Consider the following 57,671-nt stretch of genomic DNA (forward strand, 5'->3'; position numbering starts at 1 on the left):
AAATTCGGGATTCATATACCGCTGCTGGGCAGTCACCTGAGCCTGTTTACCGTTACGGCCACCATTACCAGTTTGCTGATCTCGATCTACAGCATGAGCATGTCGCCGGATCAAAGCAATCCGATGATGAAGTACATGCCGTACATTTTCCCGGTGTTCCTGTTGTTCATCTTTAACCGGCTGCCATCGGCACTTACCTGGTATTATACCGTGTCCAACCTCGTTACACTGGCTCTGCAGTTTGTGATACAGACGTATATTATTGATCATGACAAGATCCTGACAAGGATCCAGGAGAACCGAAAAAAGCCCAAGTCCAAATCCAAATGGCAGGAGCGGCTGGAGCAGATACAGGAACAGCAAAAGCAAGTGCAGGATCAGCGGAAGAAGAAATAGTGGTTAAATAGTTAATGGTGAATAGTCAATGGTCAGTGGGCCGTTGACTATTTACGTTTAAGGAGACCGGTTTGAGGGTTCGGTTCAGCGTTTCAGGTTTCTGGTCCGGGTTCCAGGTCGGATCCGTCTCTTGCTTGATGTAAGTATCAACGAACAGTAACGGCCTCCTTATTTCCAGATCTGACCGATCTATTACCATCGGAGGGCAGATCACGGAGCAGGAACGGTATCTTTATTTCCACATTCCCAAATTTTCAAATTAAACGCAGCCTCACCGGTCCAGCTCCATCTTCAGCTTTTCTTTCAGCTCCTTTACCAGGGGATATTTTTCGATCATCTTCTGGTATTGCTGCACAGCGGTCAGCGGCCTGGGCTCGCTGCTCTCCGCTACCTCCCTGTTTTCCCGTTTAATGATATAGAACTGAAGCTGTGAATTTGACAGTTTTTTTTGAAGGAATTCTGAAGCCTGTGTTTTGCTGGTTTCTATAAACCGGTATTCGATCGCATTGGCCGTATACACATAAAAGGAATTTCCATCCAGCACTTTTAGTTGGGCAAGGTCAAAACTTTGAGCAGCAGAATTCTTGCTTTCTTTTAGCAGAACAATAAAGGCGCTCCAGGCTTCTTCCAGCGCTTCCTGCGTGAGCGGGTGGTCTTCCAGCTCCACATGCGTTTCTTTAAATTGCTGTCTTAGTTTTTCCAGGCTGCCGATCTTCCTGGCTGCTGTGGCTGCCTTAGGTGGTGGCGGTGCTGCCGGTCTGGGGGCCGGCTCTTCAATGATCAGCCTGCTGCCCCGGGCTTCCGGCTCATGCCGGGCAACGACGTCATCCGGGGCAGTACCGGACGGTTGTTTTAGCAAAACCGGCTGTATGCGTTTAAAAGGAACAGATACGGCTTTTTCAGCTATTTTTTTTTTAAGCAGCCCGGTATCGCCGGCCGTCAGTTCCATCGCTTGCTGCAGGTAACACAGTTTGATCAGTGTTAGTTCTACATGTAGCCGTTTGTTCCGGGCAGCGCGGTAATTGACCTCCGATTCGTTCAGGATATTCAGCGCACTGATCAGGAAAGATACCGGCGTTTTTTGAGCCGCCTCCAGGTATTTCTGCTTAAAGCTCTCTACCGTATCCAGCAGGGCCACCACTTTTTCATCTTTGCTTACGAGCAGGTTCCGGATAAAGGCCGCAAACCCGTTCAATACAAGATCCCCTTCAAAGCCTTTCCGGTTGATATCATCATACAGGAGCATGGCACCCGAAAGATCCTGTTGCAGCATATCCTCCAGCAGCTTAAAATAGTAGTCTTCATCCAGAATGTTCAGGTGCTCCAGGGTATTGGTATAATTCAGCTCACCATTGGTAAAGCTTACGATCTTATCCATAATGCTGAGAGCGTCCCGCATACAGCCCTCGCTTTTTTGCGCAATGGTCTGTAAGGCGGCCTGTTCTGCCTTTACACCTTCTTTTTCGCAGATCGCCTCCAGGTGCGCTACCGTATCGCCGGTAGTGATGCGTTTGAAATCGAAGATCTGACAACGGCTGAGGATCGTTGGAAGTATTTTATGTTTCTCCGTTGTAGCCAGGATAAAGATGGCATAAGGCGGCGGTTCCTCCAGTGTTTTCAGGAACGCGTTAAAAGCCGAAGAGCTCAGCATATGGACCTCATCGATGATATACACCTTGTAACGCCCGGCCTGTGGCGCAAAGCGTACCTGGTCTACCAGGGTGCGGATATCATCCACCGAGTTGTTGCTGGCCGCATCCAGCTCATGAATATTGAGCGAAGTGCCCTGGTTAAATGAAATGCAGGAAGGACATTCGTTGCAGGCTTCCCCATCTGCGGTCGAATGTTCGCAATTGATGGTTTTGGCAAGGATCCGCGCACAGGTGGTCTTTCCAACACCTCGGGGACCGCAAAACAGGAAGGCATGTGCCAGCTGGTTCTGCCGGATGGCGTTTTTTAATGTAGTGGTGATATGCGCCTGGCCCACAACCGTATCAAAGGTCTGGGGCCTGTATTTCCGTGCTGAAACAATGAATTTATCCATGAAAACTCCTCCTGATTATCTGACAAATGTAACATAATTGAGGAAGGTTTTGTTGTCATGGAACGGGATGTGGAAAACTGTGGATGGAACATTTATCCGGTGGTCCTGAAAAGCCGGCCGCTTCATTTTTTCGGGACGAATGGGAGGCGCGAGCCGGTCCGCTGCTTCCTGAATGGTGTTTGACAGGAGGGTAGTACCGAAGGGACCGGGCAGCCCTGTCATTAACCTGTTACTCCCGCTTCAGATAGCAAGCGGATATTCAAGACAAATATTGATAAATAGCTTTTTTACCGGGTATAAAACTCTACTAAAATAGTCAGGGCCGGTTGCTTCATCCGCCCGCCCGCCTCAGAAAAACCGGCGTCAATAAACAATCCTTACACGTTCTTTAGTCGTGTAAAGTCCCTGATGCCAAAATTGCTTAGTAGATGGTTAATTTAATGCGTTGTGCAGTTGTCTTTGCGGCTTATCATTGCGCTATCTAACGTACGGATTCGATTGCTGCAGCTAAGCGATTGTTTGATGAGCATAAAATTACGGGCTTGCTATTTCTGCTAATGGTCAATGATCGTTTCGACAAAGATTGGAATCATTTTACTGGATCAAATTTATAAGCTGCCTGAAGCAGCCGAAACAACCTTTTATTAATAAAAAGCAATACTCAATGGTGAAAATGACTTTTGCACACCCGGGATTTCTAAAAAAACTCAGATTGCTTATAGCAACAATGGGATTTCTATTTTTATCCCTTGCCGGCTTCTCGCAGGCTAAAATAACCGTCGTTGGTATGGTAGTGGATACGTCGGCTATACCACTGCAGAATATCAGCGTAACCGTTCAAAACGAAAAGACGGGTACGGCCACGGATGTAAATGGTAAGTTCGTTTTAGATGTGGCTCCGGGTAGCACGTTGATCTTTAGTGCGGTGACCTACAACAACGCTGCCTATAAAGTACCAGCGGTGGCGGAAAAGGATCTCAGGATCACTTTAACGCCTAAGGAAGTGTCTGCTAATGAAGAAGTAATTGTGACCGCCTATGGCAAAAAAGTACGCCGGGAGTCTGTAACCGGTTCGGTAGCCACCATCAAGCCTGATCAGCTGAGAAGCCCGGCCTCCAACCTTACGGCCGCGCTGGCCGGCCAGGTAGCGGGTATTATCGGTTTTCAAAGCAGCGGCCAGCCAGGCTTTGATAATGCAGATTTCTTTGTTCGGGGCGTTACCACATTCGGATACCGGCAAAGCCCGCTGATCTTAATTGACAATATCGAATTGACCACGGATGATCTCGCCCGTTTGCAGGTAGATGATATTTCGGAGTTTTCGATCCTGAAGGATGCCAGTGCCACGGCTTTGTACGGTTCTCGCGGGGCGAACGGTGTGATACTGGTAACAACCAAAAGAGGGCGGGTAGGCAAACCCAACTATAATGTCCGCTACGATAATTCCGTGTCTACACCTACCCAGACGCTGAAATTTGCGGACCCCATCACCTATATGCATCTGTACAATGAAGCACAGCTGACCCGGAATCCTTACCAGATCCCGATGTTTGATGCAGACAAAATTTATTTTACCCAGAGAACGCTTGATGGCGCCCCGGATGGCAATCCCTATGTGTATCCGGCGGTGGATTGGGTAGACCTGATGTTTAAAAAGTACTCGCACACCCAAAAACTAAATGCAAGCGTTTCCGGCGGTAGTGAATCTACACAGTATATGGTGTCCGGCTCATACAGCGATGACCGGGGGCTTCTGAGGCAAGGTGATCAGAGCATATTCGACGGGGGCATTAATTTCCGAAATTACCAGTTAAGGTCAAATGTGGATGTAAAGCTTACGCGGACCACAAAGCTGAGCGTGGACCTGTGGGGTATTTTTAACGATTACAACGGGCCTATCACCAATGATGCAAGCGGTTTTGCTACGGACCTGTACTACTGGGCCACCCATAGCAGCCCTGTACTGTTTCCCGCCTATTTTGAACCCGACGAGGCCAATGCATATACGCAGCACATATTGTTTGGAAATTTTAACGGGAACTCGCCGGACCGTAGTGGCGGCAATTTCCTGCCCTCGCTAGGTGTAGGGTATTCCAATCCTTATGCCCAAATGATGCGCGGCTACCGGACGCGGAATAATTCCCGCATCAGCGCTACCGCCCGTTTGAACCAGGATCTGGATATGATCACCAAGGGCCTGAGCTTTAGCGGTTTCTTTACGACCAACCGTTTTGCCCAGGTACAGTATACCATGACCTATAACCCTTTTTATTACACCGTAGATGCCTATGACAGGGCTACTGACCGTTACACCTTGTTTTGGCTGAATAGTAAATCCGGATTGCCTTTCAACGGGAATGGAGCTTCAGGCAACAATGCCGTGGCTACGGAATATTTGGCCATCTCCGCAGGCGACCGCGCGTCCAGCTCCTTTATCCAGATGCAGGGGATCTTAAATTATGACCGGAGCTTTGGAGATCATAGCCTGAATGGATCACTGGTAGTGAACCGGCAGCAGACGCTGGATCCGTCCGCAGTTAACGACTATACGAAAGTATTGCCAACCCGCAATCTTACCTATGCCGGAAGCGCCCGCTACGGTTACCAGAACCGGTATAACCTTCAATTCGATTTCGGCTATAACGGGTCCGAACGCTTTGATCCTTTGCATCGTTTTGGTTTCTTTCCCAGCATATCCGGAGCCTGGAATCTAAGTAATGAAAATTTCTGGAAGAACGGCAAGCTGGGGGGGATTGTTACCCGGTTTAAACTACGGGCCAGCTACGGAAGATCGGGCAACGATGACATCGGCACGCAGCGTTTCTTTTATGTTTCGAACGTAAACCTAGATAACTCCGGCGCCGGTGCGGCTTTTGGAACCAACAACGAGTATAACAGACCCGGCGTTACCATATCAAGCTACCCGAACCCCGAGATCTCCTGGGAGATCAGCCGGATCAGCAACTATGCAATTGAATTTACCTTATTCAATTCGCTGGATTTTATCGGGGAATACTGGACCCGGAAGACCACCGATATTTTGCAAAAAAGGCTCATACCCAATAGCATGGGACTGGAAGCCAACCTGAGCGGCAACCTGGGAAGGGCCACTTCCGAGGGGCTGGACCTTACATTAAACTATAAAAAAGCGTTTTCCAACGGGCTGAGCCTGGTGGTGATGTCGAACAGTACTTTCTCCAGGGCGCGGTATGACTACTATGAAGAGTCCGATTACGGTACAGAATATTGGCGGCGGCAAACGGGCACCTATGTAGGCCAGCGGATGGGCTTTATAGCAGAGCGCCTGTTTGTTGATGATCAGGAGGCAGCAGCATCTCCCACACAGATATTCGGTACTTCAGGAAAGGGCGCACAGGGCGGAGATATCAAGTACCGGGATATCAATGGTGATGGTGTGATCAACAATGCCGATAAGGTGCCCATTGGACTACCAAACAGTCCGCAAATCACCTATGGTTTCGGCGCCAGCCTCAATTACAGCAGTTTTGACCTGAATTTCCGGTTTACCGGGCAGGCAAGAGCCACGCTTTATATGTACCCAAATACGATCAGTCCGTTTATTGGAGTTTCCGGTGGTTCTCCAACGCAGATATTACAGCAATTTGCAGATGACCATTGGTCAGAAAGCAACCAAAACCTGTATGCGCTTTATCCCAGGCTGGGTACAACAGAAGATGATATTGCTAACAATAAAGAGGTTAGCACCTGGTGGCTGAGGGACGGCAGCCTCCTGCGGTTAAAGTCTGCAGAGCTGGGGTACACCCTCCCGCAAAAATTGCTGAACCGGGTGTCTGTAAAAAATGCCCGGATCTATCTCAGTGGCATTAACCTGCTGCGCTTCAGCGACTTCGATCTGTGGGAGCCGGAACTGTCTTTTAATACCAATAACAATAATCCCAACAGCGCCTTTAACTATCCCTTATTGAAGCAATACAATTTAGGCATCAACATACAATTATAAAACCAGGAGGAGTATCATGAAAAAAAATAATATAATTATCGCCCTGATGGCTGTTGCGTTTGCATTTAGCACGGCCGGTTGTAAAAAGTACCTGGATATTGTACCGCAGAATGTGGGCACACTGGAGTATGCGTTCCGGAACCGGAACGAGGCTGAAAAATATCTTTTTACCTGTTATAATACATTGCAGCAACGGTCGAATATGGTAAACGACCCCTGGTTTGCGACGGGCGGCGAGCTGATATTACCGCAGGAATTTCTGGGGCAAACAAATCTTACTGCTCCGGGTCTCCAGCTAGTGAAAGGAGGGGTACAGAACAAAGACAATCCGGTGCTGGATTACTGGGACGGCAGCGGTTCCGCACCCAGCTATTTTGATGCGATCCGCCGCTGCAACACTTTCCTTGAAAATGTAGACAGGCCGATCGATCTGGATAACTTTGAAAAGGAAAGATGGACTGCCGAGGTAAAATTCCTGAAAGCCTATTATCATTTCTTCCTGGCCAAAATGTACGGACCCATTCCGCTCATGCGTGAGAATATACCGGTTACTGCAAATACGGAGGAAACCCGGCGACCCCGGGATCCGGTGGATTCTGTGTTCAATTATGTAGTACAGCTCCTGGATGAGGCGGCGCCGGGCCTGCCCGTACAGATTGACAACCCGGAGCAGGAGCTGGGCCGTATTACACGGGTCATTGCCCTGTCGTTAAAGGCCGAGGTGCTGGTAGCACAGGCCAGCCCGCTATTCAACGGGAACCCCGATTATGCAGGAGTTAAAAACAAAGATGGTGCATCTCTTTTTTCAGCGGTAGCCGATCATACCTTGTGGGAAAAAGCAGCACAGGCCTGTAAGGACGCTATAGATCTTGCGGAGTCTGCCGGTCTGGGTTTGTACACCTATATAATCCCACCCAATGTTCCGGCCAGTCTTTCAGAACCTCTGGTAAAGGAAATGAATTTCCGGGCTGCAATTACAGAAGCCTGGGATAAAAATAAAGAACTGGTCTGGGCGCTGAATGGCTCCTTCGGGTGGCAACAGCAAATGTTTCCCAAATTAGTATCCGGCGCGGTGGTTACCCGCGGTCAGAACACGATTGCCTGTCCTTTCGGAGTTACGGATCTTTTTTACTCTAAGAACGGAGTTCCGATCGAAGAGGACAAGACCTGGGATTATACGAACCGATTTACGGCCGCAACCGGGGATGCGGACCATGAGTTCTATATCAAAAAAGGATATGAAACGATTAAGAATAATTTTGACCGGGAGGTGCGCTATTATGCCAGCTTTGGTTTTGATGGCGGCATTTGGTTTGGTAACGCGGTGTATAGCCCTGCCAGCAGTTTGCTGAGCATCCAGGGAAAAGGCGCCAGCAGCATTTCGGGCGTTTCCAACGCAGAATCGGGAAACGTTTTTGGAATATGGCCCAAAAAACTATGTAATTATTTAACGGTAAATGATACAAAATCGTATTCGGCCTCCGGATACCGGCTGCCGTTGATCCGTATGGCAGATCTGTATTTATTATATGCAGAGTGCCTGAATGAGGCCGGCGGGCCTACAGATGACGTGTACCATTATTTAGATATCGTACGTGCCCGTACCGGCTTGAAAGGCGTGGTGGAATCCTGGGCAGATTATTCCAATAACCCCGGCAAGCCCTTAACCAAAGACGGATTGCGGCAGATCATTCACCGGGAACGCCGTATTGAGCTCTGCATGGAAGGTAAAGCGGGCTGGGATCTGAGGCGCTGGAAAGAATATCTTGAAGTAGCTACCCGGCCCATACAGGGGTGGACGGTAAGCCAGACAACGACCGGGGCCTATTATCAGCTGACTACCTTTTATGTACCGTCACTTTCGGTAAAAGATTACTTGTGGCCTATTTCCTCGAATGAGCTGTTGGTAAATCAGAACTTAGTGCAAAATCCATATTGGTAGGTATAGCCATACTTGATAGTTAATTTGAGCTGATGACTAAAAAAATAAAAATGATACAGATGAAACGAAAGATATATCCATCGGGCGCTTTGACTGCTGTTGCTGCGGTCTTACTGTCTGTAATAGCTGTTTCGTGCAGCCATAAGAACGAGTTTGTGGAAATGATCTCCACCGATAAAACAAAGCCGGCCCCGATACAGGAATATACTGTTGCTGATTTTAACGGCGGCTCACATATTGTTTACGATCTGCCCAAAGTTGATAACATCCTTTATGTGAAAGCAAACTATGATCTGAACGGAAATGCTACAAGGCCGCAGGAAACGCGGTCGAGCTATTTCTCCGACACCATCACAGTAGAAGGGTTTGCCTCTGCGAAAGAGTATGAGGTGAAGCTTACGGTGGTGAGCAGGGCAAATATTGAATCAGATCCTGTCGTTGTTAAAGTGCATCCTAAAACGCCGGTGTACCAGCTGGTGGCACAATCCCTTACAATGACGCCCGATTTCCAGGGGGTGCGGGTTCAGGCGCAAAATGCAGATAGTAAAACGGTAGGCATCGTTTTTTTGGATGATGCGATCGGAAAGCTGAGCATCCGCCAGCAGAATTTTACATCATTTCCGAATATCTCTTATGCGGTGCGGGGCTATGATACCATTCCGAAGCAGTATGCATCGTATGTTACCGATAAGTGGGGCAACAGGTCCGACACGATTTTTACTACCGTAAAGCCGCTGTACGAAAAAACATTGGATAAGACGAAGTTTTCAAGCTACGCGTTGCCGAGTGAAACCCCAATTTATAGCAGTTCCTATCCGCTTAATAAACTGTTTGACGGAAATTATTCCAATTTCTGGCATACGACACAGGCCACCAGCCAGCAGCTGCCCGTGTATGGAACCTTTAAGCTTGGAACCTATGTGAAGCTGAGCAGGTTTAAGCTTAAACCCCGGAATCCCAATTACGAATTCCGGCATGGCTGCCCGCGGGTCTTCAGCCTTTGGGGGTCGGATGTTGATAACCCGGCAGACTTTGAAGTACCGCTCTTTGCAGAGGTGGGAACGAAGATCGGTGACTGGGAAAATCTTGGCAATTATACCTGGCCCAATCCTCCTTCGGGATCGGCGCCTACTGCGCCCACGGCGGAAGATAAAGTATTTTTTAATGCCGGTGTAGAGTTTGAAATTCCCTTTGAGGCGCCTAAGGTTAAAGTACTGCGATTGGTGGTAAGCGAAACATGGGTGCCCGGAAATTTCACGCACGCAGCAGAGATTGATCTCTTTGGGGACGACCGGTAGATGGTCCTGTTATTAAAAGAGATTCCCGCTATTTTAATTTTCATAAGTGCCTGGAAGGTCAATGGACCCGGGAGCAAAAAATAAACTATTTAAAATGAAATTCTTTATCAGTATTTTTATTCTCAGCCTCGTCCTCTTTGCCGGTTGCGAAAAAGATCAGTATGCGTATAAGAAATTTATCGGCGGCAGTGAGATCGCTTATGCCGGACTGGCGGAAGAGATCGCTACGAGAAGCGGTAACCTTCGTGTTCAGGTGGAATGGAAAAAAAGCATTGATCCTGCCGTGGTTTCCTATACACTTTACTGGAACAATAATCTGGATTCCGCCATCACACCAGCCACAGCCATTGACCCGGATGGAATATACCGGTACATTATTTCCGGGCTTCCTGAATATGTTCAGAGTTTCAGGATCGTGGCTGCAAACGACCGTGGAGGCAGGTCCATTGGACAATCCATTAACAGCGTTAGGGTGTTTGGTCCCTATTACCGCTCTTCGCTGATCAATCAAAGGCTCCGCAGCCGGAAATTTTTTGGTACGGATTCGGTGCGGTTGTATTTTTTGCAAACAGATACAACGAAGCTCTTTTCTACCATCCGGTACACCCGCCTGGATGGCAACCCTGACAGCATCCGCTTTCAGCATGACTCTGTAACCGTATCTTCTTATCTGCCCGGCTCGAAGCCTGCCGTTCAATCCTATTATTTACCAACGGCAACGGCTATTGATACGTTCAAAACAATAGCAGCGGACAGCCTGGAGGCTTTTTAAAAATAAGTAATACCGATTTGGGGCTGACCAAAAAGGTTTAGACCTATTTGTTTTGGGTCAGCCCCATCCCGATAGGAGCTACCGGGAGCATTATACGGGGAAGTATCGGCCTAAATTATAATTCACTTTTGTATAAGCAGCATCCATACAGGAAAACGACCTACACGGTCAGGGAGAGAAAACGATTCACGTTGAGCTGTAGTACGTACAGGGTTGCCTGTTTTCATTTCCGGCAAACGATATGTGAAGACTCAGGGAGCGTTTCCGGTCGGGGAGCGCAAACTCCCATTCTCACGAATCCTTTCAGGCTTGTAGGCCAGCTGTTTCGGCAGAATTGATATTGCGCTGCTTCCTTCTTCGGGGTTTAAAATCCGGTATCTGCGGATCCCTTCCTGCATTATTGTATGGTCAGCCCGGTTACATTCCGGTAACCCAATTGCTCCTTAAGAGCGGAGGGCGTCTGGATATGGATCAGCCGGGCATTTTGAACATCGTCCAGGTACAGCGCATAGCGGCCATCGGCCTTTTCAGTGGCGAATCCCGAATTTTTCACCGTCAGGTTTTTGGCATGCCTTACCCAGAGCCCCCAGGAAGGCTGCAATTTCAGGTTGGAGGCATTGTATTGACCCACACCCAGTTCCGGCGGAACGGCAGCGGTGTCTGAAGCAGGATGCCCCCCTTTTACAAGCACATGAATGTCGTTAAAAACAATATGATTAATATAGCCGGTATGCAGGTCATTGGGCAAGCGGAAGGACAGGCCGCCCTCCACCTGCTTTGTATCGGGCAATTGGTAGCCGGCTACAATGGGGGTAGCGGTTCGTTGGGTACCGTTATAGGGGATCCAGCGGGTGCTGTTCCTGCCAAATGAGCTGCCTCCGTAGACCTCAGCAATATCCACACCGTTCAGGATGATGTTTTCGACCCGGCCAATATTGACGTTGGTCACCAGCAGCTCGTCGTGCTGCACATCATGTTCCCGGAACCGGAAACGCTTTGCCTCCGCACCCAGCACACGGCCCCTGTTGGAAATGGAGATAAAGAAAGGCGTGTAAGTGCGGTACATTCTGGAACGGTGGTGCAGCGGCCCGGTATGCCCGCAGTTGAGGTGGATGTTCTGAACATGGCCCCCGTCATTGGTGGAAATGGAGAACCCGGCCTTGTTGGCGCCCAGTACGTAAATATTGTCCACACAGATATCGGTGATGTCGTCCGCCGTTTCGGAGCCGATCTGGAAAAGGTTGCAATTGGTGTCGCCTATGATATTGCGCACCCGATAGTTCTTTGCCGGTCTTGTAAATCCCAGTGAACAGTCAGACCCCGGTTTTACAATATCATCCGAACTGACTTTTGAATAGATATTGGTTACGGTAACATTGTTACATCCCATAAAATCATAAATATCGCGGGCATTGGCCGTATTGTTTTTGGCAAAATACGTATCGTGCACCCGGATCTGGTCCGTACCGGTTGCCAGCAATACAAAATGACCCGCGCGGTCAATATGAAGCATATTCCCGGTATCGAAATCTTTTCCTTTGCCCGGCAGGATATAATAGGGGGCATCCTTTGCGGAGTCGTACCAGAGATCCTCACTGCGATGAATACCACCGATCTCCACGTTGGTGCAGAGCTTTAATGAGAACATCTTGTCGCTGCGGTTGTCTGGGGTATTGTTCATGACCTTGTCGCTGGTTACCAGGTTGCCATTACCGGTAATATACCCGTTGCCGATGATTTTGATGTTATCCGCCCGCTCACCAAAGAACATCGCATTTTTAAAAAAAGTATGTCCTACATCCTGCTTGGTAAGCCAGTTCTCAGGGTTTTCATAAGGACCCATATCGGTGGGCGACAAACCCGAACGGTATTTTTTATCGCTGAACCAGGTAGTTTCGGGGGCATCGCCACCTTTCAGCGCTTTTATCGTGGCGTCTTTGTCGAGGTAGAGCCATACGTTGCTCAATAAATGCACGGTTCTTACCTGGTAAACCCCTTTGCTGAAGCGCAGGGTACCGCCCCCCGAAAGATGAAGTTGCCGGATGGCTTCATTGATCCGTCCGGTATCATCTTCTTCGCCATTACCGCTGACCCCGAAATCTTTGATATCCGTTTTTCCCGAATAAAAGGCCACACTGTTGGAAACGCCGCTGGCGCCGCCGCCGGTTGCCTGTATCCGGAATGCGTAATGGTTACCAGGCCGGATACCGGATATGGAAGCGGTCCCTCCGGCTACATCGACGGTTGCTTTTACAGGGTGCCAGGTCTTCCCCGAATCGGATGATTGTTGCACCCTTACTCCGGACGCGGCCACAGGAGCCCACTTCAGCAAGACCCGGGTGTACAGACCGTTCTTTTCGGTATAAATACCGGCGGTATCGGGAACCCGGTGCAGGTCGGAAATGGTGCGGGTAGCATATACGATAACGCTGGCCCCGGTGCTGGACAAAATCTCCGGGGCCCGGGTGGTATAGCTGGCCCTGAAGCGATAGGCGCCGGGGGCCGCACATGAAATGCGGTGCAGGACCAGCACAAGGTCCGGGCCGTTGGCCGGGCGCAGGTCTAAATGCTCAAAGGTGATCCTGCGGCCATTGGCGGAGATGCGGACACGGCCGGTTCTGGAATATGGGTAGCCGGCTCCTGTTCTGCCAATGGATTGTTGCTCAAGATCCTTCAGCAACACCAGGCCCCGTCCGATGATGTTCACAGAAGTGTTTTCCAGGGTGGCCCGGATGCCCTCGGGTAGATCGAAGTTTACGGTGGCATCCGGACTGCGTTGCCCGGCAGTATAATGCAATACCAGGTCGTTAAGCGTATGGACGGTGACGCTTTTTTGCAAGGCAACCAGTTGGCCTCCCGTTGCTTTCGGGATCAGCCGGATAAAAAAAGATCTTGATTGTCCACCAGGGCCCTGTTCTGTAAGTCGGTCCCCGGTAATGAGTGTTCCTGTTGTTTTTGGGATGCCGTTTTCAGACTGTATGGAATACCGGAAATTTTCCTGCTGCAGGTCTGCATATAACAGGGCTACCGAAGGCGTTGTAGCCACCAGGCCGCTGTCTTCCGGTGTATCCACACTAAAGGAATAGGTGCTGCCGGATGTCAGGTACAGGGTGTCCTTTTTTACCCCGGCCACATACCGGGTATTTTCGAACGGGCGCTGCTGCGCGTTGAGCCCGCTGCCCGCGCCGAACAGGAGCAATAAGAGGATGGGGATTGGTGAAGACCTCATAAAAAATAATTTCATTTATTGGAATATTTATCCGGTTTTGTACTCTTTTTGATAAACGAGGGGGCTCATGCCTGTTATCTGTTTGAAGCATTTATGAAAGGAGGTGAAATTGTTAAAGCCGCTTTCGTAGCATAACCGCTTTATCGGCGTATCTGTTTCGACCAGCTGTTTGCAAACGTGCCCGATCCTTAATTCCGTAATGAACTGGGAGTATGTTTTTCTGGTCCTTAATTTAAAATACCTGCAAAAAGAGCTGGGGCTGATGCTGGCGACAGCGGCAATTTCACGGAGCTGTATTTTGCGCCTGAAATTCCTGATGGTGTATTCGTAAACATCATTGATCCGTTCTTCTTCTGCTTTCCCCGCGTCCATTTGGATACGGACGGAAGACAGGTAGGTGATCTCCGCCCAGCCGGCAATTTTTGACAGCAGGGCAAGCAGGGAAATAATGCGGTATGGGCCATTGATGTTGAGCAGGTAATCGAATGAATGGATGAGGGCCCTGGTTTTTCCCTGGATCAGCATTCCTCTTTTGACCCGCTCCAGCAGCAGCCGGATATTCTTGTTTTCCGGGAGGTCCAAAAACTTTTGTCCCCAGAAGGCTTCCTGGAAATGAATGGCAATGACATCAATGGGCGCATCGGTGCGCTCATAATAGCGGTCGTCAAACCTCCAGTAGTGGGGGAGGCCGGATCCGATGAGGCACATGGTGCCGGGTGCAAAATTGCGAACATGGTCCCCCACGAGCAGCGTGCCTGCGCCCTCGGCAATGTAGATCAGCTCCACTTCCTTATGACAGTGCCATCGGTTATTAACAGGTGTCCGGTCCCTCCTTACATCGAAGGAAACTCCGGGCATTGTTGCCATTTTTAATACATATGGTTTCATTCAAAAGCTCGTTATAGGCAAATAGTAAACGAAATATACACCAGAATCCGGTTGACAAATAGCCTGAAGCCAAAATAGCTTAGTAGTTGGTTAATATTGAAAAATCAGATGCTCCAAAAACGTCTTTATTTGCACATGTGCAAACGATTGAACAATTTTTAAAAAATTAAACTATGACGTATTGCTTTGTGAAAAAAAGGAGGAGCGCCTTGAAACTGCTTGTCCTGTTTTCTGTTCTGTTTTCCTTTCCTGTTTTTTTGCGGGCGCAAAAAAATATCCAGGTACAGGGAACTGTTCAGGACGAAAAGGGAGATCCCGTTTCGCAGGCCTCGGTCCTGTTAAAAGATTCTGATCGCGGAACCAGTTCAGACTCTTCAGGACATTTCTCTATTATGGTTCCTGATGGAAAGGGCACGCTGGTTTTCTCGGCCGTTGGTTTTGCAGAAAGTGAGCATGTGCTCAACGGGGAGCAGACCGTGAGCATTATTTTAAAACAGGCGTTGAATGACCTGGATGAAATTGTGGTGGTGGGGTATGGAACGCAGCGAAAACGGGATGTTACAGGCGCTATTTCCTCGATCAGCTCCAAGACCATCGAGGAGCGGCAGCCCGTGAACTTGTTTGATGCGTTACAGGGCCAGGCCGCGGGGGTTTTGGTGGTGAACGATGGCGGCGGCGCTCCGGGGGCGGAAGGTACTATCCAGATCCGCGGCGCCTCTACGCTCAACAGCGGAAATGGTCCTTTGTACCTGGTGGATGGTGTCATCAATCCGGACGGCGCCAGCATCAACCCGATGGATATTGAGCGGATCGAAATTCTGAAAGATGCGGCTTCAGCGGCTATTTACGGTGCACGCGCGGCTAACGGGGTCATCATCATTACCACCAAAAAAGGTAAGGAAGGCCGGCCAAGGATCGACCTGAACTATTCCCGTATTTTTGGAAGGCTTGCTCACAAGCTGCCGCAGAACAATGCAGCAGAAGTACGTGAGTTCAGAAGGATACAATCAAAAAATCCTACCGGCAGTACCGGCGGCAGGGTTGACTCGCTGAACCCGGGTTTTAACTCAGACAATGACCTGCAGCAATTGTTGCTGGGTAACCTGGGAGACCGGCAGCAGGTGAACCTGGGTGTAAGCGGCGGCCAGAAAGGGCTGAGCTATTATACCGGGCTGAATTACCTCAACGACAAGTCGATCATCCTGAACAGTTATGTGAAACGGGTACAGGTGCGGAGCAATATTGAATACCAGGCTTCACCCAGACTCAAATATGTGAGCAATGTTTCCATGATGTGGCAAACCGGCAATGAAGTGCCCATCGCGAGGACGGTGGCCGTAGCCTTTGACCGGCCCGCGTATTCGCTGATCTACTACCCCGACGGGTCGTTAACCAGCTACGTCGGTTCTAAGCGCAACCCGGTGGCAAACGCCATATACGAAACCAATAAAACGGATGTGTTCTCCATACAATTCAGCAATTCGGTGCAATACCGCATCTTTAAAGACCTGCTGTTTACCACCACGTTCAATGCGATGCTGGATAACCGGCAGAACCTGCTTTTCTCGCCGCGGTACGTTTCGGCCAATAAGGACCAGAACAACGGCGCCAATGATATGCAAAAGACGTTCTCATGGGAGTACCAGTCGTTCTTCAATTATAATAAGACATTTGGCGGTGCCCACAGCCTGCAGGCCGTACTGGGTGTCAGCGCAGACAGAAGACGTTATGACCGGTCGCACTCTGAGTATGCCAATGTAGTGAGTGAAGAAATATTCATTACCCAGCCTTCATACATCACCGCTTCCAAAACCTATACGGATGCAGATCTTACAGCCGGGGCCAGCTTGTTTGCAAGGGCCAACTACAGCTATAAAGGGAAATATACGCTGGCGGGTATCTTCCGCCGTGATGGTTCTTCCCGCTTTGGCAGTGAATCCCGGTACGGGAACTTTTATTCTGCTTCTGCCGGATGGCGGTTTTCTGATGAGCCGTTCATGGACTGGGCCCGGAGCGCGTTGACCGATGGCCGTTTCAGGATCGGTGTTGGCCAGGTGGGGAACGACCGCATCGGTTCGAATGATTACCTCAATAAGATCGTATTCAATTCAAGTTATGCAGGTATTGGGGGTGCGTACACCACACCTACATTCGGAAACGGGCGCGTGCATTGGGAAACGACCATACAGCAAAACGCCGGTCTGGATCTGACCTTCTTCCGCGGCAGGCTGAATTTTACAGCGGACTACTATGTCAAAACAACCAAGGATCTCCTGTATGAAAAAGCGCTTCCCGCAGAATCGGGCTTCGACAATGTAAAGGTCAACATCGGTACATTGGAAAACAGGGGGCTTGAGTTTGCAGTCCGGGGAACGCCCATCTTTGCAAAGGACGCCGATAGAGGTGTGACCTGGGAGATCGGCGGAAATATCTCTTTTGAAAAGAGCATCATTAAGAAACTTGGTGATGGCATACCCTTTATCGTAGCCAGTAAATGGTATATAGAAGAGGGCGGAAAGATTGGAAATTTCTTTGGCTGGAAAAATCTGGGTGTGTACTCCTGGAACGAATCCAACGCATACAATGATGACTGGGACCGGCTTACCGTGGTGCTGGGTGATGATGGACAGCCGTTGTATAAGGATGGATCGCCTGTATATACATTCAACGGACAGCCCTATACCGGGTATGTACACCATCTGTACGATCCTTCCGGTAAGCTGCGTGGGGGGGATGCGATCTGGGAGAATACCAATAAAGACAGCCTGATCGATGACCGCGACCGGCAGATACTGGCCAATGCGCAGCCTAAATTTTATCTGGGCATCTCCAATAATCTTTCCTACCGGAGATTTACCTTATCGTTCCTTTTCAATGCTTCGTTTGGCTCCCATGTATATAATGCATTGTTGTTTGCGCAAAGTTACCCGTCCAATACAGGAGCCGGAAGCCCGGAAATGGTTTACAATGCATGGCGGAAGCCGGGTGATGAGGCCAAATACCCTTACTACCCCGAAGCAAAGAACCGGGGGAACCAGCGGAAGGACGCCAGCAGTCTGTTTATAGAGGATGGTTCATTTATCAGACTGTCCAGCCTACGCCTCTCTTATATGTTCCAGCCCCGGATCACCCAAAAGATATTGCTGAAAGGGGCCACGGTTTATGTGTACGGCAGCAACCTGCTTACCTGGACCAATTACAGGGGATATGATCCTGAATTCAGTACATCCAATGTACTGCAACCGGGTTATGACAATGGCAAGTACCCAAAAAGAAGAGAGTATGGATTTGGAATCAATGTTAACTTTTAAATTGAGCAATATGAAAAAGTTGAGTTATATCATCATCGCGTGCGTCATGATTGTGGTATGCGGGAGTTGCAATAAATTTCTTGATATTTCGCCGCAGGACCAGGTGGCTCAGAGTAAATTCTATAAGACCAAAGACGATGTGGATGCCGCTATTGCGGGAATGTATGCGGGGTTTCAGGAACAAATGATCGGAGAGGCACAGTACAAGGAAAAAGCGCTGTTCTGGGGCGACTACCGTTCGGATAATTTTGATTATTTTTTAAGCTATACGACCAATACTACCACCGAGGTGGTGATGAACGCGTTGACAACGGATAATGAATTTTCCGATTGGTCCGGTCTATATACGGTTATCGGGCGGGCCAATGCCAATATCAAATACATCCCCGATGCTGCGGCGAACGATTCCCGGCTGACACCGGATGCGGCCAATAAGGCGCTGGCCGAAAGCTATGCCATGCGCGCCATCTGCTATTTCTATCTTGTGCGGGTATGGGGCGATGCGCCTGTTTGGACCACCCCCATGGAAAGTTTGTCCGATTCGCTCGAGAAACCCCGGGTGGCGGCTGCCAAAGTGATCGATGAGCTGATCATACCGGACCTCACCAAGGCCTATTCGCTGATCGCGAAGAATCAGACCCCCTCTGTGTGGCGGCTGGGAGAAGGATCCATATGTGCCATACTTGCAGATGTATATATGTGGAAGCATGATTATGCCAACGCCATCGTATGGATCAATAACCTGTTTAAGGCCAAAAGCCCTAAAGGCGGGGTATATACAGGCGCCAGCGGTGCCAATCTTCAGCCGCAGGCAACCTGGAAGAGTATATTTACGGAACCCGCCAGCAGCATAGAATCGATCTGGAGCATTCACTGGGACTTTGAGAAAAATGAATGTGCCTGCATGACCACCTCATGGACCTCCAATAATAAGCCGATTGTTATGGACATCGACCTGTACAATAACTGGGTGATCCCGCAAACGGTTGCGGCTCCCGCTATGACCGATATCCGTCCAAAACAGACCATCGATCCGTACTCCAGAAACAATAATGCGACTGCATCCAACCGCGACCGGTTCATCAAATGGTATGCATCGCCCACCAATCCTACCAAGGCATCTACTTCGGCAGAACTGGCGCTGTACTATTTTAAAGAGGCACCCGTATATTTACCGATGTACCGGCTGGCCGATATCTATCTTTTATATGCGGAAGCATTGAATGCTACAGGCGATCAGCCCAATGCGCTGAAGTACCTCAATTTTGTACGGGTACGGGCAGGACTTCCGGCTTATGTGGAAGGCAGCGCACCGGTTGCCGATCCGGCCTCAATGGCCGATGCGATCCTGAAGGAGCGCCAGATGGAGCTGGTAGGGGAAGGCAAACGGTGGTTTGACCTGATCCGTACAGGCAATGTGGTAAGAATAATGGACCCGATATTGAAAAGAAGGCAAATATCCGCGGGCGCTTCTGCCGAAGAAGCGACCGGCTTTGGTGACCCGAGAAAGACTTTATGGCCGGTGAACCGGAGTGTGTTGAACGCGAACAGGAAACTGGTTCAGAACCCGGGCTACGGCGGATAATAATTTTCTGAAACGGCCGGGCAGCGGAGAGGCTGGTTGCCCGGCCATTGAAAACAACAAAATACCAACTGATGAAAGTATTCAAAATTATAATCAATAGCATCCTGATATGTGCAGTGGCCACAACGTTCCTTACAGGGTGCAAGAAGCTGCTTGGGCTGGACCGGCAGAAGAATTACGACTATCATAAGGAAACGCTGGATCCCCATATCAACATGACGGCAAAAGCGTTCTTATTAAAACGGGCAGATGGTACACCGGAGGCTCCCGCTGATACGGTTTTCAGATGGATGAAAAAAGGGCTGGATTATTGCGGGTTCGACCTTTCACAGTATGAAAAACCGGGCCGGACCTTCATATTCCTGCACAACGATGCCGTGCGTGGATTCGATGAAGAAGGGGAGATAGATAAAGGACTGTTTTTCGACTTCCCGATCGTGGACCATGATATCAATGGTGATCCGATCATTGATCCCACCACGGGCCTGCCTCAAACGCATCCTGCAACCCAATGGGAAGATTACTCCAAAGAAACCGTAAAGAATTTTTTCCTGTACCTCATCGGCGAGGGTGTGTACGACTATTATGATCTGAATGCAGAGAATACAACCCTGCAGTCGTTGCTGCCGTCAAACAGTACAGCAACAAAAGAATCAATGCTGGGTTATTGGGATCCTTCTATCTCCGCATTTAATGCAGCAGGCGGAAAGGGCTTTGATCAGCAGGGGAAATTTGTGCTGCGCATTCAGAATAATGCAGATATTGCGCCGATCATTTTTAATGAGCACAGCGAAAGCCGGTCGATCGGGTTTATTGCTACCAATGGTGTAGTGCATGTGTACGGAGTAGCCTTGTATCCTTCGAAATAGTTTTTCTACCTATATGTTTTTATATCAGACAGAATGGCTTTAATTTTCACAAAAAAGAACAGAAAACGACCCTTTTTTCGCTGGCCTTTTTTACCGGTATGCGTGCTGGCAATATTATTGAGCATTACCGGCGCTTCGGCCCAGCAAACCCGCCGGTTAACCGGTCACTGGCAGTTCCTGAAGCAGGACCTGGGCGGCGTTTGGGAAGCGGTGCGCCCGGTAAAGGCGGGCAATCCCGAAAGTGTTCCTTTATGGACCGATGTTACGTTGCCGCATTGTGTAAATGCCCGTGATGCCGTGGACCCGGATGAGAACTATTACCAGGGTCCGGCATGGTACCACACACAGCTTAGCATACAGAACCCGTATACGAACGGACGCACTTTGTTGCATTTTGAAGGCGCCGGCCAGAAAACGGAGGTCTATATTTACACCACTAAGGTGGCGGAACATACCGGAGGCTTTGATGAATGGACCGTGGATATTACCGATGCGGTGCGTGCCTTCCGGCGGCAGGATAGCCTGGCGAAATCGTTCCGGGGCAAAATTCCATTGTCCATCCGTTGCGATAATTCGCGCGACCTGGAAATGATCCCGTCGGATCTTTCTGATTTTAACCTGTATGGCGGTTTGTACCGCTATCTTAACCTGGTATATGTACCGGAAGTATCCATTGACCGGGTGATTGCCGAAGCTGCTACCGACAAAGCCGGAAGAAAAGGCACATTAAAGGTGAGCGCAAACTGGCGCAACCCGGCCGGGGTTGCAGGCGATGCCTCGTTAACATTAAAGCTCCTGGGCCCTTCAGGGGAAGAGATCCGTACCATCAACCGGAAGATCAGTGATCTGAAGAAGGAAACGGCGCCGGAGATCTTTGAGGTGAACAAACCAAAGTTATGGTCGCCCGGGTCGCCGGTGTTGTACACCCTGGTGGCAACCGTGCGCACAGCCGCCGGTACGCATGAGCAGCAGACAAAGGTCGGGTTCCGCAATTTTGAATTTGTAAAGCACGGCCCTTTTATGCTCAACGGTAAAAGACTTTTGCTAAGAGGCACACACCGGCACGAAGATCACGCAGGGGTTGCCGCTGCAATGACGGAGGAAATGATGCGGGAGGAAATGATCTCGATGAAGGAAATGGGCGTCAACTTTATCCGTCTCGGGCATTACCAGCAATCGCGGATCATCCTGAACCTTTGCGACAGCCTGGGGATCCTGGTATGGGAAGAGATCCCCTGGTGCCGGGGCGGCCTGGGCGGGGAGATTTATAAAGAACAGGCCCGGCGCATGCTGACGAATATGATCACGCAGCACTATAACCATCCTTCAGTGATCATCTGGGGACTGGGAAATGAGAACGACTGGCCCGGCGATTTTCCTGAATTTGATAAAGAGAAGATCCGCCAGTTCATGAAGGAGCTGAACAGCCTGGCGCACCGCCTTGATCCCTCCCGTAAAACGGCCATCCGCCGCTGCGATTTTTGTAAAGATATTGTGGATGTCTATTCGCCCTCCATCTGGGCCGGGTGGTACCGCGGCATCTATACGGAATACAAGGAAGTGACCAAAGCGGAGTTTGATAAAGTGGATCATTTTTTACACGTAGAATGGGGGGGCGACAGTCATGCCGGCCGGCATTCGGAGAACCCCGATAAATCCTTGCAGAAGATCAGGGCAACCGGTGCTGCCGATGAACGTGCCGGGGACGCCTCTTTATATGGAGGCGCCGCGCGGGCATCAAAGGACGGTGACTGGAGCGAAACCTATATCTGCAACCTGGTAGACTGGCACCTGAAGGAACAGGAAACCATGCCCTGGCTGACCGGTACGGCGCAGTGGCCGTTCAAAGATTTCTCCACCCCCGTACGGCCGGATAATCCCATACCGTATATGAACCAGAAAGGTGTGGTAGAACGGGATCTTACAAAAAAAGAAGCCTATTATGTATTCCAGTCGTACTGGACCGCCAAACCCATGGCGCATATCTACGGGCATTCATGGCCCGTACGCTGGGGCGATGAGGGCGAAGAAAAAATGATCAAGGTATATTCCAATTGCCCGGAAGTGGAGTTGTTTGTGAACGGCCGGTCTTATGGCGTTAAAAAAAGGAACAGCCAGGACTTTCCTGCTGCCGGCCTGCGCTGGAATGTGCCGTTGCAGAAAGGACAATATACCGTTAAAGTGGTTGCGCGGAAAGGTAAAGAAACCGTTACCGATGAGGTTCGCTTTGAATACCAGACCGAAAAATGGGGAAAGCCGGCGCGGCTGGAGCTGAAAAAGATAAAAGAGGAGCACAATATTGTTACCCTTCAGGCACAGCTGTTTGATGAAAAGGGCGTGCGCTGCCTGGATGCCGCCGACTGGATCCGTTTTGGAATGACGGGTGCCGGCCGTTTGCTGGATGACCTGGGTACATCCTCCGGATCCCGGTATGTACAGTGTTATAATGGCCGGGCGATCATCCGGATGGAAAAAGGTGCACAACGTGCAGTTGTAAGCGCAACATCCGGCAAGCTGCCCGTGGCCTTCCTGGATCTGTAGAAAGAAAATATGATTCGCCTTTCGGCGGGAAAGATTTTAGCTCCGTTTTTCATTTCCGCCCGACCGGACGGGCAGGAACTGGAAAAATAAAAAGAGGCCACCGCAAGGTCATTAGAGCAGAAAGACATTATCGATAGTTTTTTAGATGCTCTTAAATATGCGATATGGGTTTAAAGAGCCACACCATAAACCTGTATTATAGAACAGTTTTTAAAACAAGCAAAGCCCACGAGGCATTACAATTATAAAATGAAACGATTTCTGATCATCCTGTTAATGGCAATTCCCGGTTGGACATTACATGCGCAGACCGGCGAAACCGGCAATGCCCTTAAGCTCTGGTATAACCGGCCCGCTACCATCTGGGAGGAGGCCCTTCCGCTAGGAAATGCAAAAACGGGCGCCATGGTGTTTGGCGGCGTAACCGCTGAACGCTACCAGCTGAACGACAATACGCTTTGGTCCGGTGCGCCCAATCCCGGCAATCAGCCGTTAGGACCGTCCATACTGGAAAAAGTACGGGCGCTGATCTTTGCAGGGAACTACGACAGTGCAGCCGTTGTATGGAAAAAGATGCATGGTCCTTATTCGGCCCGTTACCTGCCGCTGGCAGATCTTTGGCTCAGCTTTTCCTTAAAAGATACACAGGCAACCGGGTATTATCGTGATCTGGATCTGAGTAATGCCACCACCACGGTCCGTTATAAGGCCGGGGGCGTACAGTTTATGCGGGAAACCTTTATCAGTCATCCGGATAAAATAATGGTGATCCGGATCACTGCCGATAAGAAGAAGGCCATAAATTTTTCTGCGGGTCTTACCAGCAAATTGAAATACCGGGTGGCAAACAAAGGAAACGACCTGCTGGTGCTGAGCGGGAAAGCGCCAAAGTTCGTTGCCAACCGGGATTATGAGCCACAGCAGGTAGTATATGACGATTGGAACGGAGAGGGAATGAATTTTGAAGTGTATGCAAAAATTGTTGCCGAAGGCGGGTCCGTAAGCAATAAAGATACGGCTCTGGTCGTATCCGGGGCTAATGCAGTGACCCTCTATCTTTCAGAAGCCACCAGCTTCAATGGTTTTGATAAATCGCCGGGCAAAGAAGGAAAGGATCCCGCGGTGGAGGCAACGGCAGTGCTGGGAAGGGCGCTGAAAAAAAATTATGCGCAGTTGCGTACAGCACATGTAAAAGATTACCAATCATTGTTCAACCGGGTAACGATCGACCTGGGTGCGGATGCCGCCAAACTGAAAATGCCTACGGATGAGCGGCTGAGGCGCTTTGCAAAGGAACCGGATGATTTTGCGTTGCAAAGTCTGTACTACCAGTTTGGACGTTATCTCATGATCGCAGCCTCGCGTCCGGGTGCGCGGCCAACCAACCTGCAGGGCATCTGGAATGATCACGTGCAGCCACCCTGGGGCAGCAACTATACCACCAACATCAATACCGAAATGAATTACTGGCTGGCGGAGAATACCAACCTTTCTGAATGCCATCAGCCTTTATTTGATTTTATGAAAGAGCTGGCGGTAAATGGTGCGGTTACCGCAAAAACAAATTACGGCATAACGGAGGGGTGGACTGTGCATCACAATTCAGATCTTTGGGCCAAGACCTCACCACCCGGGGGCCAGGGATGGGACGACCCCCGTGCGATGCCCCGGTGGAGTTGCTGGCCCATGGCGGGAGGGTGGTTCTCAACCCATTTATGGGAGCACTATCTTTTTACCGGCGATCAAAACTTCTTGCGGCAGGAAGCCTACCCGCTGATGAAAGGTGCAGCACAGTTCTTTCTGCACTGGCTGGTAAAGGACCCTGCTTCGGGCTATTGGGTTACCAATCCCTCCAGCTCACCGGAAAATACGATAAAAATAAAAGGGAAAGAATACCAGCTGACAATGGCCAGCACCATGGATATGTCCATTATCCGGGAATTGTTTACGGCAGTGATCAAATCGGCAAAGATATTGGGCACGGATGCGGCATTTGCAAAGGAGCTGGAAGCGGTAAAGGCAAAGTTATATCCCTATCACATCGGTCAGTATGGACAGCTGCAGGAATGGTTCAAAGACTGGGACGATCCCAAAGATAAGCACCGGCATTTATCGCACCTGTTTGGTCTGTACCCCGGTAGCCAGATCAATCCGGGCGAAACGCCGGAGCTGGCAGCGGCGGCAAAGCAGTCGCTCATTTTCCGCGGGGATGTAAGCACGGGCTGGAGCATGGCCTGGAAGATCAACTGGTGGGCCCGGCTCCGGGATGGCGATCATGCCTACAAGATCCTGCAGGATGCATTTACATATATCAACCCGCGGGAATCGCGGGCAACCATGGGCGGCGGCGGTACGTATCCCAATTTGTTTGATGCGCACCCGCCTTTCCAGATCGATGGCAACTTTGGTGCCACAGCCGGCATTACCGAAATGTTGCTGCAAAGTCATGACGGGGCAATTACATTGTTGCCCGCTTTACCCGGCGCCTGGAAAAAAGGCATCATAAAAGGCATTAAAGCGCGGGGGAACTTCCGGTGGGATCTTGAATGGAACAATGGCCGGTTGGCAAAAGCCGTGGTATATTCCGGCTCCGGCGGCAATTGCCGGGTACACACTTCCATACCGGTAAAGGTGGTAGGGGCAAAAGCGATAACTGCAACGGGTGGCAATCCCAATGCTTTGCTCGCAGCCTATGGCAAGCCGCCCTATGAAAAGAACCGGGAAGCAAAACTGGTAGACCTGGCAAAAGAAAAAGGGTTTACGATTGATTTTAATACTGAAAAAGGAAAACGATATACGCTTATACCATTATAAACCTGTTATGTTTTATCGAATCGCTTATCTGATTTTATTTGTTGCTGTATGGGGCCGTACGGCAGCCCAGTCCATTACCTGGAGCCCGGTAGCGCCGGGTGTATGGAAGGGGATCGTAGGAAAGCCGGAAGCATATGATCTTTTGAAGGCGGCTGGATCCAGTCCCGCATCCGGCCTGCAGAAAATGAGTGCGCAGCCGTTCCCTTTTTCAAAAGAAGAGATCTCCGGTACCGTTACGGATGGCAAAACCAGCCTGCGTTTTCCTCTGGATAAAGGGGAGCAGCTGTTTGGGTTCGGGTTGAATTTTCAAACAGTGCATCAGCGGGGCAAGATATTGCAGCTGCATGTAGATCATTATGGCGGCAAAGATAATGGCCGTACCCATGCGCCCGTTCCTTTCTATGTGTCCTCAAAAGGTTATGGCGTGCTGGTCAATGCAGCCCGGTACATTAATGTATATGCGGGAACGGGTGTACGCAAAGACAGCAAAAATCCGCCGGAAGAAAAAGACCGGAATACGAACCGGAGCTGGAGCTCCCGTCCCTATTCCGATGCGGTAGAGATGCTGGTGCCGGCGGAAGGTGTTGAAGTATATGTTTTTGCCGGGCCAACCGCCCTGGATGCCGTTCGCCGTTACAACCTGTTCAACGGGGGAGGCGCGCTACCGCCCCGCTGGGGACTGGGCTTTACACAACGGGTGCGGTCCTTGTTTACGGCAGAAGAAGTAAAAAAGGAAGCCGATTCCTTTGCTGTAAAAGGCTATCCGCTTGATTTCATTGGCCTGGAGCCCGGCTGGCAGAGCCGCTCTTATCCCGGCACTTTTGAATGGGATAAGACCCGCTACCCCGATCCTGCTGCATTTGTAAAGGAAATGCTGGATAAACGGATCCGCCTGAATCTCTGGATCAATCCTTATGTATCCAAATCGGCATCCTTTTACAAAGAGATCACACCTTATACAGGATCGCATACCGTATGGGTAGGTGAAGTGCCCGATTTTACCATTCCCAGGGCGCGCGATATCTTCTTTGGCCAGTTAAAAAAGGACCAGGTAGACATCGGCGTAAGCGGGTATAAAATAGATGAGGTAGATGGGTATGACTATTATCTGTGGCCGGATGTGGCTACCTTTCCATCGGGCCTGTCCGGAGAGCAGATGCGCCAAACCTATGGTGTGCTGGCAATGAAGAACAGTATAGAACTGTTTAAAAACAGGAACCAGCGGACCTATGGGCTGGTAAGAGCTTCCAATGCCGGGGCCAATAGTTATCCCTATGTGCTGTACAATGATTATTATAACCACGAAGACTTCATTACGGCGCTCATTAACAGCGGGTATATCGGTGTTTTGTGGACCCCCGAAGTGCGGGCTTCAAAAACGGCAGAGGAATGGCTGCGCCGTTTTCAGACCGTGATCTTTTCACCTATGGCCATGATCAATGCATGGTCATCCGGCACAAAGCCCTGGTCGTACCCTCAGGTAGCCGCACAGGTAAAAGAGCTGGCATTGCTGCGCATGCAGATGATGCCTTACTGGTATTCCGAGTTTGCGAAGTATCATTTTGAAGGAACACCGGTATTCCGGGGCATGAGCCTGGAGCCCGGATACCAGGTAAATACGACGAACACTTCGGTAAAGAAGAACCTGGAAGATAATCCTTACCTGGAAGCGGTGTCTAAAGAAGTAAAGGATCAGTATATGGCAGGGGAATGTTTATTAGTGGCCCCATTGTTCACCGGTCAAACTTCAAGAAAGGTAGTACTGCCCAAAGGACGCTGGTACGATTTCTATACCGGGGCTTTTGCCGGCGACGGGGAAGTGATCACAGTTACACGCGGCCTGGATAAGATTCCGGTATATGTAAAGGACGGAGGGGTCATCCCGATGATGCCGCCCTTGCTGCATGCGCCAAAAGCGGGAGAAAAAGTAGACCTTGAGATCCGGGTATATGGTGAAAAACCCGGTAGTTACCGGTTATATGATGATGACGGGGAAACCTTTAATTATGAAAAGGGCATCTACGACTGGAGGACCATTCGTGTGGAAAAGGATGCCAAAGGAAAATTAAAAGGGACGGTTGAACCTCCGCATAAAAAAGAGGTCCGATCCTACGGTAAGATCACTTTTAAGTTTATGACCAGGTGAGCGGTGATGTATAAACCACAAAACCCTGAAAGCACAAAGACGCGCAAAGGGCAGGGGGGAGAAAAAATTTTAGTGCCACTTCGTGCCTTCGAGTCTTTGTGACCAATTGAAATAAAAAGTATGAAGACCATATTTGCATATATCACATTGCTGTTAGTAATGATAACGGGGCAGCTTCGGGCTCAGAATATTGAGAACGTAAAAGTTGTTTTAAGAAAACAGGTGCTGGCAAAAGCAGCCTGGGCATTGCAGCAACCACCGGAAACGGTGACGGCGCACCGGGCATCCCGCAGTGCCGGAGGTCCGCATGATTTTTACAGCGAAGGCGATTACTGGTGGCCCAACCCCGTAAGTGTAGATAGTCCCTATATCCAGAAGGACGGGCAAACAAATCCTGAAAATTTTGTAGCGCACCGGCATGCTATGATCCGCTTCAGCAGGATTGTGGGCGCGCTGGCATCTGCCTACCGGATCGATCCGCAGAAAAAATATGTAAAGCAGGTGCTGGCGCACTGTAAGGCCTGGTTTATGGATACGGCCACCCTGATGCATCCCAACCTGTTGTATGCACAGGCAATAAAAGGCCGGGCCACTGGACGCGGCATCGGTATCATTGATGCTATACAGTTGATGGAAGTGGTGCAGGGCCTGTCTGTAATGGAGCGGGATGCGGCAATGGATCCGGCTGTACTGGCAGCAACAAAAAAATGGTTCGCCGGTTTTTTAGAATGGTTGACCACGCATCCTTATGGGAAGGATGAAATGAACGCAGCCAATAACCACGGCACCTGCTGGGTGATGCAAGTGGCGGTCTTTGCAACGTTTACCGGCAATAAGGAGCTGATGCAATTTTGCAGCAACAGGTATAAAAACGTACTGTTGCCCAACCAGATGGCAGCAGATGGAAGCTTCCCAAAAGAGCTGAAGCGTACCAAGCCATATGGGTATTCGCTGTTCAACCTGGATGCAATGGCTACCATCTGCCAGGTATTATCGACCAAAGCCGATGATCTGTGGAATTATCAGACTCCTGACGGACGTTCTATAAAAAAAGGCATCGCATTCCTTTATCCGTTCATCGCCGATAAAAGTAAATGGTCATACAAACAGGACGTGATGTACTGGAACGATTGGCCGGTGGCGCAGCCAGCGCTGGTGTTTGGTGCCGGAGCATTTAAAAGCAGGAAATGGTTCAATACCTGGAAACGGCTGGACCATGATCCGGAAACTGAAGAAGTGATCCGGAACCTGCCGGTAAGGAATCCGTTGATCTGGTTAGACCGGTAGATAGCTGTTTGTTACAGAGCCGGGAACCTTGAAAGGAAGAAAGAGAAAAAAGATCACCGCTAAATGGTGACATAACTGTAGCTGAGTGATGCACAAATGCACAAGAGTGCGACGCAATGCAGGCGCCCATTTGTTTTGTAGTTGAATGAATAAGAATGATATGAAACGATTTTTTATATATGTATTGTTTTTTGCCGCCCCGGTCATCGCTGTGGCGCAGGTAGCGGGTGATGAAGATAAGGACATGCTCAATAATGGGCAGCAACGGGATCAGGCGGCCGTCAACGAGGCGGTGAATGGCTGGTGGACGCAGTCCATGAAAACACACGACCAGCGCATACAATGGTGGCGCCAGGCGAAGTTCGGGATGTTCATCCATTGGGGTGTTTACTCCCTTCCGGGGGGCGAATGGAAAGGGAAAAAAGTGGGTGGCTATGCCGAGCACCTGATGCGCAAGGAGAAGATCACGCGCAGCGAATACCTGGAGCTGGCGCGCCACTTCAACCCGGTTTTATTCAATGCAGATGAATGGGCAAAAGCAGCGAGCGATGCCGGCATGCGCTATATGATCATCACCGCCAAGCATCACGACGGGTTTGCGATGTACCCCTCCAAAGCGTCTGATTTTAACATCCATGATCAAACCCCTTTTAAAAGAGATCCATTGGCGGAGCTGTCGGCCGCCTGTAAAAAATACGGCATCAAATTCGGGTTCTATTATTCCCATGCCTTTGACTGGGAGCACCCCGATGCGCCGGGCAACGACTGGGAATACAACAATCCCGGAGGCGATAAGAACCTGTATGGCGGGCGCAACTGGTATGATCAGCATCCGGAGCTGTTGCCGAAGGCTGTAAAATATGTCAATGAAAAGGCTATACCTCAGATAAAAGAACTGCTCACAAAATACCACCCGGATATTATCTGGTTTGATACGCCGCATAAACTGCCGTTCTCCGAGAACCTGCGTATTTTAAAGGCGATACGGGAAACAGATCCCGGTGTTGTGGTGAATGGGCGACTGGCAAGAAATTCCACCCGCAACTATGGCGATTACTTGAATACGGCCGACCGGCCGGCGGAGTTTGCCCCGGTGCCTGATGATCCGGACTGGGAAGCGATCCCTACAACCAATGAAAGCTACGGATATTCCCGTTACGACAACAGTCACAAACCTGTTTCCTTTTTTGTGCAGCTGCTGGCAAAGGCGGCCGCGCGTGGCGGAAATCTTTTAATGAACATCGGTCCGAAAGGGGATGGTGCTATCGATACAAAGGATCTTACTATTTTAAAAGGGATCGGCAGCTGGATGCAGCAAAACGGCGAAAGCATTTACGGCGTTAAACGAAGCCCCTTGCCCCTCCAGAACTGGGGGGTGAGCACGTTAAAGGGGAATAAGCTGTACCTACATGTGTTTGAGATCCCGGCCGATAGAAAATTGTATGTGGGCGGATTGCACTCGGCGATCAGTAAAGCCTATGCGCTGAATAATAAAAAAGCCCTAACGGCAAAAAGGAGCGGCCCGGACGATGTACTGATCGATCTTGCCGGCGTAGCTGCTGATACGGCCAATACCGTGATCGTATTGGAGCTGGGCGGCAAAGAAAAAGGGGAGGAAGGATTGTTTATGGCGCCCGACGTTCCGGTTACCCGGTTGCTGGCCTTTGATGCCCGTTTACAGGGCAAAGGATTTGGTTTTGGTGATGGCAAAGCCGACCGGTATTATGTAAATGGCTGGAAGTCGGAGGCACAAAGCATTTCATGGAACGTTAGGGTAAAGGAAGCAAACAACTATGAGGTAGCCATTAAATATGTGACCGGGAAAGAATGTGGCGGCAATTACAAATTATTGCTTGACAATACCCCTGTTACAGAACGAAAGGTGATCAACACCAAAAGCGGTGTGGTTACCGAAAAGATCGGCCGGCTGGATCTCCGGAAAGGCGTGCATACCATTGCGATCGATCCGGTAACAATTTCCGGCGCCGAACTGATGCAGCTGCTGGAAATACAGCTGGTGCCGCCGACTAAGAGTAAATAGAGGTGCGGGAGAAAAAGCGCTGTCTATAATGCATATCCATCCTGTTTGGGGTGCTTCTGTATAACAGCGGCAGAAGCAACCGGTCGTTGGAACCCGGTAGGAGTGCAGGAGTATCGTAAGTAAGAACATAAATCATTTAAATCCCGTTGGGGAGCTATCTTATCAGATCATGAAGAAAATAGGAATCATCGTTGCCATCATTGCAGGCGCACTGCAGGGAACGGCACAGAAAGTAGACATTGCGGCCGTGGTAAAGGATGCCGGAAAGCAAACAACCGTGATGCTGCAGGAGATTGCCGGAGCAAAAGCGGCCGGAAGCAAGGGCGTATCTCCCCGGACGCTGGAAGATGGAAAATTAAAACTGGTTGCATCCCGCGACTGGACCAGTGGTTTTTTTCCGGGCGAGCTGTGGTACCTGTATGAGCTTACGGGAGATCGAAAATGGAGAACGGAGGCCCGGGGCTTTACGGCAGACATTGAGCAGGAGAAAACCAATGGAACCACGCATGATATGGGGTTCAAGGTGTATTGCAGCTTTGGCAACGGCTACCGTCTTACAAAAGACCCGCATTACAGGGCGGTCATCATCCAGGCGGCTCAAACGTTAAGCCGGCGGTTTAATAAAACGGCCGGAGTGCTCCGGTCCTGGGATCACAGCAAGAATAAATGGGATTTTCCTGTGATCATCGATAATATGATGAATCTTGAGCTGCTGTTTGAAGCATACAAACTCACCGGCGACCGGAAGTTGTATGACATTGCGGTAAGTCATGCAGACCAGACGATGAAAAATCATTTCCGGCCCGATTACAGTTCTTATCATGTGGTAGACTATGATACCACTACGGGCAGGGTCATTAAGAAAACAACACACCAGGGCTATGGGAATGAGTCTGCATGGGCGCGCGGACAGTCCTGGGGGTTGTATGGTTATACGCTGTGCTACCGGGAAACCCGGGATGCGAAATATTTAAAAATGGCCGAGCATATTGCCGGTTTTATCCTCCATCATCCCAACCTTCCAAAAGACGGTGTTCCCTATTGGGATTTTAATGCGCCGGGCATTCCCAATGAGCCGAGGGATGCATCCGCGGCGGCAGTGATCGCATCTGCATTGTACGAGCTGAGCACTTACAGCAAGAACACAAAAAATTACCGGTCGGCGGCAGACCGGATCCTGGGCAGTCTTACAAAAGCTTACCGGGCTCCCGTTGGCACAGCAAGCGGGTTCCTGTTATTGCACAGTACCGGCACGAAGCTCACCAATACAGAAGTGGATGAGCCATTAAGCTATGCAGATTACTATTACCTGGAGGCATTGCAGCGGGTCCGAAAGCTCAGGGCAGGAAAGAAGCTGTTCTGAAACAAAGCTTTGCGAATGTGAACGATCCGGTACTTCCCCGGTAACGGAATACCAGCGGCCCTGCCCGAACGACTGGGATATTCGGGTAAAATCGTTGAACAGAAAGCAAATTCATGATACTTTTTTGAGCGAAATATATAGGTTATTTGTAACGGCCGTTATTCCGGTTGCAGCGGGCGGCCCATCAGTAAATGTATATGAAAAAAGTGATTAAAATAAATACCGCGTTGTTTTTCCTGGCGGTGGTGGCTCTTGCCTGCACCACCAAAAGCCTGCCGGACGATCGGGGAAAAAAGCCTGGTCCGGATACGGAAAAGGCGGATCCTGACCCCAAATATCAGCTCACCTCCGCACTGGAGGCCGGCACGGCGCTTTCAGGAAAATCCTATAATGAGATCAATACTTATATGAAATCATTTGGGTTCGATTATTCCGAGCATGCCAATTGCAGCGGTGGTTATGGTGGTCATGCAGACGGTGTGCATTGCAGTGTGGTAAAGGATGCGGATCTGGATAAATACGTTTTTCGCTTTGATATTCACATTGATCCGGTTATAGATGGCGACCGGTGCAGTGCCGGTACGGTGGACCGCCAGCGCAACGAAATGAAATCGGCTACCAATAATACCACCTGGGCAAAGGTACAGGGCAACTGGGATGAGTGGCAGGTGCTCGAATGGAAGTTCAGGCTGCCAAAAGGCTTTCAGCCTACTTCCAGCTTTTGCCATATTCATCAGCTAAAAGCGCAGGATGGCCCCAATCATGGAAGCCCGCTGATCACCATTACGCCGCGTGCCGGCAGCAACGGCAGCAACAAAAGAATGCAGATCATTCATTCGGTAGATGGAGCCGGCACCGGGAAGGGAATTATTGTGGACAATATACCGCTGGCTGATTTTGAAGACGAGTGGGTACAGGTGCGTGAGGAAATGCATTATACGCACAACGGGTATTATTCCTGTAAGATCACCCGCGTGCGGGATGGTAAAGTACTGATCGATTTTAAAGATACAAATATTGACCTGTGGCGGAGCGGAAGCTCTTATATCCGCAGCAAATATGGCATTTACAGAAGTCTTGCGGGTGGAAAGCTGGATCAGACACCAGTGGGGCAAAGCCCGTTGCTGAAGAACGAATCGCTGTGGCTGGCAGATTTCAAAGTGTATGAAAAAAATACAAACCCCGATCCGGGACAACCACATAACTGATCTGCAGGAACCATTAAAAAGATACCGGGATAAAACAAAAAATAAAATCAATGGCATTTATGAAAAAATATTTACTGCTCCTGTTATGCCTGCAGGGGGCCTGTGCGCTGTTCGCCAATACCATTACAGTGACCTCGCTTGAGGCCTTGCAGCGTGCCATTGACGCTGCAAAACCCGGTATGGAGATCCTGGTAGCCGATGGTGTTTATACAGCGGAAGCCGACATTGTGATCCGGTGTGCCGGCACCAGGGCCAGACCCATTGTCATTGCGGCGCAACACCCCACAGCGGTAACCATTACCGGCAAGGGCGGTTTTAACCTGGCAAGTCCGGCCGCATATGTTGTGATCCGGGGCTTTAAATTTACCCATGCCGCATCAAGAGCGCGCTCCGGTGCCGGAACTGCTTTTTGCCGGTGGACGCATAATATTTTTGAAACGCCGGGGAAGGGTGAATACCTGACCATTGCCGGCGATGACCATGAGATAGACTATAATACCTTTCAGAATAAAACGGAAATGGGAAGGATCCTGGCCATCCGTGGGAGCGGAAAGCAGATCGCGCAACGCCTCCACATCCATCACAATTATTTTTACAATTACCCGGATCAGGGCGGTGCCAACGGTGCCGAAACATTACAGTTCGGATTGAGCGGTTTTAGCCTGTCGACAAGCAACAGTATGGTGGAGTACAATCTTTTTGAAAAATGTCATGGCGAAAATGAGCTTATTTCGGTGAAAGCGTCGGGGGTAACATTGCGATACAATACCATCCGTGATTGCCCGGCACAATTCACATTGCGGCACGGCAATAGATGTGTGGTGTATGGGAATTATTTTTTTAATACACCCGGGTTGCGCATTTTTGGAGATGACCACCATATTTTCAGTAATTATTTTGAAAATTGCAGTATTGCTGTAACCATTGGCAACGGGGGTGCGGAAGTGGCCGATGGCGCGCCGCTGACGGAGCACGACCGGCCCGACAGGGTGCTGATCGCTTTTAATACACTGATAAATAACCGGCAAAATTTTGTGCAGCAGTCCCGGAAGGGCGGAATCGGGGCCACGTATATAACGGTTGCTGATAACGTGGTTGTGGGGGGTGAAAAAGTGGCTTCGATTTCCGGACCGCTGGCAAACGCTGTATGGGAAAATAACGTCATCCATAAGGTGGGAAGCGCGGGGGATCTGCCCGGGGGAGGATTCAGGAGCGAAGATCCCCGGTTGGTGAAAGATGCCGCAGGTATTTACCGGCCATCCGGCAAAAGCCCGCTAATGGGTGCCGGGGATGCAGATTACAAAGCGGTAACCGCAGATATGGACGGGCAACCCCGGGATGGCAGATGGGATATCGGTGCCGATCAACAAAGCACGGCAAAAGCGACGGCGCATGCGCTGAAGGCCGATGAAGTAGGCGCATTGGTGAAATGAATGCCAAGCGGCACGCCTCGCATAAGGAGTGAAAAAAAGCGCCGTCAGGAGCGCCCTACCGGTAGATGAATAGCATTACCGGAGGCTGAAGGGAGTGACACAACAGGCGATGATAGCAGCAATGAAGCCGGTAAAAAAAATAGAATCATAAAATACAGATATGAAAAGGATCGTAATCGTTACGCTTGTATGCCTGTTTGCAGGTTCCGTAAATGCACAGTCGGTAGATAAAGATACCCGCATGGAATGGTGGCGGGAAGCCCGTTTTGGCATGTTCATCCATTGGGGGGTTTATTCACAATGGGGGGGTGTGTATCATGGTCACCAGCAGGCAAGAGGCGGCGCAGAGTGGATCATGAACCGCAGCAAGATCCCGGTAGCCGAATACCAGGAGCGGGCCAAATCCTTTAACCCGGTGAAGTATGATCCGGATGCCTGGGTAAAAATGGCAAAGGATGCGGGAATGAAGTACATTATCATAACCTCCAAGCATCACGACGGCTTTGCCCTGTTTAAATCCAATGCCAGCAAATGGAATGTGGTGGATGCCACGGCTTATGGAAAAGACCTGCTGAAGCCCCTGGCAGATGCCTGCCGTAAATACGGGATGAAGCTGGGTTTTTATTATTCCCAGGCGCAGGACTGGAACAACCCCGGTGGATCGGCTGCGCGTAAGGAAATGAAGGAAGGGTGGCCCAATCCTGATTCAGCAAAGATCGATGCCTACACGCTGGCGCACAAAGGGCACTGGGATCCTGCGCAGGAAACAAAGACCTTCGATCAGTACATCAACGATGTATCGGTGCCACAGGTAAAAGAAATTTTATCCAATTATGGTGATATTGCCGTGCTGTGGTGGGATACTCCTACCAACATGACGGATGCTGCTGCACAGAAATTGCAGAATGTATTAAAGCTGCAGCCCAATATCATCACCAATGATCGCTTAAAACGCCCCAATTTTCCGGGCGATACCAAAACACCCGAGCAAAAGATCCCCACCCAGGCCGAGCTGGATGGCAAGGACTGGGAAACCTGTATGACCATGAATGGCAGCTGGGGCTATAAAAGCTGGGACCATAACTGGAAATCGACAGAGACCCTGATCCGCAACCTGGTAGACATTGCTTCAAAGGGCGGGAACTACCTGCTGAACATTGGACCGAAGGACGATGGCACCGTTCCGCAGGAAAGCATCGACCGCCTGGCCGCCATCGGGAAGTGGATGAAGGTGAACAGCGGCGCCATCTATGCTACGCATGCCAGTCCGCTGGCAGACCTTGCATGGGGAAGATGTACGATGAAAGAAGAGGGGAACAACACCCTGCTGAACCTGTTTGTATTTGACTGGCCGGTAAATGGTAAGCTGGAAGTACCAGGCCTTGCTAACAAGAGTATCAGTGCAACCCTGGTGGCAGGCAACAAAAAGCTCCGGGCAAAGAATGTGAACGGTAAGATCGTCATTGATGTGCCGGCGGCTGCTCCGGATGCCATTGCCTCTGTAATACAGCTGCGTGTAAAGGGCAATGTAGCCAATGTAAATATCAAGGGAGCCAGAAAAATGAAGACGGGAGCGCTGGATTGATATGGCCCTTAGCGGTTTTATTTCACGCGGCGGTGTTGGGGCAGCGATACGCGGTGGTTCCGTTTGAAGATATTAGACAACAGCGCCCACTCCCGTTTTTAAAAATAGAATCCCTGGATATGAGAGTATTATTCCTGTTTTGTTTGTTGGTGTTTTGGGCTGGTGTAAAGGCAGCGGATGTAAACATTCTTAACTATGGCGCAAAAGGCGATGGCAGGACGCTGAATACGCTGTGCATCCAGCAGGCCATTGATGCCTGTAATCAAAGCGGTGGCGGTAAAGTATTCTTTCCGGCGGGAGCCTATCTTTCCGGTACGATCGAATTGAAGGACAATGTGACCCTGCATATACAGAAGGGCGCCACATTGCTGGGCAGTACGGACATTGAGGCCTATCGCAACCTGGATCCGTTTACCGAAGGGCTGGGCATCAACGTTGGCTGGGCGCTGCTGGTGGCGGTAGACCGTAAGAACATCGGTATTGAAGGAGCCGGCACCATCGACGGGCAGGGGAGCAAACTGAAAGCAGCCCATATTTTAAAAGATACCCGGCCCGAGGGCCAGCGCTGGGGACGTCGTCCCTTTCTGCTCCGCGTGGTGCGCTGCACAGACGTACACGTAAAAGATATTACGTTGAAATACGCCGGCGCCTGGACCTCCCATTATTTTCAATCAAAAGATATCCGGATCGAGCACCTGAAGATCGTAAGTGTGGGCGTGGCGCATAACGATGGCATTGGTATTGATGGGTGCCAGGATGTGGTCATCCGCAATTGTGATGTGGTAAGCGGTGATGATGCCCTGGTATTCAAGACCACCTCCAGCAAAATGGCCTGCAAAAATATAAATGTAACTGGCCTGCGGCTAAAAAGCAACCAGGCCGGAATAAAAATGGGCACGGAGTCCATGGCCGGTTTTGAGAACATTCGTATCTCCGGCTGTGTGATCAATGATACCCGTAACGGGGGGATCAAACTGTTATCGGTAGATGGCGCTCAGATAAAGAACGTGTGGATCTCGGATATAAAAATGAACAACATCCGAACGCCCATACTGCTGCGCCTCGGATCGCGGCTCAGTGTTTTTCGCAAGGGCCAGGATGTGCAGCAGCAGACCGGCCGGTTTGAAAACGTAGTGCTGAAGAACATTACTGCAGTTTCGGCAGACAGCACACAACTGAGATCCGCCTCCGGCATCCTGATCACCGGGGTGCCGCAACATAAGATCACCGGGATCACACTCGAACAGATCCGCATTGAATTGCCCGGCGGCGGTACAGCCGGCGAAGCAGAGGCGGTAGTACCCGAGGCAGTCAGCCAGTATCCGGAAGTAAAGACCTTCGGACCTGTGATACCTGCTTATGGCCTGTGGTTACGCCACGCAAAGGACATCCGCATAAAGAACCTGGAGCTGCGGACGAAAAAAGCCGATCAGCGGCCTGCGGTTTTTATGGAAGATGTGCAGCAGGCGCAATTAACACAGTGCAGATTCCGGGCACCGGGAAATCCAGGTTCCATCATTAAAATAAAAGAATCAGGGGCGATCTCCCTTGAGCAGATAGAGGCAACCGCCGAAGCAAAATCAGTTGTGGATGCGGATGCTGTAAGCGCTGCGGGGATCCGGTACAAAAAGAACCGGTGACCGTGATCCGTTTAAAAAACAGGTTTCAGAACAATGCAGAACAAGATCCTTAAAAAAGGCATTTGCGCGCTGCTGGTGCCGGTGTTGCTTACGGCTGTGATTGCGGCCCGGAAATCGGGGCAGCCGGACCGCAAAGAAAATAAGAGCCACTGGGTGCGCGTTGGTGCCGGCGGTAAACTGGAATATGCAGCGACGTCGCGCGGCGACCGGATTATGGATTTTTCCTATGCAGGTTATAAAGGTGGCGGGGTAAGGCTGCCGGAAGTGAAAGAGACCGCAAGGGTGTACCCTGTTGATGGAGACAATACGGCAAACATCCAAAGGGCCATTGATTCGGTAGCCGGGTTGCCGCTGGTAGAAGGCTTCAGGGGTGCGGTGGTGCTGGCTCCGGGTGATTTTTCCTGCGGGCAAACCATTGCCATCCGTAGCAGCGGCGTGGTATTGCGGGGCAGTGGTGCAGCTTCGAGAATTTTAATGACCGGAAGGCCACATGTAGCCATCCTGCTTGAAGCGCCTGTCCAGATAAAAGCAACAGGCAGCAAAGTGCCGGTTACCGATGCGTATGTGCCATCGGGAACGGATAGGATCACCGTGTCCGATGCAAAGGAATTTGCGGTGGGCGATCTTGTGATGATCACAAAGCCCGTTACCCCGGAATGGGTCCGGTTTATGGGAATGGATACGCTGATGCGCAATGGAAAGAAACAGACCTGGATCACCGGCGAGCTTTTGGTGGAGCGCACAATAAAAACGATCAGCGGAAATAGGCTAACAGTTGAGGTGCCTTTTGCAGACAGTTATGATGCCGCATTTACAAAGCCCGGTGCTACTGTACAAAAGATCAGTAGGACAGGCGGGTTACAAAATGCAGGTGTGGAGCATCTGGCGATTGAAGCGCCGGCACAGTCCGTTACCATCAGCCAGGGGCATCATTCGGCCATACGAACACGCGGCCTGACCGATGGCTGGATCCGCGGGGTCCGGATCCGGAATACGGTGAATAGTGTTGGGATCGGGGGGCAGCGGATCACGGTAACGCAACTGGATATCCGGCATACCCTGCCTACCACCGGCGCTGCCAAACCGGCAGATCTGGCTGCCGGTGGGGCGCAACTTTTATTTGACCGGTGCACCATCCAGGGAGATAATGTATTTTTCCTGGCAACGGGGGCCAGGGTAAGCGGGCCGGTGGTATTGCTGCATTGCACGTTTAGGGGCAAGGGCTGGATACAACCCCACCAGCGCTGGGCTACCGGGTTACTGGTGGATGGCTGCCGTGTGCCTGACGGCGGTATCGATTTTATGAATCGCGGTGAGATGGGCTCAGGGCATGGCTGGGCCATCGGCTGGGCCGTGGCCTGGAACTGCAGCGCAAAATCCTATCTGAACCAGCAACCACCCGGCGCATATAACTGGGTGATCGGTTCCGTGGGGGAAAAGCAGCAACGCGCCATGCCTTTTAATAAAGCACCGTTGCTTGCTGAAGGTGTTTATGATGCGCACGGGACTCCTGTTGCACCGGAAAGCCTTTATTGGGCGCAGTTAAAAAACAGGCTTGGCGAAAAGGCATTGGAAGCGGTGGGATATCCGGACCATAATGGTAAGAATATTGAGCGTTTTGCAAATAGCGCTTACAATTTTAGACGTTCTTTGTAGTTATCTATAAAGGGAAGATAAAGAGGCGGAATCCCCACAGGTCCGGACCGGGTAAATGAGTTTGCACATATGAGCGATAAGATAAAAGACTGGTTGAGGCAAACAGCGGAAAATGACTGTCATGAGTCCTTTGAAAAATTATACCTGCATTTTGTGCCGGGGATGCAGGCTTTTGTCGCATCGGTTGTAGGAGACAGAGAGGTAGCGCTGGACCTGGTGCAGGACCTTTTTGTGAACAGCTGGATCAACCGGAAAAACCTGACCGCCATCGAGCACCCCGTAAATTATCTGTATTGTGCATTGAAGAACAATGCCGTTCATTACCTGAAGTCCCGTAAACGGGTAGCCCCTCTTGTATTTGAGGAAAATGAGTGTATTACACTGACCGGTGGAAGCCCCGAAGCCGACGTGATCACCAAAGAGATCAGGCAATTGCTGGAAACAACCATCAATGAGCTGCCCTATAAATGCCGGCTGGTTTTCCGGCTGATCAAGGAAGACGGTCTCCGCTATAAGGAAGTGGCCCACCTGCTGGATATTTCCGTTAAAACCGTGGAAGCCCATATGCGATTGGCATATAGCCGGATCGTGGAATGCCTGGAAACCGTACTGCCGCAGCATACCAGCCTTTACAAGCCGGAGAAGCGTTCGGGAATGTAGATCTCCGTGTTAAGGAACACCGGGGCCCGTGCGCCTGTTTATTTGCAAACATCATAGCCTGACCGGCGGAAACATGCTCCGCTAATAATGAACCGGTATCAAATTGTCTTTATCGATTTATGCCCGGTCAGTGAGGGCGCTGCCCGTGACGCAGGTCACGGTTTGTATCGCCGCAACCTATTCAAGAGAACAGCCATTTTAATAAAATAAATACCGGCCTATTATTAAATACTGCTCCGGAACATCGGTGGCCTGCGCTTTTTAGCCGGCCTTTTTAAGCATTTCATTTTTTTTAAAAATCAACTAAGGGTTTTTATCCTCCGGATACTCTTTATTCATAAGCGCAGTGTTTATGGAACGGAACCGGTTTATTGAATTACTGAGAAAAAAAGAGAGCGGGGAGATAACCCTGCTGGAACAGAAGGAGCTGAATGAGCTCCTGGCTGTAAACGATACGTATCCTGTGATCCAGGGGGCATTGAAAGCGCTTTCCGGTCCGGATCCGCTGTTTAACCGGAATACGGATAACGGAGATAATGCCGGATTAAAGCGCCTGCGCGAGCGGATCCGGCAGGCGGAAAAAAAGAACAGGAGCCGGATTGCCGGAATGCCCGTGCGATGGATGGCAGCTGCGGCGGTGATCTTTGCGTTGCTTACCGGGGGGCTTTTTTATTTTTCTACCCCTTCCCGCCATCCGCAAGCCAGAACGGCAAATATCGTTGAAACGGAAAAGGGCTCCCGCACCAATCTGGTGCTGCCGGATGGGAGCAGGGTTTGGGTGAACGCAGATACAAAGCTCACCTATGACCATACGTTTGGTACAAGAACAAGGTCGGTGTATTTATCGGGGGAAGCTTATTTTGAGGTGGCAAAGGACAAGGCCCATCCTTTTATAGTACATACACCGTTGATGGATGTAAAGGCCGTTGGAACAGCTTTTAATGTGCGGGCTTACAAGGACGAGGCGAACGCCCAGGCAACACTGATGGAAGGGTCGGTAGAAGTGGCTTTCAAAAGGAAAGAGAGTGGGAAGATCCTGCTGAAGCCCATGGAGAAAGTGATCGTCCGGACGCCTGCAGCGGCTGTTGCAGGTGAAAAAGATCTTCCGGAGATCGCCGTAATGAAAGTGAACTATGATCCTGCGGAAGCAGCAGCCCCGGAAACCCGGTGGCTGAAGAACCGGCTGGTATTCAGCCAGGAGCGCCTCGGTACCATTGTAAAAACGCTGGAGCGGCATTATGGCTGCAGCATCCGGGTAACAGACACGGCGCTATTAAACCGCAAACTCAGCGGTATCTTCCAGGATGAAAGTCTTGCCGATGTGCTCGAGTCCTTCCGCCTTGCGGCCGGTATCCGGTATGAGATCGATAAAAATAATGTGTTGCTTTTTAAATAACCCTTCAAAACGATTCCATATGAAAAAAGAAACATAGTAATTAAATAAGAAGGCGGAAAATGCTCGTAACATTTCCCGCCGGATCAGGACAGAAATCATTGCCTCGACAGCAATATTCCATCACTTTAATCATCACAAAAATATGAAAATTAAAGATTGCCCTGCCATGCGTGATGGGGTGCAATTAATTATCAAATATCTGTTGATAATGAAGCTTGTCGTCTTTATCATCCTGCTGACTTCCAGTCAGGCGATCGCCATCGATACTTTTTCCCAGGAAAGGATCAATTTAAAGCAGACCAATACAGCCATCACTTCTGTTTTAAAAGGAATTGAGGAGAAGTATGACTATCGCTTTGTGTACAGCGACAGCGTGGCGCTGAGCAAACAGCGGATCGATGTATATGCAAGAAATGCAACCATCGATGCGGTCATGCAGCAGCTTTTGAAGACCACCGCCTTTTCTTATAAAAAGATGAACAAGGGATTGATCGTAATCATCGGCAGCGAACCGGAACGGGCTGTGGTACCGGTGAAGGCTGCGGTGGTAGATGATGCCGGTGTGCCGTTGCCGGGCGTCAACGTTGTTGAAAAGGGTACCACCAACGGCACCGTTACAAAAGAGGATGGCGGTTTTTTGATCAATGTAAAGGATGAACAAGCGGTACTGGTGATCTCAGCGGTGGGGTTTGCCACAAAAGAGATCCCCGTAAGCCAGCTGACCGCTACCGTGGTGCTGGAGCGGGAAGAGCGGAAGATGGAAGAAATCATTGTGGTAGGGTATGGCACCCAGAAAAAAGTAAACCTCACCGGTGCGGTGTCTACCATCTCCGGCCAGGAGCTGGTAAAACGGCCGGCGGCCAACACCTCGCTTTTGCTGCAGGGCAAAGTTCCGGGCCTGCAGGTGGTGCAGAACTCGGCGCAACCCGGGCTGGAGAGCCCGTCCATCCAGATCCATGGTGTGGGTACCTTTAGCTCGGCGGGCAATAACCCGCTGGTGCTGATCGATGGCATACCGGGCTCTCTGACCAATGTGAACCCCAATGCCATTGAAAATATCTCCGTTTTAAAGGATGCGGCTTCGGCTGCTATCTATGGGGTACAGGCGGCAAATGGGGTGATCCTGGTAACCACAAAGGCCGGCACCAAAGGTCGGTTGAATGTAGACTACTCCTACAACTGGGGATTGCAGAAGCCCTCCGGTGTGCCCAGCCTGATCTGGAACTCGGTGGAGTTTATGGAGCTCAGCAATGAAGGCATCAACCGTACAGGACAAAATATGAGCAAGCTGTATTCCCAGGCACAGATCGATGCTTACCGCAATGGGAACGGCTCGGCACAGTATCCGAATACCGACTGGACAAAGCTGATGTTTAAAAATGCGCCCATGCAGCAGCACTATCTGAGTGTGAACGGAGGAGAGGGGAAAACGACCTATAATTTCGGATTGGGCTACCTGGACCAGGACGGGATCCTTATAAAAACAGGCTATAAGCGCTATAATGCCCTGTTCAATTTCCGCACCCAGATGAGCCGGGTGGTCAGCTTTGGAAGCAATATCAGCTTTATGCAGGGCAACCGTATGGATCCTTTCAGCAATACCGAGAACCTGGTGCTCAGCATTTATGCGCAGCATCCCTTATGGTCGCCTTACCTGCCCGATGGAAGCGGAAGGGTAACCAGTAAGGCCTATGATTTTGAAACCACCAATCAGAATGCCTATGCGGTGATGCAGACAAGCAAGGATTACAATAAGGCATATGGCATAACGGCCAACAGTTATGTAGACGTGCATATTGCTAAAGGACTGAAAGCACAGGTAAAAGGAGGTGTGACCTATAATACCGACCGGCAAACAAGGCATAACATTCCATTGCCCACCTTCCTGTTTCAGCCGGACGCGAACGGGGTACATGCGCCGCAGCAAAATTACCTGGGAACCTATATCACGCTCACAAAGACCCAGCAGGAGAATATCCATTATACCTTTTATTCTACATTGAACTATGACCGGGTATTTAATGATGTGCACCATCTGACCGCACTCGGGGGATACAGCCAGGAACATTTTACTTACGAACAGCTGGCGGGCTTTAGAAGGGATTTTCCTTCGGAGAACCTGCCGGCCCTGAATGCAGGAGGTACGGACGCCCAAACGACGAATGGCTATGGATATGAGTGGGCGCTGAAATCGTTCTTCGGGCGATTGAACTATGCGTTTGATAACCGGTATTTGCTGGAGGTCAGCCTGCGGGAAGACGGATCGTCAAGATTCCGCGAAGGAAGAAGATGGGGGGCCTTCCCCTCCATGTCCGCGGGATGGCGGGTATCGCAGGAAAACTTTATGAAAGGGATCACCTGGCTTACCAACTTAAAGATCCGGGGCTCCTGGGGGCGGCTGGGCAACCAGAATATAGGTAATTATCCCTACCAGAATCTGCTGGATAACGGGCTTTACATCTATGACAAGGTAGCTGCCGGCGTGCTGAACGCCAGCCTTGCCGATTCCAATATTACCTGGGAAACGACCACGGCAGCAGGCATCGGCCTGGATTTTTCATTGTTCCATAACAAGCTCTCCGGTACCTTCGATTACTTTTCCAAACAAACCCGGAACATCTTAAGACTGGCACAGGTGCCTGCTTTTGTAGGCATGGATGCACCTACCATTAACTCCGGGGCTATGGAGAACAAAGGGTTTGAGTTCAGCCTGGATTACAAAGACCGTTTCGGGGATATTGATCTTTTTGCAGGGATCAATTACTATACCTACAGGAACCGGGTAACCAAACTTGGCGCGGAAGAGATACAGAGCAATAAGCTGCGGAGGGAAGGGCTGCCCTGGAACTCCTGGTATATGTGGAAATGGATCGGTATTTTTCAGAACCAGGAAGAGATCGACGCGGCTCCCAAACAGCAATACACCCCCAAACCCGGCGATCTTATTTTTGCCGATCTGAGCGGGCCGGAGGGCGTTCCGGATAATAAAGTGGATGCCTACGACCGGGTAGTGATTCCCGGGCAATATCCAAAATTCAATTATGGCTTCAATCTCGGAGCTGCTTATAAAGGATTTGACCTGACGGTATTCTTCCAGGGCGTAGCCGGCATCAAGGTATATACCGACCAATGGGGATACGGAGCATTCCGGCAATGGTCGCCGCCGCCTACCTTCTGGAGAGACCGCTGGACGCCGGATAACCCCACCAGCAAACTGCCGGGAATGTATGTGGATCAATACCTGCCCATCACCGCGGCTTCCTCTTTCTGGTTGCAGGATGCTTCTTATCTGCGGTTAAAGAACCTGGTGCTGGGGTATAATTTCAGCAGCCAGTTGCTGCAGCGGATCAGGGTACAGCAGCTGCGGGTGTATTTCTCCGGGGACAACCTGCTGACCTTTTCGGATTTTGAAGGAGATCCCGAGCGCGTTATCACCGATAATACCAGCGGCCGGTTTGCCATTTACCCGCAAGCCAGTATCTATACGTTTGGTGTTAAAGTCACTTTTTAAACATACTACTATGATGATCTATAATATAAAAAAGTTCTTTTTGTGGAGCCTCGTCTTCGTGCTGCTGGGCGGATGCCAGAAAGACGACTTTCTTGATAAACAGCCTTTTGATAAAATAACCAATGAAGTATTCTGGACGTCTAAAAAGGACGCGGAGCTTGCGCTGACGGGTTGCTACAGCTCACTCCGGACGCCGGCCTTCGCCATCAATCAGAGTTCTTATTCTTCCCTTCAGTTTGAAGGATTAACAGATAATGCTTATTGCAATTCCACTCTTGATGGCTACACCGATATTTCCAGGGGGGTGATCACGCCCACAACGGGTGGCATCATCACACGTGTGTGGACGGATGCGTACAAAGGCATTGCCCGCTGTAACTGGTTTCTGGGAAACCTGCACCGGGTACCGGATCTGAGCGAAGCAGATCAGGCGCGTATGCGGGGAGAAGCTTATTTTCTTCGGGCGTTTATGTACAATGAACTAACCATGCTGTATGGAGATGTGCCGCTGATTACCGAACTGCTGGGATTTGGTCCGGATGTATTCCAGACACAGAAAACGCCCCGCATGGATGTGGTAAAACGGATGATCGGGGATCTGGACAGTGCAGCCGCCGGCCTTCCCAACATAGCTTATGCGGACGGGCACCCTGTACGGGCCTCTGCCCTGGCATTGAAAGCGCGGATGTGCCTGTACAATGGTCTTTGGCAGGATGCAGCGGATGCAGCAAAAAAAGTAATAGACGAAGGCAAGGCCTCGCTTGCAGAGAGCTACCAGGGCATCTTTTGGGGAGAGCAGGAGGGCAATCCTGAGATCCTGTTTTCAGTAAAGGCCAGCAGCCCTACGGCTATACACAACCTCGATCTGCTGTATGGTTCGCGGTTTTCGATGGTGCCCCTGCACACCCTGGTGGATTGTTATGAGATGAAGGATGGCACCGCTCCGGTAGCGCCGGTGGTGCCCTCCTTTTATGATCCCAAAAACAGGATGCGGAATGATTTTTATCAGAACCGGGATCCCCGGCTCAAGCTAACGATCTTCACTCCCGGGGATCCCTGGGCGTATAATTCCACGATCGGTTTTAACAATGAGGCCAAATTCAAAGCTGAATCGCCTTCCGTAAACAACCTGGGTATCCGGAAGTACATCAACATTACCGTAAATGACGGTTCCGGAGGACCCTCCGGAAGTTCGCAGGCTATTGTAAAGCTGCGCTATGCAGATGTGCTGCTGATGTATGCGGAAGCGATGGTAGAACTGGGAGGCGGCGCCACCAGCGATCCGGCAGCATTAAAGGCGATCAATGACGTAAGGGCAAGGCCGGGCATCCAGATGCCACCCAAAACAGCGCCCTTGACCCGGGCTGCAATCCGCAACGAACGAAGGGTGGAGCTCGCGTTTGAAGGGTTGCGGTATTATGATATCAAACGCTGGAAAATTGCCAAGGCCGTACTGAACGGCTACAAGGATCCGGGCAATGTGATACGGGTATTTGAAGACCGGTTTTATTACTGGCCGGTTCCGCAGACCGAAGTGGATATGATGGGCGCTGACTTCCAGAACCCGGATTACCGGTAGTGGCCGCAGAAGGAGTGAGAAACGGGTAGTAATAATGAACCGGTATCCGCCAGGATCGTAATGGGGGATACCGCCGTTAAATATCCTTGCGGGCCTTAGGCGCTCATTGCGGTTGAGATTGTAACCGCGAAGGTGAAAGGGCGCCAGGAGCAGCAGCTGATAGCAAAAGCTCTTGTACCTTTTTAGTGCCTCAGCGGCAAACAAAAATCTTCATTAACAAACGAAATCATTATGCAAAATAAAAAACAGAACCGGGGAATCCTTTTCCTGATATACTATTGCGGTTGCATGGGGCTTGCCCTGTTCTGCAGCATGGGGGCAGGCGCGCAGCGGCCCATGGCCACGCAAAAGCCCCCCGTTTTTAAGAATACGATCTTCGGTGCGCCGGAAGTGACCGTACGCAAAACGGCCGGCGTATGGACGATCGCAGGTAAAAAGAATACGGTTTCCCTTAAAAGCAGTGATCTTTCGCTTGGGGTAAAGACCGCCGGAAGTGATTGGCATTTTTTCCCTTCCCGGGATGGTGATCTGATCATAAAAGACCAGGGCAAAGAAAGAACGCTCCGGCTTGCGGCAGCGCCGCAAAAAAAGATCGTCTATTACAACACCGGCTACAAGTCGGGCGTTCAGATAAACCTGGCCGGCTGGCCCGGCACCGATCTGAAGCTCTTTCTTACCCTCGCATTGGAAGGTCCTGCCGAAGAGCTGGTATTTGATATTGCTGCCGGGGAAAGGAATACGGTGGTGCGCAAGCTCGACTGGCCGGCGGCGCTGGATGCATCCACGGTAGATTATACACTGCTGAGCAATGTGCGGGGCGTATTGCTGCCCCGCAACTGGCCAAAGCCCTATCATCCGATACGGACCTCTGAGCCGGACGGAACGATCACCAGAACCGACCGGAGCGAACTGCAAAGCAATGTGATCGAAGACTGGTCCATGTCGTGGTGGGGGTTCCAGAAGGGCACTTCGGCGATGATGCTGATCGTGGAAACACCTAATGACGCGGCCTACCAGTTCCGGCATCCTGCCGGAGGTCCCACTGTTATCGGTCCGCGCTGGCGTTCCACCCTGGGGAAGCTCGGCTATCCCCGAACAGTGCGTATGTGCTTTTTTGAAAAAGGAAACTATGTGGATATGGCAAAGCGCTACCGGCAGTATGCCATTGAAACCGGCTTATTTGTATCGTTAAAAGACAAAGTAGCTGCAAAGCCGCAGGTTGGCAGTCTGATCGGCACGCCCATTGTCCGCTCCGGGATCCTTACCGATTATCTTCCGGGAAGCGCCCGCTGGAAGCGGGATTCCGCCACCCGGCATGCGATGGTTACGTTTGATCAGCGCGCGGAGCAGTTCCGGCTGTGGAAGGCAAAAGGGTTATCCAGCCTGATGGTAGTGCTCACCGGCTGGCCAAAGCTGGGATACGACCGTCAGCATCCCGATGTACTGCCCCCGGCCCCGGCAGCAGGTGGCTGGGAAGGAATGCGGCGGCTGGGCCGGGAGCTGAAGGCCATGGGCTATCTTTTTGGCCTGCACGACCAGTACCGCGATTATTATGTGGATGCACCTTCCTTTAACACACAGTTCGCCATTCACGAAGAAGACAGCACTGCACTGCCGGCGATCTTTCCGGGTACACGCTTTGGCGATTATAAAGAAGGACAGGTCCCCTACATGGACTACTGGGATGGCGGGAAAATGTCTTACCTGAACAGCCGGTTCATGCTGGGGCATATGAAAAAAAATTACCAGTGGCTGTTTGATCATGAGATCAAACCCCAGGCTTCTTATCTTGATGTGTTTGGATATGTGCCGCCCGATGAAGACTTTAATCCGCAGAACCGGGTAACGCGCACTGATGCCCTGAACGACCGTATCAAGCTGTACCGCTGGGCCAAAGCGCACCTGGGCATAGTAGGTACCGAAACCGCCTGTGACTGGACCGTGCCCTATGTGGATTTTTCATCCCCGCTGAAAGCGCGGAACGGCATCACGGTTCCCCTGTGGGATTTGGTATACCACGATGCCATCCTTACCACTTATAACCCTGCAGATCTATACGGCTTGCTGAATGCGGGGCTGCCGCAGCTGGGCAGGGATTTTGACGCGGGGCCAGCGGCACTGGCGCAGGTAAAGCGGATGAGCGCCCTGAACAGACGACTGGCTTTTACGGAAATGACCAATCATGAATTTTTGAACAGGGAGTTGACTAAAGAGCGTACAACTTTTTCTGACGGTACCACCATAACTGTGGACTGGGATAAAAAAACAACGACCATCAGTCCGGAAATAAAAGAATCATTATGAGAAAAATAATTGCAATACTGGGCGGGCTGCTTTGTTGTCTGTCCATCATGGGACAGGGTATAAAACAAACGGGTTCCGCTTTATTTGAAGTGAATTATAAAAAGCTGGTCTCAAGGGCCGACCTGGTGTATGATCAACCTGCATCGCGCAGCGAAGCCGGGCAGCCGGTGGGTAACGGGCGTATGGGCAGCCTGGTATGGACCACCCCTTCGCAGATCCGGATGCAGATCAACCGGGTGGATGTGTTTGCCAGTAATTCATCCTCCAATAATTTTTATGAACGGAACACGGATTACTGCGGCGGCACGGGTTATGTAGACCTGGATTTTGGAGCACCGGTATTTTCGGGTAAAGACTTCCGGCAGCAGTTGTCCTGTTATGATGCTGTTTCAACGGTGTCCGGCAAAGCGGTGCAGGCACAGGTGCTGGCCTGGAACGAGGAAGATGTGATGGCAGTGAATGTTCATGATGCCCGTGCCGGTGGGCGTTCGCTGCTGGTGAACCTGCGCACATTGCGGATGCCGGTTACACGGAGGGGCAATCATTCGGCGATATCCACCATCGAAACCGCAGGAGACCGGATCCTGCTAAAACAGGTATTTAAAGAGGACGGTTACTATTGCAGCTCGGCAGTGGTCATCGGGCTTAGGGGCAGTAAGGTAACGGCAGAAAAGACAAATGCTACCTGTGTGCGCCTGGGTATGGTTCCCGGCGCGCAAAATGCTACGGTATTCATTGCGAGCGCAGCTTCTTTTGATTCCAGCGTGAACGTGGTGGCAGCGGCTAACCGAAAGCTGGATGCAGCGGAGCAGAAGGGGTTTCAGTCGATCTATAATTCCAACAAACAGTGGTGGGCCAGCTTCTGGAAGCAGTCTTTTGTACAGCTGAGCAGTGCCGACGGGATAGCCGATTTTATTGAAAAGAATTATACCTATTTCCTGTATGTAATGGGCTCCAGCTCCCGGGGCGATTTTCCCACAAAATTCAACGGGATGCTCTGGACCACCGGTGGCGATGCGCGCCAGTGGGGAGGCGCTTTCTGGGGCGCCAATCAAAGCTGTTATTACGAAGCGTTGTATCCCACCAATCATCTCGAATTGATGGACCCGATGTTCCGGATGTACACCCGTGCATATCCCTCATTTAAAAAAGCGGCCATACAGCAGTGGGGGTCAAAGGGCATCTTTATCCCGGAGACGGTAGGGTTTGACGGTGTGCCTGCATTGCCGGAGGATATCGCTGCGGAAATGCGCGATCTTTACCTGCTCCGGAAACCCTGGGCACAGCGTTCTAAAAAATTTATGGATTATGCATTTACCAAGCAGCCCTTCCTCAGTCGCTGGAACTGGAAGCATACCGGCGAATGGAAACAGGGTGTGTGGGAATACACGGAACGTGGGGATGGTCCATACGGGCCGGTGAACCATATCTTTTCGCGGGGTGCAAAAATTGCTTACCAATACTGGCAGAAGTACGAGTATACAAAAGACCTCGGCTGGCTGCGGGATAAGGCCTATCCGTTGCTAAAAGGAATGGCGGAATTTTACCGCAATTTTCCCAACGTGAAGAAAGAGCGGGATGGCAAATATCATATCCGGCATGTGAACGACAATGAGTCGATCTGGGGCGGGCACAATACAGTGGAAGAGATCTCATCGATGATGGGCATTTTTCCGGTGGTGATCAAAGCCTCCGAACTGTTAAACACGGATGCAGCGCTGCGCCCGGTATGGAAGGAATTTATAACACATCTTTCGCAGCTACCCACAACGAAGGATTATCCGGATATGGCCGGCCGGCCGGAGACCTGGGTAGGATCGCTGCCACCTACCAGTCCCATACGCGGAAACGGCAGGCGGTTACCGGATGGCAATACCATGCCGGTTTGGTTCTTCGACCTCTGCAACCCCGGAGGTGATCCTGCAATGCTGGCCGTTGCTAACAATACATTCGATGGGTATTTTAAGAACGCAGCACCGGAGCAAACTTTTCCTCATGTTTTATCAAAGATACCGGCGGCGGCGGCGGTGCTGGGGCGGGCGGACGCCGTCCGCTATCTGATCCCCAACCAGCTGAAGGGTGCCACACGGAACCCGGTCCTTGAAAACCGCATGGACCTGAGCGAAGGTTTTTATACCACAAATATCCAACGCATCGGCCGGGCATCCGATGCATTGCACCTGGCCCTGTGCCAGAGCGCACCGCCTGCCCCCGGTGGTGATCCGGTGATCCGGGTGTTCCCCGCCTGGCCCAAAAGCTGGGATGCACGGTTCCGTTTGCTCAGCAGGGGAAATTTTATGACCGCCGCTGCCATAAAGGACGGCCACACGGTTTTTGTAGAGATCGTTTCCGGCAGTGGCGGAACCTGCCGTGTGCAGAACCCCTGGCCGGACCGCCGGGTGACGGTGTACAAAAACGGCAAAAGCTTTCGCACAACAAAAGAAGCCCTTCTTGTTTTTCCAACAAAAGCAGGCGACCGGTTTGTAATAACCCTGCCCGGAACCAGCCTGGCACAGCTGAAACAAAGCGTACCATAAACGGATAAAGGAATGGCGGACGGCGGGTGGCAAAAATGTTTAGAGGAATGCCAATAGCGGTCAATGAATTCCGGCAGCGGTAACAGGTCATGTGTAAAACTTCACTTATTTTGTAGCAGGTTTGCCGGAATAAAGAGAATGCAATGCGAATGAAAAGTAAAAAATGGTGGCTGCTGTTGCTGATAAGCGGGTTCTGTATAGGCTCCACCTGCGGACAGGTAGTTACCGATCTGAAAGAGAGCGACTGGAAAGGGTTCAAACGGCATAATTTCCGGTTGAATGGTAATGCTGCCTGGTATGCAGTACCGCATACGCCATTGCCCGGTAAGCCCTGGGTATGGCGTGCTTATTTTCCGGACTGGCATACAGATATGGATAGTGTGCTGCTGTCGAAAGGGGTGTACATCGCTTATATCAATGCGAGCGACCGTTTTGGGCATTCGGGTGCCGTGAACCTGTGGGATGATTTTTACAATTACCTCGTTACCCGGCAGCAGTTTGCCCCGCGGCCTGCATTGGAAGCGGTAAGCCGGGGCGGGCTGTATGCGTACGCCTGGGCAAAGCGGAACCCATCGAAGGTGAGTTGCATTTATGCGGAAGCGCCGGTTTGCGATTTTACCAGCTGGCCGGCGGGGAAAGGAAAGGGAAAAGGAACACCTGCAGAATGGAAAAAACTGCTGCATGTTTACGGGCTGACGGAGGCGCAGGCCCTGCAGTACCCGGATCAGCCAAAGGACAACCTTGAGGCGCTGGCTTCCTATAAAGTTCCGATCCTTCATGTGATCGGCTTGCAGGACAAGATTGTACCGGCAGAAGAGAATACACTGGTGCTGGTACAAAACTATGTGCGGAACGGAGGCCCGGCAACCATTATCCCAATGACCCGCGGAAAACAGGAGCTGGAGGGGCATCATTTTCCGATAACGGATGTGGAGACCCTGGCCGGCTTTGTGTATAAAAATGTGCTCCGGAAGCCGCAGCCCTTACCGGCAGCCGATTTCATCCACTCGTATGGAAACCTGGACAACCTGCGGTTCCGCATTCAACATAAAGAGGATGTAACGGTGGCTTTCCTGGGTGGGTCCATTACCAATATGAAGGGCTGGCGTGATAAGGTAGGACGTTATCTTGCAGAGCGGTACCCGGGAACGCATTTCCGTTTTTTAAATGCAGGCATTCCCTCCCTCGGAAGTTTGCCCCACGCATTCCGGCTGCAGGAAGACGTGCTGGACAAAGGGCGGGTTGACCTGTTATTTATAGAAGCAGCGGTAAACGACCGTGTTAATGGAACGCCGGGAACACAGCAGCGACGGGCACTGGAGGGCATCGTTCGCCATGCGCTTGCGGCCAATCCTGCTATGGATATCGTGCTGATGGGCTTTGCCGATGAATTTAAGCTATCCGATTATCGGGCAGGAAAATTGCCCGCAGAGATCGGGATACATGAAGATGTAGCGCGGCATTACGGACTTCCGTTTATCAACCTGGCGGCAGCAGTGTATGCAAGGATCGCTCATAAGGAATTTACCTGGGAGGACGATTTTAAAAACCTGCATCCTTCGCCTTTTGGGCAGGAATGGTACGCGGATGCAATAAAGACCCTGCTGCAAACGCAGCTGAACGGCGAAGCGCCCCGGGCAGCGGTTGCAAAAAAAATGCCCCGGCCTATGAATGTGCTTCATTATGCAAAGGGGAGCTACGTGCCTGTAAAGAAAGCTTCGGCGGGCAACGGGTTTGTGTGGGTGCCGTCCTGGCAACCGTCGGATGGGGCAGGCACAAGACCGGGTTTTGTAAAAGTGCCCGTACTGGAAGGAACGGCAGCCGGCGCTTCAACCATGCTTTCATTTGAAGGCACAGCGGTGGGCATTGCGGTGGTTTCAGGTCCGGATGCCGGCAAGATCCGCTATTCCATCGATGGCCGGCCGGAACAAACGGCGGACCTTTATACGCAATGGAGCAAGGGTCTGCATCTGCCCTGGTACCTGCTGCTGGGCGACGGGTTAAAAAAAGGAAGGCACCGGCTGAAGATCTCGATCGCAGGTGAACACGATCCGCAATCGAAAGGGAATGCGGTGCGGATCGTACATTTTTTGGTAAATGGCAGGTAGTGCCCCGGGAAGGATGAATGTTCCGGAGGCTCAAAAAGCTGATAGAAGTTCAGGGATCCGGTAATTCGGTGGCAATAAAACCGGTTGGATCCTGCAGCGTTAAACTGTAAAAAGAAAATGAGATTTATTTTAATGGCATTCTGTGCAGTCCTGTCGGTTTGCGGCAATGCACAGCAGGGTATGGAAGAAATGTGGGACAAGTCGTCTGCGGCCAAAGAACATCCCAATATACAATGGTTTAAGGAAGCTAAATTCGGGTTATTCATCCACTGGGGGTTATATTCCCAGCTGGCCGGCACCTGGGACGGAAAGAATTACTATGGCAGCGGGGAGTGGATCATGAACCAGGCAAAGATACCGGTGAGCCGGTACCGGAAAGTAGCGGAAAGCTTCAACCCGGTGAACTTTAACGCGGAGGAATGGGCACAGCTGGCGAAGGACGCCGGTATTAAATACATGGTGATCACGGCCAAGCACCATGAAGGGTTCTCGATGTTTGATTCCAAAGTGACGGACTTTGATATCGTGGATGCAACGCCCTACAAAAAGGATCCGATGAAGGCATTGGCCGCGGCAACAAGAAAAAGAGGCATCCGGTTCGGGTTCTATTATTCGCAGTTCCAGGACTGGTATGAACCGGACGGTGGCAGGAATACCTGGGATTTTGATGAATCGAAAAAAGACTATCAGAAATATTACCAAAAAAAGGCCATACCGCAGCTGAAGGAATTGCTCACCAATTATGGTCCCCTGGGCATTGTTTGGTTTGATACGCCGGGTGGCATGACCAAAGAGCAGACCCAGGCTTTTGTGGATGAGCTGCGTGTATTGCAGCCCGGCAGCTTGTTCAGCAGCAGGGTGGGGCAGGGCCTGGGCGATTATAAAGATTTTGGTGATTCCGAAGTACCGCAGGTCCCCATCAAGGGAGCCTGGGAGTCTATTTACACACACAATGACTCCTGGGGCTATATTGCGCACGACATGAACTTTAAATCATCCCATGAGATCATCCGGCTATTGTCAAACGTAGCCTCAAAAGGAGGCAACCTGATGTTGAATGTGGGGCCGGATGGTAAAGGGAATATTCCTTACTATTCGATAAAATACCTGAAAGAGACCGGGGCCTGGTTGCGGAAAAACGGGGAGAGCATTTATGCCACTACGTTTGGCCAGATACCGGCGCAGCCCTGGGGCGTCACTACTTCCCGGCCGGGCAAGCTGTACCTGCATGTATGGGAACGCCCGGAAAACGGAAGCTTGCTGGTGCCCGGTTTTGGCAATGCCATTACAGGGGTATATGCATTAACCGATAAAAGGCCGCTTCCTTTTCGGCGGCAGGGGGGAGATCTGATCGTAAATATGGCTTCCCTTCCGCAGGAGTATACACCAGATAAAGTGCTGGTGGTAGCGTACAGGGGAGCACCACCCGCCTATGATGCAGCGGCGCCTGTTACGGTTTCCCCCCAATATGCGGTTAATAATGTGGATGCCGTATTTGCAAAAACGAGCGGCGCCGCAAAAACGCAATCGCTTACGTACAGCCACTATTTTGGCGACTGGAAACATACGACCTGCGTTACCGGTATGCAATCGCCGGAGGATGCGGCTTCGTTTACGGTAAGGATCACCGGGCCGGGCGATTATAAGCTGATCCTGGAGTATGCCTGCCCACAGGAAAGCGCCAGGCAGGAGGGCCGGCTGGAGGTGGAGGGAAAAACCTATATGTTCCGGACATTGAGGACCTCGGAGTTTGATAAGTCGGCGCCCCTGATGTTTATCAAACACCCGGTCACCATTTTCAGTGCGAAGAGTGCGGGGATATATACCATCACCGTTCGCCCTTACCGGCAGGGGAAGGAATTATTTAAATTGAAGGGCATTATTGCGGAGCCACTGAAGTAAAAGAATATTTTTTAGCCGTTGTAGAAAAGCAATACCGTAACCGGGGAAGGCGTTCAGAAGTGCTGGGGAATGTCGAAATGAAAGAATGACGTGAAAAAAATTATATAGGAAGGTTCAAATAATCAGCTCCATAGGAGCGCAATATTTGATAGCACCCGGTATTATAGAACAGAGCCCGGCAGAGGCGGCCGGTTAAAAAAGGAACACATAAAGATTAAGGAATGAAATTGAAAAGTCTGTTTTATTTACTGTTCTTATGCATCAGTATTAACGGTGCTGCTGCTGTAAAACTTCCGGCTGTTATTGCGGATCATATGGTTTTGCGGCAAAAGACAACGGTAGCCTTGTGGGGATGGGCAGATGCCGGCGAGCACATTACCATCCGGTGTAGCTGGAATCGGCAGCCGGTAAGGGTTACAGCCGGTGCAGACGGACGCTGGCTGGCGCATGTAACAACCACTGCGGCGGGCGGCCCTTATACCATTGCGTTCAGCGGCACAAACACGATCACCGTGCAGGACGTGCTGCTGGGAGAAGTGTGGTTGTGCTCCGGGCAATCGAATATGGCGTTTCCGCTGGCAAAGCAAAGCGCCTGGCGAACGGGGGTTGTCGGTTACGAAAAAGAAGTAGCAAAGGCCACGCATCCCCTTTTGCGCCTGTTTACGGTGCAGCAGGAGGTGGCCGCAGATCCGCAGCCGGATCTGCGGGGCAGCTGGACCGCCTGCACACCGGAAACAGCCGCTGCCTTTTCCGCTGTGGCCTATTATTTCGGCAGGGAAATCCAGGAAGCCACCGGGGTGCCGGTAGGGCTGATCCATTCTTCCTGGGGAGGAACACCGGCAGAATCCTGGACACGCAGGGAAGTGCTGAATGCAGACAGTGACCTGCGGGTGATCCTGGATCGTTATGAGGCGGCTGTAAAAAATTATCCGAAAGACCAGGACCGGTACCGGCAGGAGCTGCGGCAGTGGCTGAATGATTCGGCGGCGCATCCCGGAACGGTCCGTAAAAAGCCGGCACGCCCGGTGGATCCGGAGAAGAACTCCAAATCCCCCACCAAGCTGTACAACGCCATGATCCACCCCCTTGTTCCCTTTACATTGAGCGGCACCATCTGGTACCAGGGAGAATCCAATGCCAGCAGGGCTTATCAATACCGCAAACTATTTCCGGCAATGATCCGCAGCTGGAGGAAAGAATGGAAGGCCCGTTTTCCATTTTATTTTGTTCAGATCGCCCCGCATCGCCAGCAGAGCCCGGAGATCCGGGAGGCGCAGTTGCTGACGTATAAAACGGTGCCCGGTACGGGAATGGCGGTGATTACTGATGCCGGCGATTCGCTGGATATTCATCCCCGGAACAAAGCCGTAGTAGGCCACCGTCTTGCCCTGTGGGCGCTGGCAAAAACCTATGGCAGGAAGGATATTGTTTTTTCCGGACCACTGTATCAGTCAACAAAACGGGAGGGCACTAAAATGCGGATCCGCTTTTCTTTTGCGGACGGCGGGTTGGTGGCCAAAGAAGGAGCGTTGACCGGGTTCACCATTGCGGGGGCCGACCGGAAGTTTGTGCCGGCAACTGCCGTAATAGAAGGCAATACGGTGGTGGTTTCGGGCAGCGGTGTTACAGCGCCCGTTGCCGTAC

At 50.9% G+C, this 57,671-nt stretch carries 31 protein-coding genes (2 of these 31 only partly in view); 28 read left to right on the plus strand and 3 right to left on the minus strand.

Translation table 11 applies throughout. The annotated features are described in order from the left end of the window. Positions 1–396 carry the 3' end of a membrane protein insertase YidC gene (yidC, locus tag B160_RS0126590; protein ID WP_018631018.1) on the plus strand. Its footprint begins 1,449 nt before the window's first position, so only the last 396 of its 1,845 coding nucleotides appear in the window; its start codon lies off the left edge, out of view; the stop codon is at positions 394–396. A 271-nt stretch (positions 397–667) separates the two neighbouring features. Here yidC and dnaX read toward each other — a convergent pair whose 3' ends face one another. Next, positions 668–2,440, minus strand: coding sequence for a DNA polymerase III subunit gamma/tau (gene dnaX / locus B160_RS0126595; protein ID WP_018631020.1), 1,773 nt, complete (start codon positions 2,438–2,440; stop codon positions 668–670). A 712-nt stretch (positions 2,441–3,152) separates the two neighbouring features. Here dnaX and B160_RS0126605 point away from each other — a divergent pair. The 4 genes from B160_RS0126605 to B160_RS0126620 all read left to right on the plus strand — a co-directional run bounded on the left by B160_RS0126605 (position 3,153) and on the right by B160_RS0126620 (position 10,434). Further along, on the plus strand, positions 3,153–6,422 hold the full coding sequence (locus B160_RS0126605) for a SusC/RagA family TonB-linked outer membrane protein (protein WP_245562288.1): 3,270 nt from the start codon (positions 3,153–3,155) through the stop codon (positions 6,420–6,422). 16 nt (positions 6,423–6,438) lie between these two features. Next, positions 6,439–8,364: a RagB/SusD family nutrient uptake outer membrane protein gene (locus tag B160_RS0126610; protein ID WP_018631023.1), complete on the plus strand. Its 1,926-nt coding sequence runs from the start codon at positions 6,439–6,441 to the stop codon at positions 8,362–8,364. A 59-nt stretch (positions 8,365–8,423) separates the two neighbouring features. Then, positions 8,424–9,662, plus strand: a complete 1,239-nt coding sequence (locus B160_RS0126615) for a DUF4959 domain-containing protein (RefSeq protein ID WP_071597078.1) — start codon at positions 8,424–8,426, stop codon at positions 9,660–9,662. Positions 9,663–9,756: 94 nt separating this feature from the next. Further along, positions 9,757–10,434: a DUF4998 domain-containing protein gene (locus B160_RS0126620; RefSeq protein ID WP_018631025.1), complete on the plus strand. Its 678-nt coding sequence runs from the start codon at positions 9,757–9,759 to the stop codon at positions 10,432–10,434. A gap of 397 nt (positions 10,435–10,831) precedes the next feature. On the opposite strand, the gene B160_RS0126630 is transcribed toward B160_RS0126620, so the two are convergent. Together B160_RS0126630 and B160_RS0126635 are read right to left on the minus strand one after the other, a co-directional pair. Further along, on the minus strand, positions 10,832–13,663 hold the full coding sequence (locus B160_RS0126630) for an endopygalactorunase (protein WP_211218116.1): 2,832 nt from the start codon (positions 13,661–13,663) through the stop codon (positions 10,832–10,834). Positions 13,664–13,690: 27 nt separating this feature from the next. Beyond that, the gene (locus B160_RS0126635) at positions 13,691–14,530 is read right to left on the minus strand and encodes an AraC family transcriptional regulator (RefSeq protein ID WP_245562289.1); all 840 of its coding nucleotides are present in this window, start codon (positions 14,528–14,530) and stop codon (positions 13,691–13,693) included. A 230-nt stretch (positions 14,531–14,760) separates the two neighbouring features. Here B160_RS0126635 and B160_RS0126640 point away from each other — a divergent pair, with 230 nt between their 5' ends. The 23 genes from B160_RS0126640 to B160_RS0126750 all read left to right on the plus strand — a co-directional run. Then, positions 14,761–17,862 carry a SusC/RagA family TonB-linked outer membrane protein gene (locus B160_RS0126640; RefSeq protein WP_211218117.1) on the plus strand — a complete coding sequence of 1,034 codons (3,102 nt, stop codon included), beginning with the start codon at positions 14,761–14,763 and terminating at the stop codon, positions 17,860–17,862. A gap of 10 nt (positions 17,863–17,872) precedes the next feature. Next, positions 17,873–19,447, plus strand: coding sequence for a RagB/SusD family nutrient uptake outer membrane protein (locus tag B160_RS0126645; protein WP_018631030.1), 1,575 nt, complete (start codon positions 17,873–17,875; stop codon positions 19,445–19,447). A 71-nt stretch (positions 19,448–19,518) separates the two neighbouring features. Continuing rightward, positions 19,519–20,316, plus strand: a complete 798-nt coding sequence (locus B160_RS0126650) for a hypothetical protein (RefSeq protein WP_026310055.1) — start codon at positions 19,519–19,521, stop codon at positions 20,314–20,316. Between the two features lie 33 nt (positions 20,317–20,349). Beyond that, positions 20,350–22,857: a glycoside hydrolase family 2 protein gene (locus B160_RS0126655; RefSeq protein ID WP_018631032.1), complete on the plus strand. Its 2,508-nt coding sequence runs from the start codon at positions 20,350–20,352 to the stop codon at positions 22,855–22,857. Positions 22,858–23,106: 249 nt separating this feature from the next. Beyond that, positions 23,107–25,671: a glycoside hydrolase family 95 protein gene (locus B160_RS0126660; protein WP_018631033.1), complete on the plus strand. Its 2,565-nt coding sequence runs from the start codon at positions 23,107–23,109 to the stop codon at positions 25,669–25,671. Between the two features lie 7 nt (positions 25,672–25,678). Continuing rightward, complete coding sequence (locus B160_RS0126665) at positions 25,679–27,817, plus strand: glycoside hydrolase family 31 protein (protein ID WP_018631034.1); 2,139 nt, start codon at positions 25,679–25,681, stop codon at positions 27,815–27,817. A 120-nt stretch (positions 27,818–27,937) separates the two neighbouring features. Further along, positions 27,938–29,104 carry an alginate lyase family protein gene (locus B160_RS0126670; protein ID WP_018631035.1) on the plus strand — a complete coding sequence of 389 codons (1,167 nt, stop codon included), beginning with the start codon at positions 27,938–27,940 and terminating at the stop codon, positions 29,102–29,104. Positions 29,105–29,264: 160 nt separating this feature from the next. After that, positions 29,265–31,145, plus strand: coding sequence for an alpha-L-fucosidase (locus B160_RS0126675; RefSeq protein ID WP_040680570.1), 1,881 nt, complete (start codon positions 29,265–29,267; stop codon positions 31,143–31,145). 169 nt (positions 31,146–31,314) lie between these two features. Continuing rightward, complete coding sequence (locus tag B160_RS0126680; protein WP_018631037.1) at positions 31,315–32,508, plus strand: glycoside hydrolase family 88 protein; 1,194 nt, start codon at positions 31,315–31,317, stop codon at positions 32,506–32,508. 197 nt (positions 32,509–32,705) lie between these two features. Next, a complete protein-coding gene (locus tag B160_RS0126685) occupies positions 32,706–33,716 on the plus strand; it encodes a hypothetical protein (RefSeq protein ID WP_018631038.1) in 1,011 nt (336 codons plus the stop codon). A 59-nt stretch (positions 33,717–33,775) separates the two neighbouring features. Continuing rightward, positions 33,776–35,149 (plus strand): polysaccharide lyase 6 family protein, encoded by a 1,374-nt coding sequence (locus B160_RS0126690; protein ID WP_157558249.1) that lies wholly within the window; start codon positions 33,776–33,778, stop codon positions 35,147–35,149. A gap of 160 nt (positions 35,150–35,309) precedes the next feature. Then, positions 35,310–36,734, plus strand: coding sequence for an alpha-L-fucosidase (locus B160_RS0126695; protein ID WP_018631040.1), 1,425 nt, complete (start codon positions 35,310–35,312; stop codon positions 36,732–36,734). Between the two features lie 119 nt (positions 36,735–36,853). After that, positions 36,854–38,374: a glycoside hydrolase family 28 protein gene (locus B160_RS30235; protein WP_018631041.1), complete on the plus strand. Its 1,521-nt coding sequence runs from the start codon at positions 36,854–36,856 to the stop codon at positions 38,372–38,374. Between the two features lie 33 nt (positions 38,375–38,407). After that, the gene (locus B160_RS30240) at positions 38,408–40,030 is read left to right on the plus strand and encodes a hypothetical protein (protein WP_018631042.1); all 1,623 of its coding nucleotides are present in this window, start codon (positions 38,408–38,410) and stop codon (positions 40,028–40,030) included. Positions 40,031–40,099: 69 nt separating this feature from the next. Next, positions 40,100–40,690: an RNA polymerase sigma factor gene (locus tag B160_RS30245; RefSeq protein WP_018631043.1), complete on the plus strand. Its 591-nt coding sequence runs from the start codon at positions 40,100–40,102 to the stop codon at positions 40,688–40,690. A gap of 352 nt (positions 40,691–41,042) precedes the next feature. Further along, positions 41,043–42,086, plus strand: a complete 1,044-nt coding sequence (locus B160_RS0126715; protein ID WP_018631044.1) for a FecR family protein — start codon at positions 41,043–41,045, stop codon at positions 42,084–42,086. 208 nt (positions 42,087–42,294) lie between these two features. Continuing rightward, the gene (locus B160_RS0126720) at positions 42,295–45,597 is read left to right on the plus strand and encodes a SusC/RagA family TonB-linked outer membrane protein (protein ID WP_169540141.1); all 3,303 of its coding nucleotides are present in this window, start codon (positions 42,295–42,297) and stop codon (positions 45,595–45,597) included. Between the two features lie 10 nt (positions 45,598–45,607). Then, positions 45,608–47,176, plus strand: a complete 1,569-nt coding sequence (locus B160_RS0126725; protein ID WP_018631046.1) for a RagB/SusD family nutrient uptake outer membrane protein — start codon at positions 45,608–45,610, stop codon at positions 47,174–47,176. A gap of 231 nt (positions 47,177–47,407) precedes the next feature. Then, positions 47,408–49,480, plus strand: a complete 2,073-nt coding sequence (locus B160_RS0126730) for a DUF5696 domain-containing protein (RefSeq protein ID WP_018631047.1) — start codon at positions 47,408–47,410, stop codon at positions 49,478–49,480. Further along, the gene (locus B160_RS0126735; RefSeq protein WP_018631048.1) at positions 49,477–52,017 is read left to right on the plus strand and encodes a glycosyl hydrolase family 95 catalytic domain-containing protein; all 2,541 of its coding nucleotides are present in this window, start codon (positions 49,477–49,479) and stop codon (positions 52,015–52,017) included. Before B160_RS0126730 ends, B160_RS0126735 begins: the two co-directional genes overlap by 4 nt. Before the next feature lie 149 nt (positions 52,018–52,166). Further along, positions 52,167–54,125, plus strand: a complete 1,959-nt coding sequence (locus tag B160_RS0126740) for an SGNH/GDSL hydrolase family protein (protein ID WP_018631049.1) — start codon at positions 52,167–52,169, stop codon at positions 54,123–54,125. A 117-nt stretch (positions 54,126–54,242) separates the two neighbouring features. After that, positions 54,243–56,027 carry an alpha-L-fucosidase gene (locus B160_RS0126745; RefSeq protein ID WP_157558250.1) on the plus strand — a complete coding sequence of 595 codons (1,785 nt, stop codon included), beginning with the start codon at positions 54,243–54,245 and terminating at the stop codon, positions 56,025–56,027. A gap of 221 nt (positions 56,028–56,248) precedes the next feature. Beyond that, positions 56,249–57,671, plus strand: partial view of a sialate O-acetylesterase gene (locus tag B160_RS0126750; RefSeq protein ID WP_018631051.1) — the 5' portion only. Its footprint extends 110 nt past the window's final position; 1,423 of the gene's 1,533 nt are visible here — the first part of the coding sequence; it begins with the start codon at positions 56,249–56,251; its stop codon lies beyond the right edge, outside the window.

Source organism: Niabella aurantiaca DSM 17617 (genome assembly GCF_000374125.1).
GTDB lineage: Bacteria > Bacteroidota > Bacteroidia > Chitinophagales > Chitinophagaceae > Niabella > Niabella aurantiaca.

Coding starts and splice junctions, on each gene's coding strand:
- dnaX (WP_018631020.1), bottom strand. CDS start 2,440: ATGGATAAATTCATTGTTTCAGCACGGAAATACAGGCCCCAGACCTTT.
- B160_RS0126610 (WP_018631023.1), top strand. CDS start 6,439: ATGAAAAAAAATAATATAATTATCGCCCTGATGGCTGTTGCGTTTGCA.
- B160_RS0126615 (WP_071597078.1), top strand. CDS start 8,424: ATGAAACGAAAGATATATCCATCGGGCGCTTTGACTGCTGTTGCTGCG.
- B160_RS0126620 (WP_018631025.1), top strand. CDS start 9,757: ATGAAATTCTTTATCAGTATTTTTATTCTCAGCCTCGTCCTCTTTGCC.
- B160_RS0126630 (WP_211218116.1), bottom strand. CDS start 13,663: ATGAGGTCTTCACCAATCCCCATCCTCTTATTGCTCCTGTTCGGCGCG.
- B160_RS0126635 (WP_245562289.1), bottom strand. CDS start 14,530: ATGGCAACAATGCCCGGAGTTTCCTTCGATGTAAGGAGGGACCGGACA.
- B160_RS0126645 (WP_018631030.1), top strand. CDS start 17,873: ATGAAAAAGTTGAGTTATATCATCATCGCGTGCGTCATGATTGTGGTA.
- B160_RS0126650 (WP_026310055.1), top strand. CDS start 19,519: ATGAAAGTATTCAAAATTATAATCAATAGCATCCTGATATGTGCAGTG.
- B160_RS0126655 (WP_018631032.1), top strand. CDS start 20,350: ATGGCTTTAATTTTCACAAAAAAGAACAGAAAACGACCCTTTTTTCGC.
- B160_RS0126660 (WP_018631033.1), top strand. CDS start 23,107: ATGAAACGATTTCTGATCATCCTGTTAATGGCAATTCCCGGTTGGACA.
- B160_RS0126665 (WP_018631034.1), top strand. CDS start 25,679: ATGTTTTATCGAATCGCTTATCTGATTTTATTTGTTGCTGTATGGGGC.
- B160_RS0126670 (WP_018631035.1), top strand. CDS start 27,938: ATGAAGACCATATTTGCATATATCACATTGCTGTTAGTAATGATAACG.
- B160_RS0126675 (WP_040680570.1), top strand. CDS start 29,265: ATGAAACGATTTTTTATATATGTATTGTTTTTTGCCGCCCCGGTCATC.
- B160_RS0126680 (WP_018631037.1), top strand. CDS start 31,315: ATGAAGAAAATAGGAATCATCGTTGCCATCATTGCAGGCGCACTGCAG.
- B160_RS0126685 (WP_018631038.1), top strand. CDS start 32,706: ATGAAAAAAGTGATTAAAATAAATACCGCGTTGTTTTTCCTGGCGGTG.
- B160_RS0126690 (WP_157558249.1), top strand. CDS start 33,776: ATGAAAAAATATTTACTGCTCCTGTTATGCCTGCAGGGGGCCTGTGCG.
- B160_RS0126695 (WP_018631040.1), top strand. CDS start 35,310: ATGAAAAGGATCGTAATCGTTACGCTTGTATGCCTGTTTGCAGGTTCC.
- B160_RS30235 (WP_018631041.1), top strand. CDS start 36,854: ATGAGAGTATTATTCCTGTTTTGTTTGTTGGTGTTTTGGGCTGGTGTA.
- B160_RS30240 (WP_018631042.1), top strand. CDS start 38,408: ATGCAGAACAAGATCCTTAAAAAAGGCATTTGCGCGCTGCTGGTGCCG.
- B160_RS30245 (WP_018631043.1), top strand. CDS start 40,100: ATGAGCGATAAGATAAAAGACTGGTTGAGGCAAACAGCGGAAAATGAC.
- B160_RS0126715 (WP_018631044.1), top strand. CDS start 41,043: ATGGAACGGAACCGGTTTATTGAATTACTGAGAAAAAAAGAGAGCGGG.
- B160_RS0126720 (WP_169540141.1), top strand. CDS start 42,295: ATGAAGCTTGTCGTCTTTATCATCCTGCTGACTTCCAGTCAGGCGATC.
- B160_RS0126725 (WP_018631046.1), top strand. CDS start 45,608: ATGATGATCTATAATATAAAAAAGTTCTTTTTGTGGAGCCTCGTCTTC.
- B160_RS0126730 (WP_018631047.1), top strand. CDS start 47,408: ATGCAAAATAAAAAACAGAACCGGGGAATCCTTTTCCTGATATACTAT.
- B160_RS0126735 (WP_018631048.1), top strand. CDS start 49,477: ATGAGAAAAATAATTGCAATACTGGGCGGGCTGCTTTGTTGTCTGTCC.
- B160_RS0126740 (WP_018631049.1), top strand. CDS start 52,167: ATGAAAAGTAAAAAATGGTGGCTGCTGTTGCTGATAAGCGGGTTCTGT.
- B160_RS0126745 (WP_157558250.1), top strand. CDS start 54,243: ATGAGATTTATTTTAATGGCATTCTGTGCAGTCCTGTCGGTTTGCGGC.